This window comes from Streptomyces vulcanius, assembly GCF_042653945.1.
Taxonomy (GTDB): Bacteria; Actinomycetota; Actinomycetes; order Streptomycetales; family Streptomycetaceae; genus Streptomyces; species Streptomyces mangrovi.
The window spans coordinates 54,701-112,371 of record NZ_JBHSFK010000031.1 but is presented as its reverse complement, the minus strand read 5'-3'; the positions used below and the strand labels follow the sequence as shown (position 1 = coordinate 112,371).

The following is a 57,671-nucleotide window of genomic DNA, read 5'->3' as shown; positions in this document are numbered from 1 at the left end:
TCTCCGCGGAAGAGATAGCCCCAGTGCTCGACGGGGCAGGCACGGTCGGGGAACGCGGTGAGGAGATCGTCCATGCTGTAGCCGTTCGCGCAGGTCTCGAAGGCGTAGTGCATGTCACCCAGCTCCGCCCACTTGCCGCTGTATCCCGGGGTCTCGACGGTGGCCGGTGCGTCGTTCTTGTTGATGTGCATGTCTGGCTGCTTTCCGACTGGGCTGAGTGATCTTCTGATGACGGGGTGATACGTGTGTTGGGCCGACCGCGCAGGCGCGGTGTCCCCGCGGCGGCGGCAGGACTGGCGGCGCCAGGGGGCTGTGCCCCGGCCCTTCGTCCCTACAGCTGGGCCGCCGCGTCGGCGGCTTGTGCCGACACGTGGGCGGCTGCGCGTGCGGCCCGTCCGGTGAGCCGCCAGGAGACCATGCGCAGCAGGCTGGCCGGGGCTGGGGGGAACACGCCCAACTGGCCGAGCATGGTGACGTCGTCGCGTACCGCTTCGTGGGTGACGACCTTGCCGTCGCGCAGGCCGAGCGCGTGGATCTGCTCGAAGTCGATCTCGCGCTCGGTGGGCGGTATGGCCTGGTCGAGCGCGCCGTCCCGGAAGCGGACGAAGGGTCCTGTGTGCCGGCCCTGCATACGCAGCCGTACCCAGACCTGATCGGTGTCGTGGACGATCCCGAGGACGGTGAACCGCAGGCCGCTGAAGGCCGAGCGCATCCAGGCGCCCGACGCGAGGACGCCGGCGGGCCCGGGGGTGGAACACGCGGTGGGTGACACGGCGGCTTCGCGGTTGTGGAAGTCCTCGTGGACCACTTGGGCGGCCAGTGCGGGATCGCCTGTCACGAGGATGTGGAAGAGGCCGCGGCCGAGTTCCGGAGCGTCCATTGCCATGGTGGTGATTGCCTTTCGCCGGCGTTCCCAAGTCGGTGCTGTGGGCGTTCGACGGCCTGGTGAGCCGGGCAGCGGCTGCCGTCGGCACCGGACGCGGGACCGCGCGCAGTGTCATTGAGGTAACACCATACCTAATGAATTTGTGGCGCTAGCATCCTTCCATGCCGTCCAAGCGTTCATACGTGTCCCCGCTGCGTGAGCAGGGCGCTACCCGAACCCGAGAACTGATCCTTCGTCACGCCACGGAGCTGTTCGCGGAGCGCGGTTATGGGCGTGTGACCATTGCCGACATCGCCTCGGCCGCCGGGGTCGCGTCGAAGACCGTGTTTGCGAGCGTCGGGAGCAAGAGCGACATCCTGAACCGGATCATCGACGAGGGTGTGGTCGCCTCCGGCTACGAGGGGGCCACGCAGCACATACTCGGCCTGCGGACGCCGGCCGAGGTCCTCACAGCGCTGGCCCACGGAACGCGACTGGGCAACGAGAGTCAGTTCGCCGTACACGAGGCGATCCACAAGGCACTGCCCGTCCACGAGGACGGCGAGGCCCTGTGGGAGCGTTCGACCGCGGCCTACCGGGACGCGCTGCGGGACGTCGCCCGGCATCTGCACACCCTGGAACCGGCCCCCTTCTGCCCGGTCGAGGAGACGGCCGACCTGCTCTGGTACTGGTTCGGGCCCCCAGGCTGGCGGACGTTGGTGGTCGAGAGCGGCTGGAGCTGGGACCGTGCCGAGGACGCCCTGCGCCGGATCGCCGTCGCCGCGCTCTACTGACAGCGCCGAACGCGCTCTCCGCCCGCCGTTGGCCGGCGGGCGCCACGGGGGTGTCTCCGCAGGCGTGTGCCGGGATGCCTTCGTGCGCCGGTGCCGCGAAGGGCTGTGCCGGTTCGCGTCAGGCGTCCTCCGGGGCACTCGGATGCGCGGGACCCGCGGGTGCGGGGGCAGCCGTGCCGAACTCATGCTCGACGAGCTCGCCGAGGCCTCTGCGGGCCGACCGCAGCCGGGCTCGTGACGCACAACCGTCGGCCGGGCCGTGTCCGGTGACCTCATCGCCCGCCACGGTCCATTCCGGCAACTGATCGGGTATCAAGTGTATGCGGACATGTGACTCGCGACGGAGGCCTGGACCGCAAGCCACGTGTGAACGAGTGGTGTGTGCCCGTGATCAATATAGGGCAAGGTGCGACGAAGAGGTCTGAACTGCGGGTTGACGGTCGGCGCCAACAACGCTCCGAACCCGGTGTCCGGCCGACACCGACAGCCAGTTGGGCGTGACGTGTCTCGCGACGCCATGATCATACGTGTGTCGGACGGCCGCCGGACCCGGGCCATCGTGGCTGTCCGTCCCGGTCAGCCAGGGCAGGCGGGGTGTCCCGCGGCACCGGCATACGTGACACACGCACGGTGAGATGACGAGACGGCGAGCCCTGTGAATGTCGAGCGGCGGCCCGCGGCGTGGCCGAGCAGCCGAGCCATTGAGTGTCGGCCGACCGAGACCTGATCGGACCGGGGCCGAGCGGAAAGGGGACCGAGCAGGCGACGCGAACGGCTCGGCCCGGTACGGAGGGAGTGGCCGGGCGGCACACACGGGGTCCGCTCGGCATCGGGAGAGTGCTCGGTTGATCCAGCCGTAGAGCTCCGCCGTCTCGGCTTCGAAGCCGCCGGGTCCGATGACGATCTCCAGAGCCGGACCCAGTTGCCCCCGTAGCGGATGCCGTTCCGCAGCGTCCCCCGCCCGGCGCCACGCGCGCGCCCACCTCCGACTGCCCCAGCACATGAGCATGGTCCCCGCCGCACCGAAGCCCGGTCCCGGCCGGGCACCTTCTGCCTACGGGGCCGCCAAAACCGGACTCAATCGATCGATCGCTGATGCCGGAAGGGGGTGCTGACCCCGCCCTTCAGGAACGGGGCGGAGTCGCGGAGTCAGCAGGGCGCTATGCGCTCCAGCACCTTTGCGGCGGCGGCAACGTCGCAGTCGTCCAGGCGCGAGAAGATGTGGCGCCGTGCGCTCGCGAGGTTGGTGGGCCACGCCTGCTTCAGCTGCGTTCGTCCGGCGCTGGTGAGGACGGCGAGCCACGCCCGTCCGTCGTCCGGCGACTTCTCACGCAGAACCAGTGACTGCGATTCGAGCCGGTTGACCACCCGCGTCATGCCGCTCAGCGAGAGTCCGCACATGTTCGCGAGATCACTCATCCGCATTTGGTTGTGCGGCACCTCGGAGAGATGCACCAATACCGTGTACTCCACAACGGAAATGCAATGCTTTTCGAGCATGTCCGCGTCGGCGACACGCGGCAGTATGGTCATTACTCGACCCAAAGCCCGTAGGAACGCCTCCTCGTCGGGCGTGAGGGGCTTGATTTTCTTCACGTCTGCCATGGGCACAGTGTAAGTGGAGATCCACTGGTGCAGCCGCCGCGTACCGCGGGAAGAAGCACTCCGCCGGACCTCCGGACGGGAAATAGTCGGCAGGTCGCGGATGCATTATATACGGCCTATCAGCATTCATTGCATTGTAAACCAAATGTATTTACGTGCATGTTTTGCCGAACACGTATGTTGACGCGACGGGTGTCCCCGCACGAGTTGGGGTGTCGGAACCGGTCCGGATGCTCCTGCGGGGACTCCTGCCAAAGTTCTTGCCGACGGGGCTCGTCTTGGGCGGTGAGCAGGGCAGGCAACACGCTTCTGAGCAGCGGCCGGCGCGATTTCCCCTGCGCGCCGGACACCCGCTTCCCTCTTTTCGTGCGAGTACCTTCCGGGCTTGCCCGGTGGCCGTGAAACCCCTCGGTGAGCAAGGGAATATTCGTTGAGGAGGGCTTTCTCTTCCTTCAAGGGCCCGATCTGTGCGCCGAGTTCATGTTGCCGGCGGCGACCAGCGAGATGTTTCCAAGGTGTGCCTGGGCTGGCTCAGTCGGTGCGGCCTCGGCAGGGAAACCCGTGGAAACAGGGAGTGTGAAAGCATCGATGGTGCACACTAACCGCTCGCTGCGTATGACCGCGTGTCCGTGCCAGGCACTGAGCCCTTTCCAACCTGATTGCAGTGCCGGGGTGTTGGTGGGCTTGGGCTGTACGGAACGACGAAGCTCCTGGTAGACGGGTTCTCGACCAAGATCACCCGTGTCCGCCAGGAGCTTCGCGTGCTTGTCTACCCGTCATCAATCGATCTGTCCAGCCGCACGCTGGGGCACCTGACCAGGCAACTGGCTGCTCGTCAGCGGGAGATCGGCACGCGATGGCGGCGTCTGCCCGTCAGCCGTCAGGCCCTGCTCGCCCTGGCCCATCTGCGGTGCGGTGACACTTACGCCCAGCTCGCTGCCGGGTTCGGTATCGGCATCGCGACCGTCTACCGCTACATACGCGAAGCGATCGAGGTACTGGCCGCCCTGGCGTCGACCCTGGCAGAGGTGATGACGACAGCCTCGGCGAAGGCATACGTGATTCTGGACGGCACGCTGCTGCCGATCGACCGGATCGCCGCCGACACCCCGTACTACTCCGGCTGTGAGGATGATGGCCGTGTCGTTCCGGTCGTGGCCTGACTCGTACTCTGGCTGGCTGCTGTGCCTTGTGTTTGATCTGTCGGCCCCGGCCGGAGCGACGTGTACCAGCACCGGGCCGACGGTGCGTGTCCCGATAGGGGCCTTGGCCTAGAAGGCACCGTCACAGTCCTGACCGCTCCACCGGCCGGCGCTGGCCATCGGTACCGCGTCGTCGAACAGGAGCACCGTGACCGCCCTCAGAATGCCCGCTGCCGTCCGTGCCGTCCAAGATGCTGAGGCTCCGACTGCGCCGCTTTCGGTGGTGCTCGGCATCGACACCCACAAGGACGTGCACGTCGCCGCCGTCCTTGACCACCTCGGCGCGTTGTTGGGCACGGGAGAGTTCCCGGCCACCGCGGCCGGCTACCGCCAACTTCTGGACTGGGCAGGCCAATGCGGGACCGTTGTGCGGGCTGGGGTGGAGTGCACCGGCTCCTACGGTGCCGGGCTGGCCCGCTACCTTGCGACCCAGCGGGTGGCGGTGGTTGAGGTCAACCAGCCCGACCGATCCACCCGGCGCCGCCGTGGCAAGACCGACGCCATCGATGCCGAGGCTGCCGCCCGGGCCGCGCTCTCGGGCACGGCCCGGGCACTGCCGAAGAGCGGCGACGGGCAGGTGGAAGCACTGCGTTTCCTCCGGCTGGCGAAGAACTCCGCGGTCAAAGCGCGCACCCAGGCGCTCAACCAGCTCAAGGCAGTGCTGGTAAACGCTCCATCTACGCTGCGCGAGGAGTTGGAGCCGCTTTCGACTTGGCTCCTGGTCAGCCGCTGCGCGGAGCTGGTCGACCCCCGCGGTGACGATCCGGCCGCTGACACGGCGGTCTACACGCTTCGGCTGCTCGCACAGCGCATCTTGCGGCTTCGGCAAGACGGTTGTCACGGATCCGCTGGTCGAAGCCGCCTTCATCCGGAGCCGGATCGGCGTCGGCTACGACGCGGATCCCGCACCTGGGCGAGCGGGGTGAGCAGAGCGGCCCCGGTGGCGTCTACCGGATCGCGGATACTCCTGAAGGAGACCTGGACGTCTACCGCGACGGCGAGTTGCAGTACCGCGTCGAACTGCGGCCGAGGGCGCTGACGGACTTCGCGACGGCCTGCTGGTGGCATACGCACGCTCCCCAGGCGCACTTCACCCGGAATCTGGTGTGCTCGCTGCCCACGGATCACGCTCGGCGGACGGACTCTGGTGATCACCGAGGACGGGGAGACTCGGATCACGGAACTGCCCGGGGACGCCGTCCTCGCGACCTACCGCGACCACTTCGGCATCGTCGTCGACCGTGAACCGGAACTGCGCCTGCCGCTGCGGGGCGCCGAGGCCGGGTGAGCATGCAAATATAATTGACATAACAAGTAGATGGGGTGCGGCTTGATTGGGCAAGTGTTTTCGCGAACAGTCCGAAATTTCCGGGCGGCGACGGCCGTGGTCCTGCGCTCGACCGAGGAGGGCAGGTGCGTCCGGGTGGTGAGCAGGCTCGTGATGGGAGCCGCGGCTGCCACGCTCGCGAGCGCGGTCGTTCTCGCGGCGATGGCGGTGCTTTCGCCACCGGATGACGTGCACCGGCGACATGTCCCCGTCGTCATCGAGGCGGGTGCTGTGTGCGCGTCCCTGTCCGACCGGCGTTACGAGGTGTCGTGCGGCACGACGGCCTTCGGTGATCTCCGGTTCAACTGCACGGGGGGCGGGTTCGGCAAGTGCCCGCCGACGACGGCCGTGACCCTGCGCAATACCGGCCGTACCTCGGTGTCGGTCACCATGGTGAGCGGCCGGCGTGAGGGGGACCGGCGTCTTTCGCCGGCTCCCGAGCTGGCGCCCGGCCGGACCGTGACCTTGAGCAAGCGTCCTGATGAGAAGTATTTCTTCGACATTTTGCTGCGCTCGATCAAGCCGGGCGTGGGAACGGTGAAAGTCGTGTCGGTCGCTTGACGGAACCGGATGCGCACCGGGGGGACGGTCCTTGGTGTCGGCGGATGTCGGTGGGGCGGTTTCGGGACCTCAGGAACGGTGCCTGAGCCATCCTCGCTCCGCCGCCAGCAGCCCGACCTGGAAGCGTGTCTTCGCTACGAGGGCAGTGCCCGCGTCATTGACGTGTTTCTGCACGGTACGGCGGCTCACCCCCAGGACCCGTGCGATGGCATGGTCCTCATGCCCGTCGCCATCAACCGGACGATTTCTCGGGTGCGTTCGTCGAACCGCGCCACAGGAGGTCGGCCGTCCGGCACCGGCCGGCCGAGCCGGGTGTCCGGTGAAGCGGGCGCCGCTTGCTCCCATACGATCTCGAACATCGCGGTCGGCGCCCTCACCAGGGCGGGGGAGTGGACCACCAGCGATCCGGCCGCGGGCAGCTCACAGCGCACGGGCAGCAATGCCGCCGTGCGTCGAAGACCACGAGCTTCGTCGGCAGGCGCGACGCCAGCCGCACTTCTCCTCCCCCGGCCGCTCCGCGAAACGCCGTGGTGGCCCGTTCAACGCCTTCGACATCCCGGACCTCCCGGTGGCGGTCACGGTGTTCCCGGGCGAGATCTACCGCGCGCCGCGGAACTGGGGCGAGCGCGCCTTCGGCAACCTCGTCCAGTAGAACGAAGTCGACAGGGGAGGCCACTTTGCCGCCTGGGAGCAGCCGCAGCTGCTGACCCAGGAAGTGCGCGCTGCCTTCCGGTCACTGCGCCGATAGGGGTATCGCCGGTACGCGGTACAGCCCGGCAGGGACCTTGGCCCGACGTCGATCGATCAGCAGGTCCGCCCAGGTACCGACGTCAACGGCCGAGCCGTCTCACCAGGTTGTTGTACTCACGTCTGAGGAGTTTCGCCGCCTGGCACGGCCTGCCGCTGGTCTGGCAGGGCCGGCACTCGTCGACGTGCGCCTCATGGGCGAGGCGTGCGTGCTCGATCGTCTCGTTGTCCAGTGGCATACCTGAGTTCTCTTTTCCCATGGCGAAGGCACGCGTGGACATATGCGGTCCACGGCGTCGGGTGTGAGCACGTACTTTACGGGCGAGATGAGGTACGTATCTCCATGGAGACCGCGGTGACGAAGGCCGCGCGGGACATATTGAGAGGAGATTGCCGACCGTGCCTCGGGCCGCGCCTCGGAGTCTCTGCCACCCCGTCCTTGTCCCATCCGTCCTCCGTCGCAGACACATGTGCCGATGCGTGGTTCGCGTGCGACGGCCTCGAATTGGCGCGGGTGGGCCCGGGTACGGCGGCGCACGGCCCGCAGGGGATGGCATCCGCCCGTGTCAATGATCTGCCTGATCTGCCTGATCGGCGCCGGACGCATGGGTGGACCCGTCTGCGGCAATCTCGCCCGTGCGGGATACCGGGTGCGGGTTTACGACATCCGGCCGGAGTGCCGGGAGACGGTGCTGTCGTACGGGGCCGAGTGGTCTGACTCAGCGGTGGCAGCGGCGGCGGGCGCGGATGTCCTTCCCACCGTCCTGCCCGGTCCGGCACAGGTCACGGCGGCGGTCGACGACGCGGTGCCGTGAGCGAGCGGTCGCGAGGGCAAGCGGTGTTCTCGAGGCGCCCACTCGCGCGCGACGCTGCCAGGTGTCCCGGCGGAGCGTGAGGTGATCCCCGATTCCAGCCCAGAGCATCAACCCATGTGATAGGCGGGCAGCCCAGAGGAGCGAGGCGACGTGCCCCCGGCTCGCCGGCTCCTCGTGTCGGGCGAAGAGGCGCAGCGAGTTACGTCAGGGACGGCAGAGGGACCTCTCGTGCATGCCTTGGAATGACGGGTGAGGTCAGGGGTGTGAGGGTGTCGAGTTGTGCGGCAGGATCGGAGTGGGTGGTGGTCAGGTGGGGGCGGGTGGCGCTCAGGGGGTGGACGAGCTCGACGGGGTCGTCCTGGGCGAGGGCCGCGTGGAGTCGGCTGAGCGGGGGAGGCGCGCCGCGGTGGGCAGGTCGGTGGGGGCGGTGATGGGATGTGGCTCAGAGGCCATAGGGGCAATGAGTTGATCTTGAAGCCCTGGCAGGGCTGAGCCGGTTCCTGACCGCATGCGATCGATTTGCCGCGGCCGTGGTCTTGAGCCTCGGCCGTGCTCCCCATCGGAAGCCATCGCCGGTCAGGGAACGATTACGATCTTGCCCTTCACTCGGCCCGTCTCGACGAGTTCGTGTGCCTTGGCCACGTCCGGGAGCGGAAGGGTCTGTTCGACCGCCACCCGCAGTCGCCCACGGGCCGCCAGTGTCACGAGGTCCGTCAGGTCCGCGGCGTTCGGGGGCGACGGTGACGTCGGCGAAGCGGATGCCGTTCTGCTGGGCCTTGGCGCGCATCTCGGCTCGGCCCGGGTTGGGCTGGCGTACGCCGACGTAGGTACCGCCGGGAGACAGGAGGGTCAGTGAGCGGGGACCGTAGTCGTCGCCGAGCGGGTCCAGGACCACGCCGATGCCGTCCCGGAGCACCGCGGCGAAGTCCACGGACGTGTGTCGATCACCTCGTCAGCGACGGCCGCAACCTCGGCGGCGAGTTCCAGACCTGGCGTGAACGGCGGCTGCTGGGACCGGTGGCCCGGGGCCCCGGCACGAATCTTCACGTCGGCGGGTTCACCCCGGTCGCCCGGACACGGACGAGTACCTCACCGGGACCGGGCACGGGGCGCTCGACCTCGGCAACCTGCAGTACCTCAGGGCCGCCCTAGTCGATCTGCCGGACCGCGCGCATGGAGGGTGCGGAGCTGGTGCTCATGAACACATACCTCGGTTCTCAGGATTCCGTGCGCCGGACCTGCCGGGCACGGGAGGGTGGGGGTGATCAGGGTGCGTGGAGTGGCGCCGGGGCGGTGACCAGCTCGATCGCGCGGATGCGGTCGGCGCGGTCGTTGGCCGCGGGGGCGAGCATCAGCTCGTCCGCCTCCGTGCGGCCCGCCAGTTCGGAGAGCCGGGCGTGCACCTGCGCCGGGGTTCCGACGGCGGTGTGCAGGCCGCCCGAAAGCGGGAGAGTTGTCCGATCGCGTCCTGGGGGACCCCCGTACACGGCACACTCGTCCCACGGCCTTCCTGCTGAGCGGTGTATCTGTGACGGAGCACAGCATCAGCGGAAGGCCGCTCCCGTGTGCCCTGACCTGGGCAAACCCCACTCACGTGTGAACACGTTCTAAGCCCGATGGATACACCCAAGCCAAGGACTTTCCGCCCTGGCGCACGTGTTAGGGGTTCATGGCCCGCTGGGCCGCCGCCGGCGTCATCGGACAGATCCGTGACCAGCTCCGCAAGCGCATCCGCCGCGAGATGGGCCGGGCCCCGGGGGCGGTGGCCACCGTCATCGATTCCCAGTCCGTCAAGGCCGCCGACACCGTCGGCAAGGACTCCCGCGGCTACGACGCCGGCAAGAAAATCAACTCGGCCGCAAACGGCACCTGGTCGTGGACACCAAGGGCCTGCCACTGTTCGTCATGGTCACCCCCGCCGACATGACCGACCGCAACGCCGCCAGGGAAGTCCTCTTCCGGCTGCGGCTGATGCACCCCGAAATCACCATCGTCTGGGCCGACTCCGCCTATGCCGGACAGCTTGTGACCTGGGCAAAGACATACCTCAACCTGACCATCAAGGCCGTCAGCCGCCCGAAGAACACCCCGGCTTCGTCGTCCTGCCCCGCCGCTGGGTCGTCGAACGCTCACACGCCTGGATCATGCACGCCCGCCGGCACGCACGCGACAACGAACGCCTCGTCCAGCACCCCGAATCGCTCATCACCTGGGCCGCCATCACCCTCATGACCAGCCGCATCACCCACCGAAACTCCCGCAGAAGCCGACAGTCGGCCTTCCACGAGCACAACGGGACTGATCACCCGGCGTTCCGGGTCAGGAACTCCACCCAGACACCACGCGAATCCCCGACCCGACCAATTCTCGCACCACAACCGCGACCACATCTGCGCAGCCGACGACAACGGGGACGAGCCGACAACGGCCCCTCTCGCCCTGCCGTCGAAACTCCTCCGTTCGAATTCCGCGCTGGGCATATACCGAAACCCTACGGACCTCTTCGCTCCTTCGTGCGGGCGCCGGGCTCCCGTCCCCCGCGGGCTTCCCCTCGGCCTCCGGCCCCCGCTGCAGCGTCGCGGCCCGAACCGGCGCTGCCGGGTTCACGCCCGGGTCTGTGATCTTGCTCGTACCGCGACGCGATTGCTCAACATAGTCTCCGTGCAGGCGGGTTGGCCGCCGTGTCGTAACCACATAGAGAGGTGGCTTTGCTATGAGTCGAGTCATGCACCCCGGTTCCCCGGACTGGTTCACTGGTTCCCCGGACTGGTTCACCGGTTCCCCCGACTGGTTCACCGGTTCCCCGGACTGGTTCAGCAAGTAGCGTTATGGCGTGGGCGAGCGGCTGAGTCGCTCGCCCACGCCACGGGTGTAGGGCGGATGGCTGAGGTGACGGTATTCCAGTGTCATCCTTGCCGGGGCAGATGAACAGCCGTACGTGGTGACGCGGGCTGTTGGAATCCCGGTGCCGGGTGCGGTTCCAGCGGTGCTTTTACTGAATTGGCAGGTTCGTGAAGATCTGGGCGGTGCTTGGCGTCCGCGAGTTCCGTGTGACAAGTGCGGCGGAATTGCTTTCTGTTGTCGGAGACCAGCTCTCCCGTGTCGCTCTGACGGTGCTGGTGTTCAGCCGGACGGAATCGGCCGCCCTTACCGGCCTGACCTACGGACTGACCTACCTGCCCACCATGGCAGGCGCTCTTCTGCTGTCCACCGTCGCGGACCGCAGGCCGCGCCGTGAGGTCATCGTTGCCATCAACACCGTCCGCGCGATCGGGGTAGCCGCCATGGTCATTCCTGGCATTCCGCTGGCGGCACTGTGCGCTCTGGTAGCCCTGTCCTCGTTCCTCAACGGCCCCTACAAGGCGGCCCACCTGGCATTCCTGCGTGACATCGTCGAGGCCGGACAGTACCCGACCGCCATGGCACTGCGGCAGTCCCTCAACCAGGCAGGGCAGTTGGCCGGGTTCGCTGCGGGCGGCATCATCGCCTCGGCCGTCAGCCCGCGGGTGTGCCTCGCCGTCGATGCCGTGACGTTCGCGCTGTCGGCGGTCTTGATCAGGTCCTTCGTCGGCTTCCGGCCCGCTCCCTCCGCCCCCGCGCAGCCGCGCTCGCTGATGGGCGGTCTGCGTATCGTGTGGAGCAGTCCCGGACGACGCGCGATCTTCGTGTCCACCTTGTCCGGGCTGTTCCTGATCGCGCCCGACGGCGTCGTCACGCCGTACGTGCATGAACTCGGCGTGAATCCCGCCTGGGTGGGTTACCTCCTGGCGGCCTCTGCAGCCTGCTCGTTCGTCGGACTGGGTCTCTTCGCCCGTTTCCTTCCCGAACGCCGCAGAACACTCGCATTCCCGGTCGCCTGCCTGGCGGCGGGAGCACCACTGCCACTGGTGCTGCTCGGCGGTGGCCCCTACCTGGCCATGGCCGTCTTCGGACTGAGCGGCACGCTCTGGGCCATCCAGGTCGTCGTATCGATCTCATTCCTCGGAGAGATGCTGCCCGATGCCCAGCGCGCACAGGGAATGGGTGTGGCCGCGTCCATGAATCTCACAGCACAAGGCCTCGGCGCCGCCCTCGCCGGCCTGGTCGCCCAGGCGACCGGCCCCAGCGCGGCCATAGCGCTCGCAGGCCTCGCAGCCGTGCTCCTCGGCCTCTGGCCGACCACACTGTGGCTACGCCGGGAAACCAGCCCCGCGGCTGCCCGCGCAGACAGGGGCGCTGGCAAGCCGGGCGGCGAAGACACGCCACTGCCTGTACGACATCCCGCGAGTTCCCCCGAACCCCGCTGAGGACCTGATCCTGCGGACGGGGGGTGCCCGTCGCTTCCGCCCTTTCCAGGCATACCCAGAGTCCCTCGCCCTTCCTCGAGGAGCAGCGGGCACGAACATCACCACCGCGGTTCAGGCGCGGTTCTCCGGGAGGCGTCGCCGACCAGGAACCCCACCAAGGCAACACAAATTCCTGGCTCTCCCGAATCTCACACCGCCACCGCGACTACGCCGCTGTTCGCGGCGGGAACGCTCCGTCAATCGGCGCTCGGCGCTCTTGGCGCGCTTCTTCTGGAGCTTGGCCCGCAAGGTGATCTGCCGCTAGCGGTAGCGGTTCAGGCCGGCCCCGCAGCCTGGTAGCCGGTGGACGTGGTCGCGATGTTGACGATGCCGAGTTCCACCCCAGGGAAAGAGTCCGGCTCGTACGGGGCGCCCTCGGGGGATTTCGCAGGTGGCGATCAGATAGAATATGCCGTCACGCTCGATCAGGTCGGACTCGCCCTTGCGGTAATGCTGGAGCGTCTTGAGTGCGTTCGCCGAGCAGGCGAACCGCACGCCCTTGATCGGCCTGCGGTGGTCCAGATGGATACCGTCTGCTGGTCGTACTGCTAACTCAGACACCGATCGTCATACGGCTGCGCGGCATCGGATCGGAACGTGACCGGTTTGGCCCCGGCCTTTTGGCGGCGCTTGCTGCCGGGCTTGCCGTAGTTTCCCGCTTTGAGGCTGGCGTGCGGCGTGGTGTACGCGTCACGATCCTTCTTGATCACGTGCTGGTGTGCCTGGTGGGCCGATTCAGCGAGCAGCCGGGTGATCAAGCCACCGGCGCGTGACGCAGAATAGGAGTCGGCGTGGGGAACGGTTGTCCAACGCTGTGCGCCTGCGTGACTCAGGCTGTTCGGTTGGCGTCGTCACGTTGTCCGATAATGGTAAGGAAATCTCTGTGAACAAGCCTCGCACTTTGATCGTCGGAGCCGGAATATCCGGTCTGGCACTTGCTAAAGCTCTGCTCGACCGCGGATTCCCGGTGGAAGTCGTCGAGCGCCGCGCCGCCGAAGGACAAGCCCTTGGCGCCGGTCTCTACCTTCCGGCGAACGCCATCCGTACGCTCCAGGGCATCGGCGTGGGGGACGAGGTGGTCAAGCGCGCGGAGCCAGTGGCGCGGCAGCGGCTGCACGACCATCGCGGGCGCCCGCTTGCCGAGTTCGAGGTGGGCCGGATCTGGGGCGGGGTCGGCCCCTGTCTGGCGATCACCCGGGGCGATCTGCTCGAGGTACTGCGCACGGCCGTCGACGGCACCGTCGTCCGTCACGACACCGAGGTGAGCACGGTGGCCAAGAGCGGCACCGTGACCTTCGCGGACGGTGCTACCGGCGCGTACGACCTGGTGGTGGGTGCGGACGGTATCAACTCCGCCGTGCGACGCTCCCTCTTCGGCGGGCCGGAACCACGTTTCCTGGGCCAGTTGTGCTGGCGGTTCATCGCCGACGACACCGCGATACCGGACCTCACCGACTGGACCGCGCGCTTGGGCGGCAACGGCCGAACGTTCCTGACCGTGCAGCTCGGTGCTGGCGCCGTCTACTGCTACGCCGACATCAACAGCTCCGTCACCACGGCTCCGGCCGGCGACTGGCGCGCACTCTTCGCCGACTTCGGCGGGCCAGTACCGCACTTGCTGGAGCAGGGCGCCGACGCGCACTTCGCCGCACTGCATGAAAGCGAGAACACGCTCTGGACGCGTCCCGGCGCTGTCCTCATCGGCGATGCCGCCCACGCCTTCTCCCCGAGCATGGCCCAGGGCGGCGCGATGGCACTCGAAGACGCCCTAGTGCTCGCCGACACGCTCCAAACCGGACCTGATGTCACCGCGGCCCTCGCCGCCTTCCAGGCCCGGCGCGCCGGGCGGGTCGCCTGGGTGGTGGCCCAGAACCACCGCCGCGACAAGGCCCGCAACCTGCCCACGCCGCTGCGCAACTTCACTCTCCGCCGGGCCGGGGAGCGTCTTTTCAAGGCCAACCACGCCCCCCTGCACGCCCTGCCGTAGTCAGACCAGCACTCAGCAGCCAGCTCTTACCGTCGTCATCGATTACCGGTCGAACTTCAGTGGCAAACGGTCAAGGTACAGTCACACCGGACACGGGGCATTTGCTGTGCACCGGCGGAGCCTGGTCGGATGCCCCCTGTGACGACCCTCCACCCCGAGTTCGTGAGGGATTCGCGCGGCTCACGCCCTCATCTATGACGCCGAGTTGCTGTGCAGGGCCCGATCCCTCTGCTTCGGTCCCGCGCCTGAAGCAGCCCTGGAGTCCTTCGACCAACCACAGGGCCTCAAAGCCGTCATCAGCGACACGGGCGTTCCACACTCCGTAGCCTTTCAGGCTGCAAGACCTGGCGCGCTCCCACAGGGCGCCGTGGCTGCGCGCCTACGAATCGTGGGGCGACAGCCAGTGGGTGCGCAGGCACCTCGCCCAGTACTTCTTCGGCCTCGTCAGCCTCTCCGGCAGAAGCTGCACAGACGACGACGTCGAGGAAGCACTGGTGCAGTGCCAGGGCCACGCCCAAGCGATCGTCGACGCATTCAGTTGAGGCACTCCCCGGAACGGTCCCGACGACCGTGCCGGCAGATGTTGCTCACTCTTCGCTGCCATCGTCGTCCTCGTCCAGATTGGCTGCGTCCGGGTCGCGCAGCGGGCGCGGGGCGCCGGCGGCCGGGGTGGAGGCGGTGAAGCTGTAGCGGCCGAGCAGGTTCGGGTTGCGGTGCTTGAGCGGGGAGAGCCGGGCGACGGTGGCGTCGATGTACTTCGTCGTCCAGAGCACGATGGCGTTGGGGACCAGGCCGAGCGCGCCGAGCTGGCCTTGTCCGAACTAGCCCAGCATGGCCGTGAGTTGATGGGTCCCCCCTTCTCCACCACGGAAGGTAGTGGTGGAGAAGGGGGGAGAGCCGGACGGCCTGCACGGCGTTGTGTGCTCAGCTCAGGTAGGCGTTCTTGGCGGCCATGACCGCCTTGGCGCTGTTCCAACCGATCACGCCCACCGGCTGTCCGTCCTTCTCGGCAGGTATGACGAACTTGCGGGACTCCGCAGTGCCCTCGATCAGCCGGAAATCGGCGTCCGTGGGCAGCGAACCGAATAGGGTGCAGCTCTTCTGCAGGGACGGGCTGATCTGGGAGAACGACCATGGCATGATGCGGCCCATGGCAGGAAGAGACCGCGAGGCCGGGCGTCGTGCCGGCGACGGGCTGGTAGTACGCACCGGACGCAAAGATGATCTTCCTGAGCTGGTGCGAATCTACAACCACTACGTCACCCACTCGATCATCACTTTCGATACCCAACCGGTCACGGTAGAGAGCCGCTTGCAGTGGTTCGAGAGATTCTCCGAAACAGGTCCGCACCAGCTGTTTGTGGCCACTACCGGCGATCGCGTACTTGGGTGCGCCTCAAGCAGTCCCTACCGGACGCATCCGGCCTTCGATCAAACGGTTGAACTGGGCGTCTACGTGGATCCCGATGCGCGGGCCGCTGGGATTGGTTCGGCGCTGTACCGCACCCTCATCGAAACGCTGCGCTCGCAGCCGGTCCATGTCGCGCTGGCTGGGATCGCACTTCCCAATGATGCTTCGGTGGCTCTGCACCGTAAGTTCGGCTTCACCGACGTGGGTATCTTCGACGAGTACGCCACGAAGAACGGCGGTTACATCAGCTCGGTCTGGATGCAACTGCGCCTGCCCTCTTCGGGCTGACCCTGGAGGGGTACTCCAGATCGTGCGGCGGTGCGGCTTTTGGCCTCAGGGCCGGTCGCACCAGGAGACCGCAGCGATCCGCCAGCCATCCGGGGTGAGTACGAACTGCATCGTCTTCGTCCCGCCGCCCTCGAAGGGCACGCCGTCGAGGATCCCGGATTTCCGGTACTCGCTGAACCGCGATGCGATGGCGCCGACGGTCTCGGTGCGCTCCGCAGTCTCCCACTCGTTGAAGCTCACCAGTCGGCCCTCAGCCAGCAGTTGTTGGCGTGGCTCGATGAATTCCTCCACGGTGTACACCGTGAACTCCGGCCCTGCCTTGATGAGGACGCCCCCAGGCACGATCAGTCGGCGGACCCGATCCACATCTGCGGCCTTGCCGCCCCTGTTGTCGAACGCACTGAAGAACTCGGCGGCGACGCCGTCGATCTCGGCTTTGGACATACCGGGACCGTAGCACCGGCACCGGTTCGCCCTTGCGCGATGTGTGCGGCTTTCCTGAGTGACGGTCGTATTCAGGCGGTCAGGTCGTATTCGGCCTGGTCGGGGGCGAGGTATAGGCGTTCGCGTTCTCTGCGGGTGTGGAAGGTCCAGTACTGCGGGAAGTCACCGTTGCTGATGACGGCGCGGAGGGTAAGGACGGCTTCGGCTCCGCAAACGCTCCATCGGCTGCCAGTGATGTCGAGTCGGTCGGCGATCAGATGGCGGGCTGCTCCTTCGACGGTGCCGCTGGCGATCGGCCATCCGGCCTCGAGGGCCTTGTCGTAGTGGAGATAGGCGGCATTGTCCTCCAGGTAGCGGCAGGCCCTGTCCGCCGTGGCCCGCTGATCTGGGGACAGGCCCGTGCGGTCGGCTTCGGCGTGGATGTCGCCGACGGCTCCGGGGGCGTCACCGGCCAGAATCCGGGCGGCCTTGGCCCCGGCCCAGTCTTCGGCTGCGGGATCGGTGGCGGTGTGGAAACACCGCGCAGCCGCCCATAACTTCTTGAGCACATGCACGATGTCGAGGACGATATGGATCTCGACCTTGCGGCGGGCGGCCTCGGCCCGGATCAACTCGAGCTGGTGGGCGGCGCCGTCGACCAGGACCACCCAGGACCTGTGGTGCTGGGGGTCGCGGGCCTCTGCCTGGTCGAAGGCAGCGGCGATGACCTGGTCCGCGTCGTGTTCCACCGAGGCGGTGAGCCATTTCGCGCGGGCCTTGGGCCCCTTGCGCGGGGTGCGCCGGCCGGTGCGGCCTCCGGGTGGAGCGATGATGTCGTGCGGGCGCGCGGAGCCGGATCCGCGTCGTGGACGACGGCCAGCGTGGCCATTCGCTTGCGGCAGGTCTTCTCCCCGGCGGACAGTCGGGTGCGGAACGTGCGCGTCGCACGCTCGGCTGCCCTCCGCGTCGCTTCCCGCAGGTGACCCGGGCGCATCACGATCCCCTTGCCGTCGACGCTGAGCACCAGCAGCGTCGTGCTGGCTGCCGGAGCGGGGGTGCGGGCGGCATAGAAGGCGGCGATGTCCACCGCGGCCGCCCGCACGAGCTGTTCGGCCTGGCGTTTGCCGACCGCCGGTGTCCCGCAGCGGCGTCCGATCGCCTCCAGGGCGTGGTCGTAGGAGCCGCGGGCGGCTTCCAGCACCACCAGCCGGCGCAGCCCCAGACTGTGCCGCTCGCGTGGCAGCCCCAGCACCTGGTCGGCCGGATAGCAGTTGGGCAGGCCCGGGGCGCGCAGTGCACACCGGGTGACGGTCACCGGCCCGACCACGGTGGCCAGTTGGCGCCGGTGGCCCTTCTCCAGCCGGGTGCGACCCGCGGCGAGCTGGGCCCGGCCGTCCGTGTCCAGGGCCGACAGCTCAGCTTCCTCCCGGCGGGTGCGCAGGTCCAAGTGGCCCTGGAGGAGAAGGCGGGCCAGCTCCCTCGCCCCCTGTTCGGCGTCTTCCTCCACCCGCTCGTGGGGCAGGAGCAGTGCTTCGGGACGGGAGAGGGAATCGATGAGGGAAGTGAGGAAAGAAGCGGCTCGGTCAAAGGGGTCAGCCGCCGCGGCGGCCGCATACGCTCCAGTCATCGGGCTCTCGCTTTTCGAGCGTGGAATCGGTTGGCACCTTCGACGCTAGGGACGAGAGCCCGACCCCACACCGGCGCGGCGGCGCGAGGCTTCCGTCCGGCCCTGCTCCGGCGCATCCGCGTGCGCCGTCACCACGGGCCGCGGCGCGAACAGTCCCGGCTCCGCCTCCGTCAACCAGCCCCGCTCGACCAGACGTTTCAGCTTCGACCGGAATCCCTCCACCTTGCTCTTGTCCGTCGACAGGACCAGCGCGGCACAGAGGTGATGCGCCCGCATCGGACGCACCGCGCCCGCGAGGACCTCGACGATGTCCTGGTACGAACGCGGCAGCACCCCCACGGCCAGCCCGGGCGTCCACGGCGGCACCAGCCGCACCCCGACCGGCGACCCCACCCCGAAGGGGCCCTCCCCTCCCGCCCCCGGCCGCGACACCTCCACCGGCCCGCCGGCCTCCGGCTCCGCCACGGACCCGGACTCCGAGACCGTCTCGTCGCCGGACAGGATCTCCGTCATCGTCTCCCGGGTGATCTCCAACCGGGACAGCACCATCTCCTGCTCGGCAAGATGCCCGGCCAACTCATCGATCCGAGCGCGCAGTTCACCGATCTTCTCCCGCGCGGCAGCCTCCCGCCGCTCGAGCTCCTCCAGCCACGACACCAACGCCGTCACCCCCGGAATCCGGCTACCCGACACCACGACGATCGAGCAGCCAACCCCCGGTCAGCAACCACGCAGGTCAAAGCTCCCTACAGGAGAGCCACACCCAACCGAATACCTGCATCCTGATGTCGTACTGATCCGTCCAGAAGTACGGAACCTGGTGATAGCCGTCCTCGGCTCCGGTGATGTCGGCTGCCACGGACCTGGCCTGCTGCACGGCGTTGGTCCGGTTCTCCAGACGGAGGCCGTCCCCGGCGACGCCGTGGGACCAGCGGGCCACGTCCCCGACCGCGTGGAGGTCAACCCCCGCACGACCGCGTTCGTCGCAGACGATGCCGTTGTCCAGGGGCAGTCCGCTGCCGGTGAGCCAGTCGGTGGCGGGGACGGAACCGATGGTCACCACGACAACGTCCGCGGGAATGGTCTCGCCGCCCTTGACGGTCACGCCGGTGACCCGTCCGGCTTCGTCGGTCAGACCTGTGGTGCCGCTTCCCATCAGTATCCGTACGCCCTGTTCAGCGTGGAGACTGGACAGCAACCGGCCGATATCCGGACCTGTCTGACGGAGCATCGGAACCGGTGACCTGTCGATCATCGAGACACGCAGACCCATCTGACGTGCCGTCGCGGCGATCTCGCATCCCAGGACACCCGCACCGACGACTACGACATCGTGGGCCGTGAGCAGTTCCGCGCGCAGCCCGGCGCAATCCTCCAGGCTGCGCAGCGCCCACACTCCATACAAGGAGTCCGTGCCGGGCAGCGTACGCGGCCTCAGGCCGGTCGCCAGGACGAGTCGGCCGTAGTCGAGGCTTGGGCCGTCGTCGAGGGCGACCGTGCGGGCTTGAACATCGAGGCGCACCGCGCTGCGTCCCAGCAGGAATCCGGCGCGCAGGGCGTCCAGTTCCCGCTGACCGCGAAGGCGTATCTGTTCCTCTCCCCAGGTGCCGGAGAGGACCTTCTTGGAGAGCGGCGGCCGGTCGTAGGGCAGGTGTTCCTCCGCCCCCACGACCTGGATGGTGCCGCGGAAGCCCCTGGCACGCAGCGTTTCGACGGTCGTGAGTCAGCCCACCGAAGCACCGACGACCAGAACGTCAGCGGTCATGAGGGAAGCGACTCCGTCAGCCGGATCGCGGCGGCGGGGCAGATCGTCGCGGCTGTGCGCACCCGCTCGAACTCTTCGACGGGGGGCTTCTCGTGGAGCAGGATCACGACACCGTCGTCGTCCCGCTGGTCGAAGACCTCAGGTGCCGCCACGACACACTGGCCGCCGGCGACGCACTTGTCTTCTTCAACCGTGACAAACATGAACTGTTCTCCGAAATATCGTGAGTCGAGAGTGCGACGGAGCGGCGCGCGGCGGGCCCCGCGTCCGGACGGGCCCGCCGCGCGGGGCTCACCAGGCGATGGGCAGGGCGTCCACGGCGTAGACGTTCGGTCCGAAACGATGGAAGGACAGCTCTTCGGGGGGTACCGCGAGGCGCAGGCCCGGGAACCGGCGGAAGAGGGGAATCAGGGCCATTTGCAGCTCGAGCCGGGCGAGGTGCTGTCCCGGGCACTGGTGAATCCCGGAACCGAAGGTCATGACCTGGATCGGCTCGCGGGTCAGATCGAGGGTGTTCGGGTCGCCGGAGACGACCTCCGGGTCGCGGTTCGCGTTCAGCGGCGACGCGACGACCCACTCGCCGGCCTTCACGGTGTATCCGCCGAGGGTGACGTCCTCTGTCGCCATGCGGGGGAAGCCACCCGCGACGCTCATGTAGCGGAGCAGTTCCTCCGCCGCGTCCACCGTGGAGTTGGCGTCGTCGAGCAGGACGGCGAGCTGCTCGGGCTGCTGCATCAGGGCCAGAGCGCTCAGTGCGATCGTCGACGCCGACGTCTCGTGGCCCGCGACGACCAATGCGCCGACCATGCCGACGATCTCGTCGTCGCTGACCTCTCCGTGCCGCTGTTGCGCCAGCGCGCCGATCAGGCCCTCGGTCGGGCTCTTGTGGTTCTGGGCCACCAGGCCACCGACGTAGTCGTTGAGCCGTGTGAAGCTCTTGAACGCTTCCTCGGGCGGCAGCGAGAGGTCGACGATCCCCGCGCACATCCGGTCGAAGTCCCGGTGCTCGGCGCTGGGGATGCCGAGGATTTCGCCGATCACGATGGAGGGCAGGGGGAGGGCGTAGGCCTTGAACAGGTCGACACCCGGTCCGGCTTCTTCCACCTCGTCCAGGAGCTCCGAGATGATGCTCTCGATCCTCGGCCGCAGCTGTGCGACGCGCTTGGGTGTGAAGGAGCCGGCGACCATACGGCGCAGCCGGGCGTGGTCCGCGCCATGGAAGCGGGGGAAGAAGCCCGGCTGAGCGGCCTGCATGGCCCTATCGGGCGCGGGGATGAAGCTGTGGTCGAGACGGGGGTCGTTGTACAGGGCCCGTACGTCCGCGTAGCGGTGGAACGTCAGGACCTCGACCTCGCCGTGCTCCGGTTCGAACACCTTGACCCGGGTGGGTTCCTCACGTCGGGCCATCTCCGCGAGTTGCTCGGAAGGATCGAACGGACACCGGGCTTCACGGTCCGTCGCGACGAACCCGCGCGTCAGTTGTTCGGTCATGTTGAGCTCCAGGGAAGCGATGGAACATAGGAGTGAAGGCTCGCCCAGGACGCCCGCCCGCAGGCGCAGCCGCAGCGGCGTGACGGTGGCGCGTGGGGCAGGAGCCGGTCACCGCCACCTGGTAAATGGCGGCTACGGCTGGGGCTTGGTCAGGCCACCTGTCGGGTCCATGAAGAATCCAACATTAATATAATTGACCAGTCAAGTGTGTCGATCGGTGTGTCCTTTTCGTGAATCCGCCTCGATGCCGAAGGTCTGGATGCGGGTGCTCCGGTCTTCGGTGTGTGATCCGGTCGAGACGGGATGGCGCGACGAGTAGACGTCCGGTCGTCTATATTCATAGAAGGCCCGTCGCCCCCGTCGTTCCCCTCTGGCGAGGAACGGTTGCGGAGCGTTACCTCCAAAATGACAGGAGACGTCTACATGCGTGTCGAGATATGGACCGATATCGCCTGCCCGTGGTGTTACGTGGGAAGGGGCGGCTTCGATCAAGCGCTCGCGGCCTTCCCCCACCGGGACCAGGTGGAGGTAGTCCACCGGTCGTTCGAACTCAATCCCCAGGCAGAGAACGGCAACGTACCGATCATCGACGCGGTAGCGGCGCAGTACGGGCGCACCCGCGAGCAGCAGATCGCCCGGGAGGAGCAGGCCGCAGCCATGGGCCGCGCCGTGGGGCTGGACTTCCGCATCGGCGGACGTGTCTTCGGCAACACCTTCGACGTGCACCGGCTGATTCATTTCGCCGGGACACAGGGGCGGCACGCCGAGATGCTGGACCTCGCCTTCCGGACGAACTTCGCCGACGAGCGTTCGATCTACGACCGGGAGACTCAGGTGGCTCTGGCCAGCGAAGCCGGGTTGGACGGGACGAAGGCCCGGGAGGTACTCGAGAACCCCGACGCGTTCGCCGAGGAGGTGCGGGCCGACGAGCGCCTGGCGGGCGAACTGGGCGTCAGTGGCGTTCCCTTCTTCGTGCTGAATCGGCAGTACGGGGTGAACGGCGTCCAGTCGGCCGAGGTGTTCACGAAGGCACTGGAACAGGCCTGGGCGGAGGGCCAGGCGGCCTGATCCCATGCCTCCTGCGGAACGGGTCCTCCCCGGCAGTCATACGGTTGAGGCCGGCGCGGCCGGCCGGCCCGCACCGAGCCGGAGGGCGCAGCCGTCTCACGTCGAGTGCGGCGGCGCGCCGCGACAGCAGGGTCCGGATCGCCCGGCGGTGGCCGTCGCGTCCACCCCGCAGAGGAACACGCCACGCCTGGGGCGAGGACTTGGGCTCGCCCCGTCGTGTGGTCATCCCGTCAGTTCGCCGCTACGGCGACAACGGTCAGCGCAGCGTGTACGCCTTGGGGACGGTCGGATTCACGGTGCCGCCCTTGCTGTCGGTCGCGCTGATCCGTTGGTCCGACGGCCTTGGCGGCCTTGCCCCGGCCCGGGTTCTGGAACTTCGTGGTGAAGGTGGTCGCCCCGGCGGCCCTGGTGGTCGACCGGTGCCAGGTCCGGCCGTCGTCGAAGGTGGCCTCGACGTGCAGCCAGGTCACCTTGGGCGAGGCGGCGAAGCACAACGTCGCCATGGGCTGCACCTACGACTTCGCCCCCGTCGTCGGTGACGGAACCCCGGCGCCGGTGTCTCCCGACGAGATCCGTCCCTATCAGCCCAGCAACAGGCCCGGTCATCCGCTGCCGCATGCTGGGTGGACCGCGCCAACGAGCAGCTCACGCTGCGCTCACCGATCCGCGGCGGGCGCTTCGCGCTCATCGCCGTCGAGAACAGGCAGGCTTAGTACTCCAGCTGTCATCGCCGCCAGGAAGGCGTGCGCGAGCATGGCCAGGGTGATGTGGCGGTCCCAGCCCACGTAGCGCCGGACTTCGTACTGGTCCAGGCCGCATTCGTTCTTCGCGGCCTGGAAGCACTCCTCGATGGCCCACCGGGCGCCGGCCACCCTCACCAGCTCGGAGACGGTCGTGTCCGCCGGGGCGAAGGCGAGGTAGTAGGCGATCTCCTCGGGACGCGCCAGGCTGCGGCGGGCCAGCACCCAGCGGCAGTGGGCGGGATCTGAACCCTCGATGGTGGGCAGCCTGGCCGCGGCCCAGTCGTAGACCCGCGGCCCCTTCACACCATCCCCGCAGGAGATCCGCTCCCAGGCCTCGGCCGGGGCGCCGTCAGAACATGGTCGGATGCGCCAGCTCCCCGCTGGCGACTTGACCTGCTGGGACTTGGGCACCGCCAGGACGTAGCCCGCGCCGGCCTCCTCCAGCATCCGTCGGAAGTGCCACTCCTGCCCGTAGGCCGCATCAGCGGTCACCCAGGTGATCGGTAGTACGGAGTCCAGCGCCCGCCGGACCATGGCGCGTGCAAGTTCCGGCTTGGTCGCGAAGGACTTGCCCTCGGGGATCCGGGAGGCACGGCACCGGTCGGGATCCTCGGTCCAGGACTTGGGCAGGTAGAGCTCGCGGTCCACCAGGGCCCGGCCCTTGGCGGAGGCGTAGGCGGCGAACACCCCGATCTGGCAGTTCTCCGTGCGGCCGGGGGCCTGTAATGCAATAAGTGCTCGGTAGAGGGGCGTTGGTGGGGGTCGCTCGGGCGTGTAGCTGTTCCAATGTGCGGGCGGCCGATCCGGGTAGGAGTGTGACAAGGATCCGTTGCAGGTCCAGGAGCCGTTTTCCGTCCTGGTACTGGATGGAAGGGTTGGTGCGGTTGACGTCCAGTAATTGGGCCAGGAACGTCACGGTGAACCGCCCCGGGTTCGGTAGAGATCTCGGACTGTCCCGAGTTGGGTGGAGCCGAGTCACTTGGTTTCACGCTACCGGTGGGGGGCGGAGTTCGTACTCCACAGGGCTGAGCATGCCCAGCGCAGAGTGCCTGCGCTGTCGGTTGTGGAAGATCTCCAGGTACTCGAAGAGGGCGGTGGACAGCTCCAGCCGGGTCCGCCACCGTCCGCGGTTGAGGAGTTCGACCTGGACCCGTGCCCAGAAGGACTCCATCATCGCGTTATCCACGCAGTCCCTGATGGAGCCCATCGAGGGCAGCAGGCCAGACGCTCGCGCCCGCTCGGTGAACGCCCAGGACCCGAACTGCACGCCGTGATCGGGGTGGATGACGATGCCACCCGGCTGCGGGGAGCGGTTGCGGATGGCCATGGCGAGGGCATTGGTGGTCGGCGCCGCAGTGGCAGAGGCGTCGATCGACCAGCCCACCACCCGCCGGGAGAACGTGTCCAGGACGACCGCGCAGTACACCTTGCCCTCAAAGGTGGGGTGCTCGGTGATGGCGGTGACCCACAGCTGATCCCGGGCATGGCGGGTGAAGTTCCGCTCCACCAGGTCCGCAACCGAGGGGGTGACGTGTTTCGTGCGAGGCCGTCGGTTGCCGGGCAGGCCGTGCAGGCCGGCGCGCTGCATCAGCAGCTCCACGGTGCCGTGGCTGACATGGATGCTCAGGCCCAGTCCGAGCTCCGCGTGCACCCGACGGGAGCCGTAGGTGCCGCGCGAGGCCGTGTGGATGCCGTGGATCGCCTCGGTTAACCAGGCGTGTTTGACCTGGCGGTTCGACGGTGGCCGGTCCTGCCAGGCGTAGTACCCGGACTCCGCGACATGCAGCACCCGACAGGCCAACTGCACCGGCAGGTGCTCGCGGGCCATCACACGGATGGCTTCGAACCGCCTTTTGGGGACGTCACCTCACCCAGCAGCTCGGCAGCCCGGCGATGGATGGCCAACTCGGCCTCCAGCTCGGCGATGCGCTTGCGGGCCGCACCCAACTCGGACAGGTCGCTGCTGGTCGTTCCGGGCAACTGCCCCGTATCGATGAGGTGTTGGCGGCGCCAGACATAGATCGTCTGGTCGCTGATGCCGAGGAGCCGGGCGACTTCGGCGACCTTCCTTCCGGATGCGACGAGATCGAGAAGGGGAGACCGTCGCCTTCACGGTGGCCGCGGACCAGCCGACGATCCGGCAGGAGAAGGTGTCCACGAAGAAGGCAATGTAGACAACACCGGCCCAGGTCTTCACGTGGGTGAAGTCCGCGACCCGGCAGCGGTTCGGGGCCTTGGCGACGAAGTCGCGCTCCAGGCGGTCGGGAGCCCGTTCGACTTGTCCGCCGGGGAGTGTGGTGATCACCTTCTTGCCGCGGACGGCGCCGGTTATGCCGAGTTCGCGCATGAGGCGCTCGACGGTGCAGCGGGCCACGGCATGTCCCTGCCGGTTCAGTTCGCGCCAGATCTTCCGGGCCCCGTAGACACGGTAGTTGGACGTGTGGACCTCTTGGATGCGCTCTTTGAGTTCCTCGTCGCGCACGGAACGGGCGGAGGGAGCTTCGAGGCGTTTCTTGTGGGCGTAGTACGTGGAAGGGGCGATCTTGCAGTCGTGCTCGGTGAGTGTTCTGCAGATCGGCTCGACGCCGCCGAAGCGGTCCCGGTGCTCTGAACCGCCCCCATCTTGCTGCTCGTTGTAGGACCACGTAACATCATTGCGTCGTCAAGCAAATCCCTGGGGCATCCGTCTCCACGGGGCGCCTTCGTCATGGGCCGGCGGCCCGCACGGCAACGTGGCCGGTGCGGGCTCCTCACGCCCTGATCCACGACGACGGCCCTCCGGCGCCAGTGACGCCGGCCGGGTCGCGCGCATTGGAACAGGTTTGGCATGGATGACCGGTCGGACAGTGCGACCGGCGATCGAGGCCTCCGACATGCGCGAAATCCCTGGTGGCCACCTGGTCAGCGCAGTGCTCGACGACTCTCCACTTCTGAGCTCCCGTAAAGGATCAGCATCTTGCACAAGAGGAAGACACGGCGGCGTGTGACGCTCGCCATCGCGATCGGTGCGGTGGCCGCAGGCGGCCTCGCCGTCCTGCCGATCACCGCGCTGGCCGACACAACGAGCGATACCGCAGGCGCCGTGAGCAGCGCCCGGCAGCAGGACTTCGCCTCGGCCGCGGCGGAGTACCACGTCCCGCCGAGCGTACTGCTCGGCCTGGCGTACCAGGAGTCGGCCTGGGAGTCGCACGGCGCGCAGGCCAGCGCCGACGGCGGCTACGGGCCCATGCACCTCACCGACGTGACCCCGGCCATGATGGCCTCGGGCGGCGCGGGCGCCGTCGGCCGCAGCGATCTGAAGTCGATGGCCGCGGACCCGGCACTGCACACCCTGCAGGCGGCCGCGAAACTGACCGGCCTGTCCGAGAACGCGCTGCGCAAGGACCCTGCGGCGAACATCCGCGGTGGCGCGGCCCTGCTGGCCTCGTACCAGAAGCAGGTGGTCGGCAGCGTGCCGACGGACGCAGCCCAGTGGTACGGCGCCGTCGCCCGCTACAGCCAGTCGACGCAGAAGCAGGACGCGGCGGGCTTCGCCAACCGCGTCTACGCCACCATCCGCGGCGGCGCCGGCGTCACCACCAAGGACCGCCAGCGGGTCCGGCTCGACGCCACCCCCTCGGTGAACCCCGCCACCGCCCAGGTGGACCGGCTGCACTTGAAGGCCGCTGCGGCCACCGACACCGAGTGCCCGCCGGCCGTGCCGTGCACCTTCGTACCCGGCTCCCCGGCCGGCATGCAGGTGTCGAACCGCCCCGCCAACGGCATCAAGATCGACACCATCGTCATCCACGACCTGGAGACTGTGTACGACTCCGGCGTGGCCGTTCTCGCCAACCCGACGAACACCGTGTCGACCAACTACGTCATGCGGTCCTCGGACGGCGCCGTGACGCAGATGGTGGCCACGAAGGACATCGCGTTCCAGGCGGGCAACTACTCCTCGAACCTGCACTCGATCGGCATCGAGCACGAGGGCTACGCCGCGCACGGCGCCACCTGGTACACCGAGGCCCAGTATGAGTCCACGGCCCACCTCGTGCAGTACCTGGCCAACCGGTTCGACATACCACTGGACCGCCAGCACATCCTGGGTCACGACAACGTCGCCGGGCCGAGCCTGGCCGGTGTCCGCGCGCAGCACTGGGACCCGGGACCCAGCTGGGACTGGGACCACTTCATGCGCCTGCTCGGCGCACCGCTCAGCGGCCTGCCCGGCAAGGCGCCCGTGGGCTCGGCCGTGACCATCGACCCCGTCTTCGACACCAACCTGCAGACCGTCCAGGTGTGCCCGATCGACGACCCGACCGGTGCGACGACCGCGTGCACGGACCGGCAGCAGGCGTCGAACTTCGTCTTCCTGCGCACCGCGCCTGACGCGTCCGCCCCGCTCTTCGGCGACCAGGCGATCCACGGCACGGCCGCGGGCACGGACAAGATCAGCGATTGGGGCAGCACCGCGCAGACCGGCCAGCAGTTCGTCGTCGCCGACCAGCAGGACGACTGGACGGCGATCTGGTTCAGCGGCGCGAAGGTGTGGTTCTACAACCCGAACGGCCAGAACACCAAGCAGGCCTACGGCGTGACCATCATCTCCGCCGCGGGCAGCGCCCCGGTAGCCGTCTACGGGTCGAGCTACCCGGACGCGTCGGAGTACCCAGCCGGCCTGGGTGCCTCGACGCAGGCCCCGATCAGCGGGTACAGCCTCCCCTCGGGCCAGGCGTACGTCGCAACCCGGCCGCCGAACGCGACGGTGGACTACTTCAAGTCCAGCGGGACGGTCGTCACGGGCGCGAAGACGCAGTACACGATCCAGTACAACCACCGAGTAGCGCTGGTGTACTCGGGCGACGTTACGGCGACTTAGAAATGGGCGACGGCGATAGTGAACCTTCCCCTTGATCGTGGACACCTGGAGACTGGGACTTGAGGTTCCAGAGGAAGTAGCACCAGGTGGGAAGCAAGTACACGAAGCGGTACACCGAAGAGTTCAAGCGGGACGCGATCGCGCTCGTCGACTCCTCGGGCAAGACGGTCACGGCGGTCGCCCGGGAACTCGGCATCAGCTCCGAGTCCCTGCGCGGCTGGTACCGCAAGGCGAAGGCGGACCAGGGCGAAGGCGCCCCCGGCGAAGTGAGCGGTGCCGAGCGCGAGGAGCTCAAGCGGCTGCGGCGGGAGAACCGCGAGCAGCAGCAGACGATCGAGATCCTGAAAAAAGCGACCGCCTTCTTCGCGTAGGACAACGACCGGTGAGCGAGTTGTGCCGGTTCATCCATGCGGAGAAGGCGAACCGCCCGATCGTTCTGTTGTGCCGGGTGCTGCACATCGCCCGCTCCTCCTACTACGTGTGGCGCGATGGCGAGGCCGCCCGCCATGCCCGGCAGGCCGCCGACGACGCGCTCGCGCACGAGATCACGGTGCTGCACGTCGCCTCCCGCCGCACCTACGGTGTCCCGCGCATCCACGCCGAACTGAGGCGTCTGGGGCGGCGGGTGAACCGCAAGCGCATCGCCCGCGTGATGCGCGAGCGCGACATCCGAGGCGTCACCCGGCGCAAGCGCCGCTCGTTGACCCGGCCCGAAAGAAGGCGAAGCCGGCCCCTGACCTGATCGGCCGCGACTTCCACGCCGAGCGGCCCGGGATCAAGCTGGTCGGCGAAATCACCTACCTGCCCACTGCCGAGGGCTGGCTCTACCTCGCCTGCTGGCTGGACCTGGCCACCCGCGAGGTCGTCGGTTACGCCACGGCTGATCACCACCGCGCCGAACTGGTCGTGGAAGCCCTCGACATGGCCTACGGCCGAGGGAACCTGGAGCCCGACTGCGTGATCCACAGTGACCGCGGCAGCGAATATTCATCGCTGGCATCGAGCGCGACCGGCTGTACGCGCCTCTCCTGCTCTCGCTGATGGGCTTCCGGCCGGCCGAGGTCGTCGGCCTGCGCTGGACCGATCTCGATCTGAAGCTGGCCACCCTGGAGATGGTCAACACCCGAACGATAATCGGCAACGTCCAGGTGCTGGAGAAGGACGCCAAGACCGCGGCCGGCGAACGCGTCCTGCCGCTGCCTGGCCCCGTGCTGGACGCGCTGAAGAAGTTCCGGGCGCGCCGGGCGCGGGAGAAGGTGGCGGCGGGGGAGGGGTACACCGAGTCGGGTTACGTCGTCGTCGACCCGCTCGGGGTGCCGAGGAACACCCGGCATCTGCGCGAGCATGCGTACCGGCTGATGCGCGAGCTGGAGATGCGGCAGGTCCGCTTGTACGACGCCAGGCACAGTTGCTTGTCATACCTCGCGAACAATGGGGTGCCGGATCACATCCTCGCGGCGTGGGCCGGACACACCAATGCACGTTTCACGAAACGGAAGTATGTGCACGTCGACGTCGAGGATATGCGGGCCGCGGCGACGGCTTGGGACGGCTTCCACGGGGGAGATCAAAAAGGCCCCATGTGAGAGATGATCTCTCGGTTGATCTCCAAAAGGGCAGTTGACCAGCAAGTATCCAAAGTGACGTAGAACCATGCTCCGAGCATAAGCCGCGTATACGGCGGTCTCGACTCGTCTATGTCGTCCTTGAAATCCCCGGTCAGTCGCCGTCCGTCTCTCTCGCGGCATCACGTCTGTGAGACGTGTGTGAGACGGAATGGCCCCGGCTCGGTGACGCAAACACCGGCCAGGGCCTGAGTCCGAACACCTGAACCGACCAGGAATCAGACCTATGACGAACCGTACCCGTCGCCCTGCCCACTCTCGACCGCGGATTGCGGTCAGGACTGTGACGGTGCCTTCTAGGCCAAGGCCCTATCGGGACACGAGCAACTAGCCAGAGTACGAGTCAGGCCACGGCCGAAACGACACGCCATCATCCTCGCAGCCCGAGTAGTTCTTCCGGTTCTGTGTCCCGGTGCGCCGCCGGGTGCGGATCAGCGTGCCGTCCAGCAAGACCACCCCGCCACCCTTCCGGGCGATCTTCTTCAGGGCCCGCTCCAGGCGCGGGCGGCTAACAGGCCCACGACCTCTCTGACCCACCGGGTCACGGTGGTGCGGTGTATCCCGTTGCCGCCGGCCAGGTCGCCCGGCCGCTGGTCACAGCGCAGCACCGCCAGCACGATGGCGGCGATCTTCCCTGCGGGCAGGGCCCGCCACCGCGAGCCGATCTTCTTGCGGTGGCCGTGTATCAGGTCGGCGAGCCGGGCCGGGCCGTCGGCGGCCCGCACGATCGCCAGGATCTTGCGGTAGTCAGCGGGCATGGGCCGAACGCCGACTCCCTCCGCCGTGCCGGGCTTGGGCAGCGGCAAGCGGTCAGGGTCAGGATTCCTGGACGACCTCGTTCCTGCCTCGGGCCGCATCCTCTCAGTGGGCGTCGGTCTCCGGCTCGGGTCGGGGGAGCTCGTCGAGGTCGAGGGTGAAGGTGCGGCCGTCGGCGAGGGGGATGGGGAGTTTGCCGGTGCCGTATGCGTGGGTGTGTGCCGCGATGTAGCCGGATCCGGTGGGCTGGGTGTGCAGGACGACTTCCTGTGCGTAGGGGTCCACGATCAGGTAGATCGGGATCCCGTAGCGGCCGTACTTGGCGGTGCAGTCGTCGTAGTCCTTGCGTGCGGAGGAGGTCGAAACGACCTCGGAGATCAGCAGGACGTCCTCGAAGCTGTAGCGCTTGCCCTCCTTGCGCGCGTCCTCGCGCAGGATGGCGAGGTCGGGGGCGGAGTTCTCGTCGGCGGGGAAGTCGATGTAGACGTCGGAGGTGACCTTCGCGTGACGGCCGAGAGCGAGAGAGTCGATCTGCATCGACCTGATGGTGCTGGAGTGCTCTTCGCTCTGCGGGGTCATGATCACCTTTCCGTCGGCCCCGAATAGGACCGTGTACCCCTTGGGGAACTCGGTGTGCATGATCGAGTCCACGCTCATGGAGGGCTCCTTCCCGTGTGTCGTCATGATACGGCGGACAGATCCGCCCCACGGGTGGACTTCCGTGGCGTGCGACGCACCACAGGGGGAACCGTCCGCACGAGCGGACGCTGCGACGCGGGGCGTGCGCTGGGCGCCCGTAAGTGTTCGGACCCAGCAGGTGGCGTTGGGTGACGTCAGGGGCGACGAGCGCCATCCGGGGTGGCCACGGCGTGGCCGGACGCCTTTCGACGGTGCAGTGCGAGATACCGGCGTCTGGTACGACGCATGCGGTCTGATCAGGAACAACGGCATCTGGCGGCATGAGTCGTCACCAAGGCCGGCCGAACTGGATGAGCACCAGGTCCGCCGCTACCCCGCGTGGGTCCGCGCGATGCCGGCCCACGCCTTCCTCGCCGTCGTCCGCGCCGACGAACACGCACACCGAACCACGCCGGACGACCTGATCCCGTTGTCCTGCAACGAGAAGCTGCCGCCTGTTCACCGCGCTCGTCGTCCGACCCTGTCCTTGCCGAGAATCTCGTCCGTGCAGGTCAGGCAGCATGCTGGTACTCGTGGAGGGTGCCGCCGGGGCGGTCGCGTCGTTGTATGTCGAGGTGGGCGATGGCGTCCGGGTCGGTGATCGGCGGTGGCAGGGGGTGCAGTGGGCGGGCGTCTGCGATGCCTTGGTGGGGCCGGTGGGAGTTGTAGGGCTGTTCGAACTCGCGCAGGGCGTGGAGCAGGTGGCGCTGGTTCCGGACCAGGGTGCGGTCCAGCAGTTCGCGTCGGCAGGTCTGCACCCGGCGTTCCATGAGCGCGTTCATCCGCGGCATCCGGATCCCGCTGAGTACGACCTCGATCCCCGCATCCTCAAGGACGGTGTCGAACAGGGCGGGGTACTTCCCGTCGTGGTCGCGGATCATGAACCGGGACCGGCAGTCGGCATTCTCGAGATCCATGACGAGGTTCCTGGCGGCCTGTGCCACCCAGGAGGCGGTCGGGTGCGCCGTGGCGCCCAGGATGCGGATGCGCCGGCCGGCGTGCCCGATCACCGCGAACACGTACAGTCGCGCCCCGGACAGGGTGACCGCTTCGAAGAAGTCGCAGGCCGGCAGGGCATCGGCCTGGGAGCGCAGGAAGTCCGTCCAGGTGGTTACGGCGCGTTCGGGTGCCGGGCCGGTCCCGGTCTCCTTGAGGATTTCCCATACGGTGGAGGCGGCCACCTGCACGCCCACAACCAGCAGCTCGCCGTGGATGCGCCGGTAGCCCCAGCCGGGATTCTCCCGCGCCAGACGCAGCACGAGAACGCGGTTCGAGCGCACGGTACGCGGCCGACCCGCACGCTTGGGCCGGGAACGGGCCGCGTGGCGGCGCGAGACCAGGTCACGGTACCGGTGCAGCACAGTGTCCGGGCGCACCAGCAGCCGTGCCCGGCGCAGCACACCGCGCCGCAGCACACCGCGCGGGAGCCGGTGCAGCAGCGCGACCAGGAACACCCGGTCACTCGGGGCGAACCGCACCCGATCCCGGCCGACCTGGCGTTCCAGCACCGCCGAGACCGGGGGAGTAGAGGGCGTGTATGCGAACGTGACACCGGGAATGGAGTTGCGGATCGCGGAAACGCTCACCGTTTCCCAATCCTTTCCCAGTTGATCTTTCGAATCGTGTTCCTGTGCAGGTCAACGCTGTATTTCTAGATGTCGGTTGATACCGCAGAACAGCACGCGCAGACCGCCCGCGACGACGTCCGGCACCAGACGGTCACGGGCGGCTTCCAGCTCCGCCTGGGTGAAGCGTGCGACGGGGGTCAGAGGATCGCTTCGGGGGTGTAACCGGCCGCCTCCGGCCGCTGCTTCACGATCTCCTCCACCCGGCCGACGACCGTCGCCACCTGCGCCGCCGCCGCGCCGGTGAAGGACAGCTTGTCGGCCATCAGCGCGTCCAGCTGGGCGCGGTCGAGCGGCAGCCGCTCATCCGCCGCCAGCTTGTCCAGCAGTTCGTTGCGCTCCACACCCTGCTCACGCATCGCCAGCGCCGAGGCGACGGCGTTCTCCTTGATCGCCTCGTGCGCGACCTCGCGGCCCACGCCCGCGCGCACCGCGCCCATCAGCACCTTGGTGGTGGCCAGGAACGGCAGGTAGCGGTCCAGCTCACGGGCCACGACGGCCGGGAAGGCACCGAACTCGTCGAGCACGGTCAGGAACGTCTCCAGCAGGCCGTCGAGCGCGAAGAACGCGTCGGGGAGGGCCACCCGGCGCACCACCGAGCAGGACACGTCCCCCTCGTTCCACTGGTCGCCCGCCAGCTCGCCGGTCATCGACGCGTAGCCGCGCAGGATGACCATCAGCCCGTTGACGCGCTCACAGGACCGCGTGTTCATCTTGTGCGGCATCGCGGAGGAGCCGACCTGGCCGGGCTTGAAGCCCTCGGTCACCAGCTCGTGCCCGGCCATCAGCCGGATCGTCTTCGCCAGCGAGGACGGCGCCGCCGCCAGCTGCACCAGCGCGGTGACGACCTCGTAGTCCAGCGAGCGCGGGTAGACCTGCCCGACCGAGGTGAACGCCTGCGAGAAGCCCAGGTGGACGGCGATCCGCTGCTCCAGCTCGGCGAGCTTGCCGGCGTCGCCGCCCAGCAGGTCCAGCATGTCCTGCGCCGTGCCGACCGGCCCCTTGATGCCGCGCAGCGGATAGCGGCCCAGCAGCTCCTCGACCCGGCCGTACGCCACCAGCAGCTCGTCGGCGGCGGTCGCGAACCGCTTGCCGAGGGTGGTGGCCTGCGCGGCCACGTTGTGCGAACGGCCGGCCATGACCAGCTCGCCGTACTCACCGGCCAGCTTGGCGAGGCGCGCCAGCACGGCCACCGTACGGTCGCGCACCAGCTCCAGCGAGAGCCGGATCTGCAACTGCTCGACGTTCTCGGTCAGGTCCCGGGAGGTCATGCCCTTGTGGACCTGCTCATGCCCGGCGAGGTCGTTGAACTCCTCGATCCGGGCCTTCACATCGTGCCGCGTGACCTTCTCGCGCTCCGCGATCGACGCCAGGTCGACGGTGTCGAGAACACGCTCGTAGTCGGCGATCGCCGCGTCCGGCACCTCGATCCCGAGGTCCTTCTGGGCCCGCAGCACGGCAAGCCAGAGCTGACGCTCCAACTTCACCTTCTGCTCGGGCGACCAGAGAGTGGCAAGCTCGACGGAGGCGTACCGTCCGGCGAGAACGTTCGGGATACGGGGCTTGGCGGGAGCAGAAGTCACGTGTACGGAGTTTACCGGGCGTCCATACAGGCTCCGAACCGTCCACGTGATGTAGGAACGTACAGGTCAGGGGCTCCTTGGTCATTCTCGCCACATCACGTGCGTGCGAAGCGTGAAGGACGACGGCCCTGTCGGATGGACTGCTACAGCCCCTGGGGACGCCTGGCCCTGAGCCCGCTGGGCCAGGATGCAGACGTACGCGAAGGCGTATCACCCGGGCCTGAGCTCTTCCGCGGGCACCAGGCAGGTGTTCGGCGGGCGTCCGAGATCTCGTCATCAAGTCCGTCGGCGACGAGCAGCTCGTCGCCGACGCGCTGGGCCATGCATCGAAGGGCGGCTGGCGGTCACGCCGAGCCGGTTGTCACAGGGGGCCGCGGCTGTGCCACTCACTCCCGTGTCACGTCGCTGAATCGGCAGGAAGCCCGCACCTCGGCGCTGTCTCCGCGCCGACTGGCGACGGCGTTTCCATGGCACCCTCTGCGGCACGGCGCGGGGTGCGGAGAGTCGCTGAAGTCTTCGCGACTTGGTCGTCGGTAGGTCCAGCTGCTGGGAGCGCCAAGTGGCGCGTGGATGTCACTGTCGGTGACGCGTGACAAGGGCGGCGACGTTGCGCGGGTAGCGCCGGACGGGAAGCCGGGCGGGCTCGTTGCGGGCGCCGCAAGGCGTGGGCTGCCCTTCGTTTCTCCCCAGATTCTCCCCAGCGCCCGCTGACGCCCAAAAGACCTGGTCAGGGGCTCGCCGGAAACAGGGAGAGGAGAACACCCGCATACAAACTGACGCAAACCACCCCCGTCAAGCCGATCGCGAAGGGGTATCCGAAGCTCCACCGAGCCCATCTGACCTGCGGTGATGCGGTAATCACCGATTCTGACCTGCGCAGATATTCCTTTCGGACACTTTCGGGATCGTGCCGCGTTGCACAGGCGATTCTCCCCAGGAGGGATGTCGGACGACAGCCGTTGAGCGTGATCTTGAGTGCCCACCGGTTGGGTGTTCCGGTCACGTTTCGTGAGGGATAGGGGAACGGAGGATACCGGTGCACAGAAGGGTCCCAGGGGGACTCCCGCTGCCGACATCCACTCCTTCAGCGCTATGCAGGGTGAGGGGGTGCGGTGTGGGCTGGGGCTCGTGCATCGGTGCTCCGCCTTGAACGAACGGCAGCGCGTACTTCTGGAGCGGCTCGCGGCCGGTGAGGAGTCTGGAGCCTGAGCGCCGGGGGAGTGGCGCTCGACCTACGCCCTGCGCGGCCGCAGCCTGCTGACGGTCAGCAAGAGCGGTGGGGATCTCCACGTGGAGGTCACCGAGGCAGGCAGGTTCTACCTTCAGCATGGTCGTTATCCCGACGATCCGGCGTCTGCTGACGACGGCGTTCAGGTGTCTGCCGGGCCTTCGGCGCCGGCGAAGGGTGGAGCACGGCGCGAGGCGGCGGGTCGAAAGCGCAGTCCGACGCCGTACGGTGGGCGGCGCGTCGCGCGTGCTCGACGGGCGAGGGCCCAGGAGTTGCGAGGAACAACTCCAGCCCACGTGTCCCCGAAGCGGACCTTCGCGGTTCACCGCTGACCGGTCCCCGCAGTACGACATCGCACGGGTCGTAACGACCGTCCAGGGGAGTCCAGTTGATCCAGGACGAGGGCTTGACGCCAGATCAGGGCCGGACGAGGTATGCGAATGGCCGCATGGCCGACCAGCTCGGTGGATGACGCCGCTCCGCGCGTCATCGGACTCGCCCGTCTCTGAGGCGGGCTATGAGATCGGTGGCGGTCTCGATGACAAGCCGGGGCAGGGCTCACCCCATGACAGGTCGAGCTCACCTGCGGAACAGGCGCAACCGCTCCTCACCCACCCGAGCCCGAGCCTGCGGGTCAGTCACCCCAAGCCCTGGACGGGGTGCCAGGCACAGCACACCGACCTTGCCGATGTGCTGATTGGTCTGCACGCTCCTGGCTGCCGCCCCGACCTCCTCCAGGCGATACGTCTTCGACAGGGCCGGAACTACATGCCCCATCGCGATGAGCCGGTTGGCCTCCCACTGCTCGTGGAAGTTCGCGCCGTGACTGCCGATGATCCGCTTCAGCCGCATCCATAGATACCGGTTGTCATAGGTATGGTCATACCCAGTGCTCGACCCGCAGGTAATGATGGTCCCCCCTCGTCTGGCCAGGAAGACAGACGCCGGGAAGGTCTTCGAACCGACGTGTTCAAACACGATGTGAGGGTCCTCGCCGACCAGTTCGCGGATCGCCCTCCCCATCTTTTTCCACCCCTCGGCACGCTGCAGGAGCATGTCATCTCCGCCAAGGATCTCGGCACGGTTGATGACGGCATCGCAACCCAGTGACCTGAGCAGGCTCGCCTTTTCCTCAGAGTTCACCACACCGACCGGAATGCCGCCGCCGTTGCGTACCAGCTGGACGGCGTAGGAGCCCAGACCACCGGTCGCGCCCCAGACCAGCACGATGTCCCCCTGCTTCATCCGCGCACCGCGCTCGCTGACCAGCATGCGATAAGCAGTGCTGGCACACAGCGGGTTGACCGCCGCTTCCTCCCAAGTCAGAGCCGGAGGCTTCGGCATCAGCTGGCTCGCCCGAACCAACGCGTAGTGAGCCAGACCGCCGAAGTTCGTCTCGAACCCCCACGCCTTCTGCCCCTGACCCAGCATGCCGTCGCGATGCGTGTCGGGATCCTGCTCATCGACATAAGCCGGTGAGATGGAAACATGATCACCGACCTTCCATTTACGCACGGAAGATCCCGTACGGACGATGACGCCCGAAGCGTCGGAACCGACGATGTGGTACGGCAGATCGTGCCGCTCCTCCCACCCCCCCATCTTCCCCATCTCCTTGAGGAACTGGAAGCTGGGCAGTGGCTCGAACATCGCCGTCCAGACCGTGTTGTAGTTGATCGCACTCGCCATCACCGCGATCAAAGCCTCGTCTGGAGCAAGCTCGGGCATCGGCACGTTCTCGACGAACAGAGACTTGCGCACGTCCTTGTCCTCGACGCCCTCGAACATATCGACATCGCTGGCTCGCACAGCTGCCGCCGGGAAGCTGGCCGGAAGAGGAAGCAACGCGAGATCCGCTGCATCCGCACCAGCGATGACTGCTTCGGACAGGGGCGAATTCATAGTGACTCCGTTTCTCGTTCATATCTGGCGACTGTTCCAAGAGAAACGCTGATCCGTTGCTACGCAACCGCACATCACTGCGCAGCCCGCGCTGAGAAACACCGTTCCGCCCACCGGCCGCCCCCGCCCAGAGCAGACTCACCGCCTTCCACGACGCGCCATGACACCCGTTGATTGCGGAGACAGCAACGGAATATGCCAAGGCCATACGACCCGGACCCGGCGACGGTCACCTTCAACACCGGTGCCCCGAGCGGGTGGGCGCACCCGGCGTCCAAATCCTTATGCACGCTCCGCCACACGAGTGATTTTCTGTCCTGGCCCTGCCTGCCCTATTGCGCGTATGGATCACTGGCGATATCGGCAGTGCCCTTCCCCGGTCACGTTCATCGCGGTCCTGCAAAGGGGCCGCTGGCCTCCGGGCCCGGCATGACGGTGCCCCGTTGGTCCTGCGGCTGCTGAGGCCGATGAAACGGGTCCGAGGCCGTGGACGGTGGTGAACAAGTCGTCGCTGACCAGGGCCCGGCAGCGGTTGGGCCGTACGGTGAGGTGGGTTCCTGCACCAGTTCGTCGACTGGCTCGCGGTCACGGCCGGTGGCTGTCCTACTCGGTCGGCATGACCATCACCGATGCCGTCCGCGCCGCCGTCCTGAAGGTTCCGGCATCAGCCTGGACGCCGGCCATGAGCCGGACGGCGAGGTCCGCGACGGCGCCTGGGTCGCCGAACTCGACGGTGGCTGCCTCACCGGCTGGCCCCAGGTGATGCGGCTGATCGTCCGCAGAAAACGCCCGCACCCCGGAGCCCAGTTGCGCCTCACCGACGCCGACAGCATGCGCCTGAGCTGCTTGGCCACCGCTACCAAGAACGTCCCGATCGCTGCGCTCGAACTGCGCCACCGCCGGCGCGCCCGAGCCGAGGACCGTATCCGCGCCGCCCGCGTCACCGGCCTGCGCGACCCACCTTGCACGACACCGCCCAGAACCAGGTCTGGCGGAGACCGTCCAGATCGCTTTTGACCTGCCCGCGCCGCCTGGATGCCCATGCTCGCGCTGGCCGACACCGCCCGGTAGTGGCAACCCAAACGCCTGCGACTGCGACAGTTCTCCACCGCTGCCCAGTTGGTCACGACCACCGGCCGCCGCCGGGCCCTCCGGCTCGCGAAGCACTGGCCCTGGACCAACCTGGTCACCAGCGCCCCCGACGCGACTGCCGGGCCGTGGTCATGCCCGAAACCCACAGCACAGGCAGAAACAGCCCGCCAGATGAACTGGCGAGCTGTTATGAAAACCCGAGGTTGGTCCTTGCCGGCGGTGACCGTGAAGTGGACGTCATGTTGGTACAGGGTGTGGGTCACAGCCGACTCTCGGCTCGCCCCGTCAGGAGAGTCAGTGCACTTCGATGTTGTTGTTGATGTCACCGACCGTGAAACCGATCAGGCCGCAAACGAGGAAGCAGAACCCGTTCGCCGGTGGCGTAGGGGTTACGGGTACCGCTGAGACCACGACGGTGGTCGTGTTGCTCGAAGCGAAGCAGTTGTCGTTTCCGTTGTATGCGGCCGTGATCGTGTGAGTGCCGGTGGTGGTGAAGGCGGTCGTGTGCCCCGCTTGTCCGTTGGCGCTGACGGGCACGGTGTTCAGGATGTCGCCCCCGTCGAAGAACGTCACGCCGAGACCTCCGCCGGGGGCAGCGTCACAGGTCACGGTCGCGGTCAGTGTCACGGGTACCCCGACGTTCGCTGCCGGGGGTGATGCTGTGACTGTCGTTGTCGAGTTGACGGCTGCCGCTGCCGGCGAAGCGAGGCCCACTACGGCGGCCAGCGCCAGGATGGTACCGGTCTTCCACAGTCTTCGGTCTTGCCAACGTCTCACGGTTTCGGCTCCTTGATCGGTCAGGGCGAATGTCTGCCATGACTGGTCGGGGAGCGTCACGCTACGCCGCAGGTTCTCGCATTCCGGGGAGGCTTGGGCCTGGGCAACCCGCTTGGGTCAGAGGCACGGCGGGGCGGGGAGCACGGTTTTCTAGATCATGGGAGCGGCGACACGTGTGTAGGTGAGGGAGTTGCTGGTGCCGCCGATCGTGGTCACGTTGACGGAAACGGGGCCGGGTGCCCCCGCTGAGGCGGTCGCGGTAACCGTGGTGTCGGACAGCACGTTGAAGGCCGCGGGTGCGGCGCCGAAGTGGACGGCGGTCGTGGTGGCCAGGCCGCTGCCGGTGAGAGTGACGCCGGCTCCGGCGTCGGTGGGCCCCTGCGTGGGGGTGAGGGAGCCGAGGACCGGTGAAGTCACGTAGGTGTAGATGACGGAGTTGCTGATGCCGCCCGGGCCGGTGCTGGTCACGGCGACGGAGCCCGCTCCTGCGGGGGCGACGGCGGTGATCTGGGTGGGGGAGTTGACGGTGTAGCTGGTGGCGGGTGTGCTGCCGAAGGTGACTGCCGTGGCCCCGGTGAGGTCGGCCCCGGTGAGGATGACGGTGGTACCGCCCGAGGACGGTCCCTGGCTCGGCGACACGGTGGTGACGGTGGGCGCGTTGACGTAGAAGAAGTAGACGGGACCGGTCGTACCGCCGGGCGTGGTGACGGTGATGGGCACGGCGCTTGTTCCTGCGGGGGCGACGGCGGTGATCTGGGTGGGGGAGTTGACGGTGTAGCTGGTGGCGGGTGTGCTGCCGAAGGTGACTGCCGTGGCCCCGGTGAGGCCGGTCCCGGTGAGGATGACGGTCGTGCCGCCCGAGGACGGTCCCTGGCTCGGCGACGCGGCGGTCAGGGAGGGCTGTGCCGCGTAGGTATAGGGGACCGAGTTGCTGGTTCCGCCAGGCGTTTTGACAGTCACGGCAACGGTGCTGGTTCCGGACGGGGCTACAGCGGTGATCTGCGTCGAGGAGCTGACCGTGTAGCCGAGGGCCGTTTTGGTGCCGAACATGACGGCGGTGATTCCGACGAAACCCGTGCCGTTCAGGACGACGTTGTTGTTGCCTGCCGCAGGGCCCGTACCGGGTACGACCGAGGTGAGAACGGGAACGGCGGCGATGACGACAGTGGGCCGGACTGCTCCCGCCGCGGGTGCGCTGTCTTTCACGGTGTCTCCGTAGAGTGTCGGGCGGGCCGGGGAGGGCCGAAGAGAGAGCTGACGGGTTGCCCTGCCTCTGCCTCTGGGGCGGGCAGTGGGCCCCCGGCCCGGGTGGGGTTCCGGGCCGGGGGCGGCTTGGAGACGGACGGGCCCTGGCAGGCTGCCACGTCCGCTCCGGACGGGCCGGCCGCTGAGAGGCCGGCCGCTGAGGGACGGTCAGATGCCGGGACCGGCGATGTAGGTGAACGCGTCCGCGAGGATGGCGGTGCCTGCGTCGTTGGTCACGGCGACGTCGACGGGACCGCCGGTACCGGGAGGCGTGACGGCCGACACCGAGGTGTCGGAGATCACGGTGAACGGTGCCGGGTTGCCGTCGAAGGTGACCTGGTTGGTGCTGGTGAAGCCGGTGCCGGTCAGGGTCACCGCGGTGCCGCCGGACTCCGGTCCCTCTGCCGGGACGACCGCCGTCACCGTCGGGGCGGCGACGTAGGTGTACGAGAGCCCGTTGTTGCTGCCGCCGGCCGTGGTGACGCTGACGCTGACCGAGCCGGCCGCGCCGGCCGGTGCGACGACCGTGAGCCGGCTGTCGGACACCACCGTCGGCACCGCGGTGTTGGCGCCGAAGGAGACGCTGGTGGCACTGGAGAATCCGGTGCCGTTGATGGTGACCGTGTCGCCGCCCGCGGTCGACCCGAAGGACGGGCTGAGGGACTGCTTGAACGGCGCCCCGACGTAGTAGAACGGGATCGGGTTGCTCGTTCCTCCCGGGGTGGTCACGGTGACGCCGACCGCTCCGGTGCCGGAGGGGGAGACCGCGGTGACCGTGGTGGGTGAGACGTTGGTGACGGAGGTGGCGAGTCGCGTACCGAAGCGCACCGTGGTGGTGCCGCTGAGGTTGCTGCCGGTGATGCTGACGAGTGTGCCGCCGCCGCTGGATCCTTGGTTCGGGCTGATAGGCATGAGTGTTCCTCCTCGCCCGGCATGCGGTACATTGCCGAGCAGTGATGGGGCGTTCGGTCCGCTTACGTCCCGAATGAGGGCTAGCCGGCTCTTGTGTCCACTGGCCAAGTGGCATCTCGATGGCCTTGCGCCGATGCCCGGTCGACGGTCTGCAGCCGTCGGCGCTGTGCGCAGGGCTGTCGAGAATCACAGCCCGTCAGGCGTCAGTTGCTGCCTGATCAGGGGGCTTGCCCGTGTCTGTTTGCGGACTCGAATGCCGCTGATACGGACACGAGAATCAACCCAGCAGAGCGGCAGGCCGACAAGGCTTTCGTCGCAGAATCAGCTGTTCAGGTGAGCGCCACGGTGTGAAACCGGGCGCGACAGCAGCGCATTGATGAAGGTCTGCTCATATGTCAATTCGTTGCAGATCCGAGATTGCTGGGTTGGCGAATCTACGGCCCCACATGAACGGCCGCGCTCTGGCGCGCAATCAGTCGCCGCGCGGCGCACAGTGTTGGCTGGATTCACGCCGGCAAACACACCCCTCATTCGAGTGACATATGCTCTCCGCCCTTGCCGCGTCCCGTGACCAGTGGGCTACTTCGAAGAGGGGAACCACTGCGGTCATCGGAGCAAGGGCCAGCCAAAGACGCAGCCTGCCGATCGGCCGATGGACTCAGGGAGCGTCCACATGGCGGTCATACCGAATCAGGGATCCACGGGTGGGGGCGACGCGGTGACCCTCACCGGCAGTCATTTCACCGGCACCTCCGGTGTGCTCTACGGCTCCCGCCATGCTGCGAGTTTCATAGTGCTCAGCGACACCACCACCGCCACGGTCACCCCCTCCGGCCACGGCGCCGTCCCGGTCTCGGTCACCACCCCCGGTGGAACGGGTGTCGTCGGAAGTTTCTACTACCTGCCGCCGCCCGCCTTCCGCCTCACTCCGCCTCCTGCCGGCCCGTTGGGCGGTGGCAATACCGTGCTCCTCACCGGGCTCGGCCTCTACACCACGTACGAGGTCCTGCTGGGTACGCAGGCAGCCGCCTTCACCGTCGACTCCGACGGCCGACTCACTGTCACCGTCCCCGCGGCCGTCTCCGCAGGTCCGGTCACGATCACCGTACGAACCAGGGGCGGAACCGCCGGCGGAGTCGTCTACACCTACCTCAACTCGCCGTCCATCACTGTTCTCACCCCGGACAACGGGCCGGTGGACGGAGGCAATCTCGTCGTCATCACCGGAACCGCGTTCTCCTACACCACGGGCGTCACCTTCGGTGGCACGCCCGCCCTGTCCTGGCGGATCGCCTCCGACACGGAGATCCACGCCCTGCTCCCAGCGGGAGAACTCGGCCCGGTCGACGTCTCCGTCATCACCCTCGGCGGCACCACGACCGCTTCGGACGCGTACACCTATCTGGGACGCTTCGCGGTGCTGGGCGGCGCGGCGGTCACCAATACTGGCCCCTCCGAAGTCACCGGGGATCTCGGGGTGAGCCCGGGAGTGTCCGTCACCGGATTCCCGCCCGGTCAGGTGAACGGCACCATCCACATCACAGACGCTGATGCCCTTCAGGCTCACGCCGATCTCATCGACACCTACGACACCGCCGTCGCCCAGCTCTCTGACGCCGACATTTCCGGAGACCTCGGCGGCCTGACGTTGGCTCCCGGCGTCTACAACGCCTCCACGTCCCTCGCTCTCACCGGCACGCTCACCCTGGACGCCCAGGGCGACCGCAACGCCGAATGGGTTTTCCAAATCGGATCCACGTTGACCACGGCAACGGCCAGCCGCGTGCTCCTGATCAACGGCGCCACGGCCAGGAACGTGATCTGGCAAATCGGAAGCTCGGCCACTCTCGGCACCGACACCGCCTTCACGGGCAGGATCCTGGCCCTGACATCCATCACCGTGAACGCCGGCGTGACCATCCACGGACAGGCCCTGGCCATCAACGGATCGGTCACTCTCGACACCAACACGATCACCCGCCCCTGGTAATGACCGCGCCTGGCCAGGTGCCCGCCGCAGCCTCGCACTCGACGGGCGGGACGTGGCGGAAGGTATCCACGACGAACGCGACGGAGACGACCCCGCTCCAGGGGACGACGTGCGTGAAGTCGGCGACCCGGCAGCGGTTGGGGGGACGGGCGACGAAGTCGCGGTCCAGAAGGTCCGGGGCCCGCTCGGCGGCCGGATCGGCGATCCTTGTGATCGCCTTCCTGCCGCGGACGGCGCCGGTGTTACCGATCTCGTGTTCAGCTCGCGCCAGATCTTCCGGGGACCGTAGACACGGCAACTGGACGTGTAGACCTACTGACCTTGAATGCGTGATGTCGTCATGGTGGCTGGCGTCGGAGGCCGGTGCCGGTGAGGCAGCCGTCGAGGACGTCGTGGCGGTACTGGAGCTGGCGTAGGCCGCGTCGGACGGCAGTGATCAAGTCATCGGGGTCGGCGAAGGCACGGTTGGCCACGGTGGTGCGTCGTAGGACGGACCAGATGCCCTCGACCGGGTTGAGGCCGGGTGTGTGGGGCGGCAGTTGGAAGACAGTGAGCCAGTCGCGGTCGGCGATGTAGCGGCGCATGCCGGCGGTGAGGTGGGTGTTGAGGTTGTCCCAGACCAGCACGATCGGGCCGCCGAGCTGCTGGTGGGCGGTCTGGATCAGGTCGCGGTAGTCCTTCCAGGAGAAGCTTTTGCGTCCGTCGGGCCGGGCGTCTGGGCAGGGCCGGTAGATCAGCCGGGAGGGTTTGCCGGTCTTGTAGCAGGCCAGGGCGGCCACCGATAAGCGGCGGCGGGAGCGGCCCCGGACGCGGATCACGGGGGTGTGGCCGCGGCGGGACCAGGTGCGGGTGGTCGGCGGCGTCATCGAGAATCCGGCTTCGTCCTCGAAGACGAGCCAGGCGTCGAGCGCCGCCACGGTCCTTCCACCTGGGGCCAGGTCTCCTTCATCCAGCCGGCCACCACGCTCTCGTCCCGCTCGATCGCCCGCCGGGCGGGGACCTGGCAGCTCCAGCCGTGCCGCTTGAGCAGGGCGGCCACTCCTTGCACGGTGTAGCTCTTGTGGAAGCGGCGCCCGATCAGCGTCTTGATCCGCGACAGGGTCCACGTCTGGTCCGGCCACCCATGTGCCACCGGCCCCTTGGCCAGCTCACGCTCCAGCACGGCAAACAGTTGGTCACTGAGCAGCGGCAGCGACGCCGGGCCCTTCGAGGCCAAGGCTCTCGGCCCGTCCTGCGACCAAGCCTTGCGCCAACGCTGTACCGACCGGACGCCGACTCGCAGGTCGTGAGCGATGACCGTGTTCTCGTCGCCCTGCCTGAACCGCTCGGCTGCCTGCAACCGCAACTTCTCGCGGAAGGCCCGCCGTTCGTCGGTCAGCCCGCCCCCTTGCGCATACCTCATGCGGTCGGCATACCGCAGGGATCATGAGGCGTCAGCCCCTACGACACCACGCTTTGAAGGTCAGTAATGGCAATGTTTCTCTAAACGTGGCGCACTCGCAAGTATGCCTACAAGTCTGCACGTTTCAGAGTCTGACGGTGTGTCCTCTGGCGCTCAATGGACTATTTCGGCATGGTGTGTTCCGTGTGGATATTGTTACTGGGCTGCACAGGAGCAGAGGCAAGGCTCTTTTAGCTGTGCCGCCAGGAATCGAAATCGAGGCTCATATTTTTAGGACGCCAATGCGTCATGCCTGCTGTCGGCATCCTCCATTTCGGGCTACACCCTTCCTTAAGGAGTCCACCAGTCCATGTGGTCTGTCCTCGAACCCTTCGTCGGCCGTGCCCGGTCTACGAGTCAGTTCTCTCTCGTGTGTCTTGCGCTCGTTACCGCTCTCCTCGCAACCGAGGTGACCGCGGCAGCTGGAGAGGGCAACGACACGCCTGGAACCGCTGGAGCAGCAGCTCGTATCGTTGCCGTGAAAAAGGTCGATGCTCAAATGCAGGACCTGACGGTCAGCTCGCCCGTCATGGGTACTTCCATCCCTGTTCGCATCATTCTCCCCCAGGGCTGGGATAAGAAGCACCAAGCTACCTATCCAGTCCTTTACATGCTGCATGGCGGAGACGACGACTACACATCATGGACGCGTGAGACAGACCTCGAAGAACTGGCGAGGAAATCGAACATCCTCATTGTGATGCCCGACGGAGGAAGAGCCGGATACTACAGTGACTGGCACGCCGGTACATCGCGCTGGGAAACCTTCCACACCACCGAATTGGTACGCCTCATGGAGGAGGAATACCACGCCGGCCCCGCTCGGGCAATCATGGGGCTGTCCATGGGAGGCTTCGGCGCACTCAACTACGCGGCACACCACCAGGGGATGTTCCGTTATGTGGCGGCGATGAGCTCATACGTTGACCTCAACGACCCACTCGTGCGCTTGACGTTGGGTCTGGGATCCGACCGGGACGGCATCGACATCAATCAGGTCTGGGGCGATCCAGTCGACAACTTCGACGTCTGGCAGGCCCATAACCCCTCCGCCATGCCAGGCGCTTTCCGCGGAACGCAAGTCCATCTGTCCGCGGGCAACGGCACGCCCGGGCCGCTGGACCAGGGCCGGCCACTCGATGTCCTACTTGTCGGCGCGGTGGCCGAATCCGGGCTTCCGAAATCCATCCGGAAATTCGCATCAGCGCTTCGCTCGGAGGGAGTCAGGGCCACGACGCATCTCTACCGTCCGGGAACCCACTCCTGGCCCTACTGGCAGCGAGAGCTGCACAGTATCTGGCCCACGGTGATGAAATCACTCAGGTAACACGTACAAACGTGGCGCGCTACAGAGCCGGTTGTTGGTCACTCCATCACCGCCGGTGGCCACGGGCCGCGATTCGAGAGAGGCATGGGACATGGGCCGAACAGTGGTGATCTTCGCTGCGGGATCCCGCGGCGACGTTCAGCCCTGCCTGGCGCTGGGCAGAGCACTGACCGGTCAAGGTGACACGGTGCGGGTTCTCGCCAGCGTGCGCTATCAGCATCTGATCGCCGAGGCAGGGCTGGATTTCCATCCCCTTCCGGCCGACCCGGCTGAGATCATCGAATCCGCCGAGGGGCAAGAACTGCTCGCCAGCCGAAGCAACCCAGTGGCATTCGTCCGCAGCTTCAGCCGCGTCTTGCGGCCTCACATCACCTTGATCCTGGCACAGACGCAGTCCGGTGCGAAGGGAGCCGACCTGGTCCTGGCGCCCACTTTCAGCTTTCTCGGCGTCCACCTGAGCCAGTACCTCAACGTTCCGCACGCGATCATCCACTTTCAACCGAGCCAGCCCACAGGGACCTTCCCGCACCCGCTCGCACCGGCTGCCCGACTGCTGGGGCCCTTGGGTAACCGCCTCAGTTTCGACGCGGTCGACCTGGCATCCTGGATCATGTGCCGTCAGTTCATCAATCCCTGGCGCCGGGAGAACCTTGGCCTCCCGGCTCTGTCCTTGCTAGCCCCTTTCAGGCATGCTCGCCGCGCCCCCGTGTTGTGCGCATTCAGTCCCACCATCGTGCCGAGACCGTCCGACTGGGGCCCGAACGTCCACGTGACCGGCTACTGGCATCACCAGCAGCCGATGTGGGAACCACCGCGGGAACTTCTCGCCTTCCTGGCCGACGGCCCCCCGCCCGTCTATGTCGGATTCGGCAGCATGAAGACCAGCGACCCTGAGGAAACCGACAACATCGTAAGGGCGGCGCTGCGACGCGCAGGACTACGCGGAGTGCTAGCCGGAGATCCCGCCACCAGCGAAGACGACATCCTCGTGGTAGGCGACACCTCCCACCAATGGCTGTTCCCCAGGATGGCCGCAGTCGTCCACCACGGCGGGGCAGGCACCACAGCTTCAGCACTGCGAGCCGGAAGACCATCGTTGGTCTGCCCGTTCTTCGGCGACCAGGCTTACTGGGCCTCACGGGTACGCAAGCTCCGCGCCGGACCCGAACCACTGCCAGCCCGTGATCTCACAGTCATTGCGCTCGCCCAACGCCTGCGTGCCCTTACCAGGAACACTGTTCACGCTGAAGCCGCGCGTCAGCTCGGCGGGGCTCTGCAAGCCGAGGACGGCACGGCCCGAGCCTGCCACGTCCTCAACAAGTGCATGTCGTAGACAGTCACGAGCCGCTCCCCCCGGTCGCCTCGCCCAGCACGTCGGAGGCCGTCAGGGTCTGCCTTCAGTTGTGATCAAACCTGGGTCTCGGGCCCCGGGATGCCGCTCCGGTATGACGTTGGTGTGAGGCGTGCGCAACTCACCGGCGAGAGTGGAAGTTCATCGGGCCGTTCCTGCCGGTCGGCAGGTTCGGCGTACCCCGAGCCGCTACGTGAGCAGTTCGAGGGGGTGATCTGGGCGGGAAGCGGGCGTCTTGCAAGCCGGTTTCCTGTCCTGCCGCACTCGACCTCCCACCCGCCCTGGTCGAGTGGAATCTCAATGAGCGTGCCAAGCCGTCTGCGGGACCGGCGGGGTAGAGGTGAACAGCCCCTTGTCGCGCAGCATCGCCCAGAGCACATCGGTTTGGGCCGGTGGTTGTTGCCGGTGCGGCGGCCGGAGTCGCGGGGCACCGGGGCCAGGCCCGCGTGCGAGGCGAAGCGGTCGGCGTCCCGGTATCCAGAAAGGTCTCCGACAACGGCGACCAACTCGGCGCCCAGGATCGGGCCCATGCCAGGCAGGGACTCGATGATCTCGGCACGCTCGTCGAGGCGGAACGTCTCGCGGATCTCCCGGTCGTTGTTCTTGATCCGCTCGTCCAGGACAAGCAACTGGTCAGCCAGGTCGCGTGTCAGCTTCGCCGCCTGGGCCTCGCCGGGGCGAGCGGTCGTCTGAGGCAGGGCGGCCTCCACCGCCTTGGACGCAACCTTCGGGCAGGCCACGTTCTCGCAGTACAGACGGCGCACACTCAGGTCCATCCGGACCGGTCGGCCGCCGAGCGCGGCATCGGCGAGGTGCGCGCATAGCGGCTGTGGCACCACTCGCTCAGCGTGCCGCATCCCGTACACCCTGTGGAGTACGGGAGTGAGCGTGGGCCTGGACCACCACGACAGAATCGGAAACATCGACCGACCACCACGCTCTCTCGTGGGCTCGGGCGGGGGTCACCGGGTGGGCGGCGTGATGGCGCGGGCGACGTGCTGCGCGATGGTCCGGACGTGAGGCGGGTCGATGACGGAGAGGTGGTCGCCCTCGACGGGGACAATCTCGAGGGACCGGCACAGTGGCGCCCAGCCCAGGTCTGCTTCCTGACGGAGATAGCGCGGGTCCAGGGCGGTGGTGAGCTGCTGCGCCCGCTGGGCGCGATAGAGCACGACATGGCCGTCGTAGGGGTGGGGGAGGTATCGCTCGCCGACGCGGGCATCGATGTAGGAGGTCCGTTGGTGCTCCATGATCCCTGGGCTCATGTCGAGGCCGGCGTCGGCGACGAGCCGCATGACCACGTCGATCTGCTGTTCGTCCGGGGTGGCCGACAGTTCGTCGTAGGGCAGGTCCAGACGGTGGCCGTAGGTCTTCTCGATGTACTCGGCGAAACGCCCGAAGCGCTCAAGCAGGAGTTGTGGTGATTCCTGTTCCGGCAGGGCGGCGGGCAGGATGGTGTCGATCAGCCCCAGGAGCCCGATGTCCTGTCCTGCCTCGGTCAGTTGGCGGGCCGCTTCGTAGGCGAGGCATCCGCCGAAGGACCAGCCGAGCAGGTGGTAGGGCCCTTCCGGCTGGATGTCACGGATGAGCGTGAGGTAGTGAGCCGCCTTGCCCTCCACGGTGCTCAACTCGTCGACGCGTTCCAGCCCGTACACGGCCTGTCCGGCCGGGAGCAGTTGCGTCAGCGGCAGGTAGACCGACGTCGGTCCGCCAGCGGGATGGAACGTGAACAGCGCGGGCCGCTGTGTCCCGGCGGGTGCCGGGCGCAGGGTGGTAACCGGCGACTGGCCGGTTCGGTTGACCACGGGTCGGATCAGTTCGGCGATGGCTGCGACGGTGTGGTGGGCGAGGACGGCTTCGGCCGTCAGGCTCAGCTGGGCGTCGTTGTCCAGGCGTTGGCGGATGACGTCCGTCATGGACTCGGCCGCGCGGTGATCGCCACCGGCGGCGGTGAAGTCCTCGCGGATGTCTCTGGGCCCGCGGTGCAGGACTTCGGCCCAGGCCCCCGCGACCAGGCGCTCGGCGGCGTCTCGGGGGGCGAGGGAGGTTGGCAGCCGCGGTGTGGAGGGGTGCGTCTGCTGGGTGCTGTCCGGCGTTACCGGTGCGGAGGTGGTGCCCGGCACCATGGCGTCGAGGCCGAGTTGTTCCAGCACAGTGTCGCCGAGTTCGCGCAGGCAGGCGCCGCGCAGCAGGCAAGGGGCGGGCAGGTCGACGCCGAAGTCATGGCGGGCGGCGTTGGCGATCCGCACGGTCATCAGGGAGTCCAGCCCGAGAGCGGTCAGCGCGGTCGTCTCGCTGAGTTCGTGGGCGCTGAATCCCATGATGGCCGCTGTTGTCTTCACCAGGCGCGTGTACACCTTCTGCGTGGCTGAGCTTCCGAGGGCTGCGATGCCGGCAGGGCCCACCCAGTCGTCGGCTCCGGGAGCGCTGTCCTGGAGGACGTTGGTGAAGAACGGGACCGTTGACAGGCCGGGAAATGCCATCAGCACGCGGTCGGTGTTGAGGTGGACGACACCGATATGGGCCCGGTTGAGGGTGACGAGCGGCTGAAGGGCGTCCATACCCTCAGCCAGGTGGATGGGCTCCAGGGCCAGAGCCGGGTTCCCGGCCGTTCCGCCGACGTTCTCCCAGGGGCCCCAGGCGATGGCGGTCGCCGGCCGACCGGAGGCTCTGCGGTGGTGAGCCATGGAGTCGAGCCATGCGTTGGCGGCTGCGTAGGCGGCCTGTCCTGGTGAGCCGAGAAGGGCGGCGGCGGAGCTGTAGGACACCCACCAGTCCAGGTCGTGGGCTGCGACGGCCGCCTCCAGGTTCCGGGCTCCGACGACCTTTGGCCGCAGCACGGTATCGATGTCCGCCGGTTCGAGGTCCGTGATCATGCGGTCGTGCAGGACGCCGGCGCAGTGTGCGATTCCGCGCAGGGTGTGGCCTTCGGCGAGGGCTGCGCGCACCAGGGTCGGGGCGGTATCGGGTTCTGCGATGTCTCCTTGGACGACGGCGACGGCGGTGCCCTGAGCCTGCAGTTGGGCTAGGACGGCCTGGGTTTCGGGGCCGGGGGCTCGACGTCCGTTGAGGACGATACGGCCGGCGCCCAGCTGGGCGAGTCGACGTGCTGTGGCCAGGCCGAGTCCGGTAAGGCCGCCAGTGATGATGTAGGCGCCGTCGGGACGTGTGAATGCCACCTGCTCGTTGCGCTGTGCGGTGAGGTCGGCGTGCGAGAGGTGGGCGGTGAGACGTGTGCCGGCCCTCCACGCGATCTCGTCGTCGTCACCATTGGCGAGGAGTTCCTGGACGAGGTCGTCGACTGCGCCGGGCTGGTTGTCGATGTCTACCAGCGTGGCCCGCAGGTGGGGGTGCTCGAGTCCCAGGACGCGGACGAGTCCGCGAAGGCAGGCAAGATGTGGCGTTCCGGGTTCTCCGGGTGCTGTCGACTGTGCCAGTACGGTCGTCATCCACAGGCGTGGCGAGGGCTGGTGCGTGTTCCGCGCGAGGCAGCGGGCCAGTCGCGCTGCCGTGCGCAGAGGCCGGATGTCGTCATGGCGTTCCTGCTGAGGCAGGAGCAGGACAACGGCGCTCGGGCCGTCCGACGGGGTGTGCAGCCATGTGTCGAGCACGGTGTCGACGGTGTCGTCCTGGGCGTCGGCCACTGTGACGTTGACATGCTGGGATTCCAGGGCTGACACGAGGGAGGCCGTGATGCCACCTGCGGCGTTCGTCTCGTCGCTGACGAGCAGGGCGCGGCGAAGGTCCAGGGGCAGGGCGGCGGTGGACTTCTCCCACCGGATCTCGTAGGTGAACGTTTCAAGGGGCCGAGGCACCTCGTGTGCCTCGATGGGACGCAACTGAACGTACCAGGCGGTGATCTTGGTCGCTCCGCCCTGGGCGATGACATGCCATTGGCCGACGTCGGTGTCCGTCGAGTCGGTGCCCGCGGCAGGCGTGCAGTGGATGTCGTAACCGGTGTCGAGGATGCCTGGGGCTGTGACGTGCAAGGACCGTACACCTACGGGGGCGGTCTGCGCGGTGGCCCGGACGGTGTTGTCGCCGGCTGGTGTCGTGCCTGCGGCGGTCGGCGCTTCCAGCATGGCGGTCAGCAGGTACGCGTAGGCCGGCCGATGTGGCTGCTGCAGATCCTCGGGGGCGAAGTGTTGGACGAAGGCCGGTGTCTGATTCGTGTCGGTGTGGTGCTCATCTGGGGTTTCGGGATCGCGAGTGATGCGGGCCGAAGCGTGGCAGCGCCAAGTGCCGTCGGCGCCGCGGGCATGGAGGGTGACGGTTCCGTGCGTGTCGGAGGCCGGTTCCCACACCGTGGTCAGGGGTGTGCTGCTGGCAATGGCGAGCCACTGGTGGATCTTCAGATCCTCAATGCCGAGGCGGGTGATGCCCGCTCCTGCCCAGAGTTCCAGTCCGGCTTCGATCATCAGCTCTGCGGCGGACGCGAGAGTCAGCGCCGCTCTGTCGTGGAGCATGCGCCGGGGCCCGTGCCGACGCGTGCCGATGTCTCCTTGCCACAGCACGGTGCCGGTCCTCGGGTCCTCGGCACGCCCGCCCAGCAGGGGATGGCCGCCCGTCGCGGTGGAGGTTGCGTTGCGGGCGAACCAGAACCGTTCGTGACGCCAGGCGGGGGTTGGGAGTGTGGTGCGCGTACCGGCGGGCCACAGCCGCTCGGTGTTCATCGTGACGCCCGCGAAGTGCAGCCTCGTCAGTGCAGCGCGTACGTCGACGGCTTCGTCGGCCTTCTTGTGCAGGGTCGGGACGACCAGGGCCTGCACGCCCGCCGGGGTCGCTTCGAGTGTTTCGGTGAGCGGGACCACGGCGGTGGGGTGGGGCGAGATCTCCAGGAAGAGGGTGTGGCCGTCTTCGGCGGCCGCGGTCACTGCCTGTTGCAGGCGCACAGGGCGGCGCACGTTGGCGCACCAATAGCCGGCATCGGCTGCCGGGCGTGCGTGGGGATCGTCCACGACGGTGCTGTACCAGGGCGTTGAGGAGGTGCGCGGTTGCAGCGAGGCGAGGTCTTCGCGCAGCGAGGGGAGGATCGGGTCGACGGCGGCTGAGTGCCCGGCGCCGCCCACCTGGAGCAGGCGAGCCAGGTGCCCCCGTTCGGTCAGTTCGTTCACCAGGTCGCGCACCGCTTGGGCGGGGCCGGCCACGGTGCACCGTTGCGGCGAGGAGTGAACGGCGACCTCGACTCCCGGGAAGTGACTGAGGAGTTCGTCCCGGACATCCGTCGGCAGGTGCACCGCGGCCATGGCACCGGCGTGTTCGGAGTCGATGGTGGCGAGGTGGGCTGATCTGCGACTGATGACACGGAGTCCGTCACGGGCGTCCAGGACGCCCGCGACGACGGCGGCGGTGACTTCGCCCATCGAGTGACCGATGACGGCGGCGGGTTCCACGCCGTAAGCCTGGATTGTCCTTGCCAGGGCCAGCTGGATTCCGAAGAGCAGCGGCTGGGTCTGGTCCACTGACAGGCCGGGATCGGTCCGCGTGAGCATGGCGGTCAGTGAGGAGCCGGTCTCGGCGAGATAGACCGGGTCGAGCGCGGAGATCTGGGCGGCAAAGAGTGGATCATCGGTCAGCAGGCGTCGCCCCATGCCGTCCCACTGCGAGCCGTAGCCGGAGAAGACGAAGACCGGTCGGCGATCGGTGCCGGGCCGGGCCGCTGTGGCATCGGCGCAGGCGGTGACCAGGCCGGGGACCGTCTCGTTGCGGGCCAGCGCGGCGAGCTTGGTGGCCGCGTCGCGGTGGGTCCGCGCGACGACGGCGGCACAGCATGGCCCACGGCGGTGCCGGGCCAGGGTGTGGGCGATGTCGGTGAGTGCGGGTGCGTCGTCGGCGACCCATCGCGACAGGCTCGCGGCGGTGTCGGCGAGCCTGTCGGCGGACCGGGCGGACACCACCAGGATGTGCGGGCGGTTGTCTTCGTCGTCGGCGGGCGAGGGGGCGGCGGGGAACGGTGCGGCTGGTGGTGCCTGCTCGAGTACGGCGTGGGCGTTGGTGCCGCCGAATCCGAAGGCGGACACGCCGGCGCGTCCGGGGCGCTGGGAAGGAGTGGGCCAGACGGTCGGCTCGGTGACCACGCGTAGGCCCAGCTCGGTGAAGTCGATGTGGGGGTTGGGGGTGTGGAAGTGCAGGCTGGCCGGAATTCGGCTGTGGTGCAGGGCCATTGCGGTCTTGATCAAACCGATGACGCCGGCGGCGCCCTCAAGGTGGCCCAGGTTGCTCTTGACCGATCCGATCAGCAGGGGCTGCTCGGGCTGCCGGCCGCGGCCGAGGACTGCTCCCAGGGCAGTTGCCTCGATGGGGTCCCCCAGTAGGGTCCCGGTTCCGTGCGTTTCTACGTAGTCGACGTCGCCGGGTTCGAGCTGCGCGTCGCGCAGGGCGTCGCGCAGCAGCGCTTCCTGGGCTGTCGGGTTCGGTGCCATCAGGCCCGCCGACCGGCCATCCTGGTTGACGGCGGTGCCTCTGATGACGGACAGGACTCGGTCGCCGTCGCGCTCGGCATCGGCAAGGCGCTTGAGTACGACGACGCCGCAGCCTTCGCCGCGGGTGATGCCGTCGGCCTCCGCGTCGAAGGGCTTGCACCTGCCGTCCGCGGCCAGTGCTCCGGCTTGCTCGAATGAGGCCGTGACCGAGGGGGACAGGAGGACGTTGACTCCGGCCGCCAGTGCGGCGTCGCACTCGCGCGTGCGTAGGCTGCGGCAGGCCAGATGCACGGCCACGAGGGACGACGAGCAGGCTGAGTCGGTGGTGACGCTGGGGCCGCGAAGGTCGAACAGGTAGGACACGCGGTTGGCGGCGATGCTGCCTGCTGCCCCGGTGCTGGTCCACGGGGTGAGGCGCGTCGGGTCTGAGGTGGTCAGATGACCGTACTCGAGTGCGCTCAGACCGACGAAGACGCCGGTGGCGGTGCCTTGGAGGGTGTGGGCCGGTACTCCGGCATGGTCCAGTGCCTCGCAGCTGACTTCGAGCAGCAGCCGCTGCTGGGGATCCATGACCTCAGCCTCGCGCGGCGTGATGCCGAAGAAGTCCGCGTCGAATCCTTCGATGTCGTCGAGGAAGGCGCCCCACCGGGTGGTGGACGCCATCAGGGCGGTGACATCGGCGGCCGTGCCGGAGAAGTTGCGCCAGCGTCCGTCGGGTACCTGGCTGACCGTGTCCGTCCCGGCCAGGAGTTGTTCCCAGAACGTGTCCGGTCCGTGAATGCCTCCGGGCAGGCGGCAGCCGATGCCGATGATCGCGATGGTGTCCTGGCCGGTGCCGGCAGCGACCGCCGGGTCGCCGGACGTGTCCGGCTGTTGGTCCGCTTCGGAGGTGGTCAAGGCGCGGACCAGTTGCCCGATGGTCGGGTGTTCCCACACCAAGGTGGTGGACAGCGAACGGTCCAGCATCTGCTCCAAGTGGCCGGTCAGTCCGACGGCGTCGCGGGAGGTGAGACCGTACTCCGCCAGCGGACGGGCATCGTCGAGTTGCTCCGCAGGGGTGCCGCTGAGGTCTGAGACAAGCCGCAGCAGTGCTTCTCGCAGTTCAACAGCGCCCGGTCCGGGGCGACTGGCTGTGGGGGTGGGGGTTCGGGTGTCGTCGCCCTGTTCCTGGTGTCGGCCTGGTTGCGTCATACGGTGCCCGTCTCCTTCTGCGTCAGAGTGCCGGAGCTCCAGGCGCCCTCGAGGTAGTGCTCCCGGCATGCGCTGCGGGCAACCTTGCCGCTGGTGGTGTGGGGAACAGAGCCAGGCCGGGCAAGGACGAAGTCGTGGACAGCAATGGCGTGGCTGGTGGCAACTGCCGCCCGGACGGCGCGTGTTACCTCGTCCAGGACGCTGTGGGGTTCGGCAAGGTCACGGGCATGCTCAGCGACGATGACCAGGCGTTCCCCGCCGTCGGTGGATGCGGCGAACGCTGCGGTGTGATGGCGGCGGACTGCCGGGTGGGCGCTTTCGACGGTCTGCTCGATGTCCTGCGGATAGTGATTGGCGCCGTCGATGATCACGAGGTCTTTGATGCGGCCGGTGATGTAGAGCTGCTTGTCGTGCCACAGTCCGAGATCGCCGGTGCGCAGCCAGTGGTGAGTACGGTCACTCGAGTCGTCGCCCTGGAGGGTCGCGCGGAAAGTGGCTTCGCTCTGCTGCGGGCGTCTCCAGTAGCCGCGTCCGATGTTGGGTCCGCGGAGCCAGATCTCGCCGACCCTGCCGCCCTCCAGACGAACGCGAGTCACCGGGTCGACGATGGCGATCTCCTGCTCGGTGGGGCGTCCGCATGCGACCAGGCGGGTCACGGTTCCTGCGTCGGTGGGCTCGACCACACGGGCGGTTCCCTCCGCGAGCGCGTCTCGATCGAAGCAGGTGACGGTCGGTTCCTCGCCGGCCGGTGAGGCGGAGACGAACACGGTCGCCTCGGCCAGGCCGTAGGACGGGCGCATGGTTGTTCGGGCCATGCCAGTCTGAGCGAAGGCGTCCTGGAACCGTTGCAGGGTCTGCTCCGCGATGGGTTCACTGCCGTTGACCATGGCGGCGACCGAGCCCAGTGACAGCTCGCTGCGCTCCTCGTCGGTGACGCGGCGCGCGGAGTAGTCGTAGGCGAAGTTGGGGGCGGCGGTGAGTGCTCCCGGGTGTCGGCTGAGCAGGCGCAGCCACCTGACAGGTTGCTGTACGAAGGCCAAGGGGTCCATGAGGACGGAGTGCACGCGGCCGACGAGGGGCAGCACGATCGCGAGAACCAGGCCCATGTCGTGGTACAGCGGAAGCCAGCCGACGGTGCAGTTGCGCCCGGCGCGGATGTCGTACGCAGCCAGTGCCTGGCGTGCGTTGGCGCAGACGTTGGCGTGAGTGATCTCAACGCCGGACGGCACACGGGTGGAGCCCGAGGTGTACTGCAGGTAGGCACAGTCGTCGGGTTGCGGATGGAAAGTCTCACCGCTCGACGGTGCCGCAGTCGCCGCCCCGGGGCCGAACTCTGCGAGCAGTCCCTGTTCGGTGACCACGCGCAAGCGGGATCCGGCCCGGTCGGCGCAGAACGTCTCCACAGCCTGCTGGGTTTCGGGGCTGGTGAAGGCGAGCACCGGGTCGGCGTCGGTGAGCGAGGCGGCGAGTTTCTCCGCATGACCGGGCAGAGCCGGAGGGAACAGAGGCACGGCGATCGATCCGGCGCATGCGGCAGCGAGGAAGCCGACGACGTAGTCCAGGTTCTGGGGTGCCACGATGGCCACGCGCTCGTCGGCCGCGCCCGCGTGGCGCAGAGCCGTCGCGGTGGTGCGGACCCGGTTGTCGAGTTGACGCCAGGCCAAAGTGAAGGGGACCCCGCTGCTGTCGGTGCTGAAGTCCACAAAGGTGAACGCTCTCTCGTCCGGCGTCTGCGCTGCGGCCTGAGCGAGATGGTGGCTGATCGTGTCCTTCATGGTTGACAGCACTGAGTCACCGAACCTTCGTTCCGCTGGGCAGGAATGGACTCTTCGGCCGATAGGCCATTGGGCGACCTGGTGACCGCCATGCCGCCCACGACCGCTCTCCATGCAAACGCGTTAGTTGCGGGCCACCAGTCAAACACGGAGCCGTGCCGGGGCCACGGTGACACGCCGACTGGTGGCCAGAGGCCGGCATGAAGAGGCCATTCAGCAGAATGCCCAGGCAACGCGCCGAATGCCGTAATGCCGCGCTATGCGGGTGGCCATTGATGAACGCCGAGGGCAGCATATGCAGGATGGGGTGGCAAAACGTCACTCCCAATCGAATTCCCAGCTGCCCGAGACAGGTTTGATGAGTCGACTGCGTGCCCTCGCCATCCTCATGGCCGTTCTGTTGCCGTCATTCATGACAGCGCTGGACAACACCATCGTCAACGTCGCCCTGCCCCAGATCCGTGCCGAACTCGCACTCGATGAAACTGACTTGAAGTGGGTAGCGGTCATCTACCCGCTTACGCTCGCCAGCTCGCTCCTGCTGGGCGGGCACCTGGCCGACACCATCGGGCGGCGCGCCACTCTGCTGCTGGGCGTCGCGCTTTTCACCGTCTCCTCGGGCGGGTGCGGCGCAGCAACGGCAGGGACGACGCTGATCGCTTTCCGCGGGCTGCAAGGAGTCGGTGCGGCGCTGGTCGTGCCGGCCTCACTGGCGGTCCTGTCACACGATCTCCCGCCCCGCGCACGCAACGCCGGCTTCAGCGCCACCACCGCCGCATTGGCCTCGGCGCTGGCGTGCGGGCCGGTTGTCTCCGGTGTCATGACACAGCACCTGGGCTGGCA

At 67.8% G+C, this 57,671-nt stretch carries 45 protein-coding genes and 12 pseudogenes (2 of these 57 running past the window's edge); 24 read left to right on the top strand and 33 right to left on the bottom strand.

Going from position 1 to position 57,671, the window contains the following annotated elements; all coding sequences use genetic code 11:
- On the bottom strand, positions 1-191 hold the beginning of the coding sequence (locus ACFPIH_RS37770) for a cupin domain-containing protein (RefSeq protein WP_381169143.1). It extends 199 nt beyond the left edge of the window; only the first 191 of its 390 coding nucleotides appear in the window; its start codon is at positions 189-191; its stop codon lies off the left edge, out of view.
- Between the two features lie 140 nt (positions 192-331).
- On the bottom strand, positions 332-886 hold the full coding sequence (locus tag ACFPIH_RS37765; RefSeq protein ID WP_381169141.1) for an ester cyclase: 555 nt from the start codon (positions 884-886) through the stop codon (positions 332-334).
- A gap of 161 nt (positions 887-1,047) precedes the next feature.
- Between ACFPIH_RS37765 and ACFPIH_RS37760 the strand changes: the two genes are divergently transcribed.
- Positions 1,048-1,659, top strand: coding sequence for a TetR/AcrR family transcriptional regulator (locus ACFPIH_RS37760; protein WP_381169139.1), 612 nt, complete (start codon positions 1,048-1,050; stop codon positions 1,657-1,659).
- A 1,149-nt stretch (positions 1,660-2,808) separates the two neighbouring features.
- Here the strand turns inward: ACFPIH_RS37760 and ACFPIH_RS37755 are convergent.
- Positions 2,809-3,264 (bottom strand): MarR family winged helix-turn-helix transcriptional regulator, encoded by a 456-nt coding sequence (locus tag ACFPIH_RS37755; RefSeq protein WP_381169137.1) that lies wholly within the window; start codon positions 3,262-3,264, stop codon positions 2,809-2,811.
- 761 nt (positions 3,265-4,025) lie between these two features.
- On the opposite strand from ACFPIH_RS37755, the pseudogene ACFPIH_RS37750 reads away from it, so the two are divergent.
- The 5 genes and pseudogenes from ACFPIH_RS37750 to ACFPIH_RS37730 all read left to right on the top strand — a co-directional run.
- Positions 4,026-4,388 (top strand): annotated as a pseudogene (locus ACFPIH_RS37750) (transposase family protein); the annotation flags it as partial.
- A gap of 226 nt (positions 4,389-4,614) precedes the next feature.
- Positions 4,615-5,505, top strand: coding sequence for an IS110 family transposase (locus ACFPIH_RS37745; RefSeq protein WP_381169135.1), 891 nt, complete (start codon positions 4,615-4,617; stop codon positions 5,503-5,505).
- Positions 5,421-5,711 carry an arylamine N-acetyltransferase gene (locus tag ACFPIH_RS37740; protein WP_381169228.1) on the top strand — a complete coding sequence of 97 codons (291 nt, stop codon included), beginning with the start codon at positions 5,421-5,423 and terminating at the stop codon, positions 5,709-5,711. Before ACFPIH_RS37745 ends, ACFPIH_RS37740 begins: the two co-directional genes overlap by 85 nt.
- 181 nt (positions 5,712-5,892) lie before the next feature.
- The gene (locus tag ACFPIH_RS37735; RefSeq protein WP_381169133.1) at positions 5,893-6,354 is read left to right on the top strand and encodes a hypothetical protein; all 462 of its coding nucleotides are present in this window, start codon (positions 5,893-5,895) and stop codon (positions 6,352-6,354) included.
- 439 nt (positions 6,355-6,793) lie between these two features.
- Positions 6,794-7,006: a hypothetical protein gene (locus tag ACFPIH_RS37730; RefSeq protein WP_381169131.1), complete on the top strand. Its 213-nt coding sequence runs from the start codon at positions 6,794-6,796 to the stop codon at positions 7,004-7,006.
- A gap of 178 nt (positions 7,007-7,184) precedes the next feature.
- Here the strand turns inward: ACFPIH_RS37730 and ACFPIH_RS37725 are convergent, their stop codons facing one another.
- The gene (locus tag ACFPIH_RS37725) at positions 7,185-7,340 is read right to left on the bottom strand and encodes a hypothetical protein (RefSeq protein ID WP_381169129.1); all 156 of its coding nucleotides are present in this window, start codon (positions 7,338-7,340) and stop codon (positions 7,185-7,187) included.
- Positions 7,341-7,670: 330 nt separating this feature from the next.
- On the opposite strand from ACFPIH_RS37725, the gene ACFPIH_RS37720 reads away from it, so the two are divergent.
- Complete coding sequence (locus tag ACFPIH_RS37720) at positions 7,671-7,916, top strand: NAD(P)-binding domain-containing protein (protein WP_381169226.1); 246 nt, start codon at positions 7,671-7,673, stop codon at positions 7,914-7,916.
- A 576-nt stretch (positions 7,917-8,492) separates the two neighbouring features.
- On the opposite strand, the gene ACFPIH_RS37715 is transcribed toward ACFPIH_RS37720, so the two are convergent.
- Together ACFPIH_RS37715 and ACFPIH_RS37710 are read right to left on the bottom strand one after the other, a co-directional pair.
- Positions 8,493-8,621 (bottom strand): zinc-binding dehydrogenase, encoded by a 129-nt coding sequence (locus ACFPIH_RS37715; RefSeq protein WP_381169127.1) that lies wholly within the window; start codon positions 8,619-8,621, stop codon positions 8,493-8,495.
- A 560-nt stretch (positions 8,622-9,181) separates the two neighbouring features.
- Positions 9,182-9,319, bottom strand: a complete 138-nt coding sequence (locus ACFPIH_RS37710) for a hypothetical protein (protein ID WP_381169125.1) — start codon at positions 9,317-9,319, stop codon at positions 9,182-9,184.
- A 233-nt stretch (positions 9,320-9,552) separates the two neighbouring features.
- Between ACFPIH_RS37710 and ACFPIH_RS37705 the strand changes: the two are divergent.
- Both ACFPIH_RS37705 and ACFPIH_RS37700 read left to right on the top strand, forming a co-directional pair.
- Positions 9,553-10,268 (top strand): annotated as a pseudogene (locus tag ACFPIH_RS37705) (IS5 family transposase); the annotation flags it as partial.
- Positions 10,269-10,927: 659 nt separating this feature from the next.
- Complete coding sequence (locus tag ACFPIH_RS37700; protein ID WP_381169123.1) at positions 10,928-12,202, top strand: MFS transporter; 1,275 nt, start codon at positions 10,928-10,930, stop codon at positions 12,200-12,202.
- Between the two features lie 587 nt (positions 12,203-12,789).
- Here ACFPIH_RS37700 and ACFPIH_RS37695 read toward each other — a convergent pair.
- On the bottom strand, positions 12,790-12,999 hold the full coding sequence (locus ACFPIH_RS37695; protein WP_381169121.1) for a hypothetical protein: 210 nt from the start codon (positions 12,997-12,999) through the stop codon (positions 12,790-12,792).
- A 125-nt stretch (positions 13,000-13,124) separates the two neighbouring features.
- Between ACFPIH_RS37695 and ACFPIH_RS37690 the strand changes: the two genes are divergently transcribed.
- Positions 13,125-14,228, top strand: a complete 1,104-nt coding sequence (locus ACFPIH_RS37690) for an FAD-dependent monooxygenase (protein ID WP_381169119.1) — start codon at positions 13,125-13,127, stop codon at positions 14,226-14,228.
- A gap of 407 nt (positions 14,229-14,635) precedes the next feature.
- Positions 14,636-14,770, top strand: a complete 135-nt coding sequence (locus ACFPIH_RS37685; protein ID WP_381169117.1) for a hypothetical protein — start codon at positions 14,636-14,638, stop codon at positions 14,768-14,770.
- Positions 14,771-14,815: 45 nt separating this feature from the next.
- On the opposite strand, the pseudogene ACFPIH_RS37680 reads toward ACFPIH_RS37685, so the two are convergent.
- Together ACFPIH_RS37680 and ACFPIH_RS37675 are read right to left on the bottom strand one after the other, a co-directional pair.
- Positions 14,816-15,043, bottom strand: a pseudogene (locus ACFPIH_RS37680) (hypothetical protein); the annotation flags it as partial.
- 109 nt (positions 15,044-15,152) lie between these two features.
- Entirely contained in the window at positions 15,153-15,380 is a 228-nt protein-coding gene (locus ACFPIH_RS37675) for a hypothetical protein (protein WP_381169115.1), read from the bottom strand.
- Here ACFPIH_RS37675 and ACFPIH_RS37670 point away from each other — a divergent pair.
- A complete protein-coding gene (locus ACFPIH_RS37670) occupies positions 15,379-15,927 on the top strand; it encodes a GNAT family N-acetyltransferase (protein WP_381169113.1) in 549 nt (182 codons plus the stop codon). The genes ACFPIH_RS37675 and ACFPIH_RS37670 overlap by 2 nt on opposite strands.
- A gap of 45 nt (positions 15,928-15,972) precedes the next feature.
- Here the strand turns inward: ACFPIH_RS37670 and ACFPIH_RS37665 are convergent, their stop codons facing one another.
- The 6 genes and pseudogenes from ACFPIH_RS37665 to ACFPIH_RS37640 form a co-directional block, all read right to left on the bottom strand.
- A complete protein-coding gene (locus tag ACFPIH_RS37665) occupies positions 15,973-16,371 on the bottom strand; it encodes a DUF4440 domain-containing protein (RefSeq protein WP_381169111.1) in 399 nt (132 codons plus the stop codon).
- A gap of 71 nt (positions 16,372-16,442) precedes the next feature.
- Positions 16,443-17,977: pseudogene (locus ACFPIH_RS37660) on the bottom strand (ISKra4 family transposase).
- A 45-nt stretch (positions 17,978-18,022) separates the two neighbouring features.
- Positions 18,023-18,646 (bottom strand): hypothetical protein, encoded by a 624-nt coding sequence (locus ACFPIH_RS37655; protein WP_381169109.1) that lies wholly within the window; start codon positions 18,644-18,646, stop codon positions 18,023-18,025.
- 67 nt (positions 18,647-18,713) lie between these two features.
- Positions 18,714-19,682 carry an NAD(P)/FAD-dependent oxidoreductase gene (locus ACFPIH_RS37650; protein ID WP_381169224.1) on the bottom strand — a complete coding sequence of 323 codons (969 nt, stop codon included), beginning with the start codon at positions 19,680-19,682 and terminating at the stop codon, positions 18,714-18,716.
- A gap of 56 nt (positions 19,683-19,738) precedes the next feature.
- Complete coding sequence (locus tag ACFPIH_RS37645; RefSeq protein WP_381169107.1) at positions 19,739-19,945, bottom strand: ferredoxin; 207 nt, start codon at positions 19,943-19,945, stop codon at positions 19,739-19,741.
- A gap of 88 nt (positions 19,946-20,033) precedes the next feature.
- Positions 20,034-21,233 carry a cytochrome P450 gene (locus ACFPIH_RS37640; protein ID WP_381169105.1) on the bottom strand — a complete coding sequence of 400 codons (1,200 nt, stop codon included), beginning with the start codon at positions 21,231-21,233 and terminating at the stop codon, positions 20,034-20,036.
- A gap of 423 nt (positions 21,234-21,656) precedes the next feature.
- On the opposite strand from ACFPIH_RS37640, the gene ACFPIH_RS37635 reads away from it, so the two are divergent.
- Entirely contained in the window at positions 21,657-22,301 is a 645-nt protein-coding gene (locus ACFPIH_RS37635; protein WP_381169103.1) for a DsbA family oxidoreductase, read from the top strand.
- A gap of 230 nt (positions 22,302-22,531) precedes the next feature.
- Here ACFPIH_RS37635 and ACFPIH_RS37630 read toward each other — a convergent pair whose 3' ends face one another.
- The 4 genes and pseudogenes from ACFPIH_RS37630 to ACFPIH_RS37615 form a co-directional block, all read right to left on the bottom strand.
- Positions 22,532-22,804: a hypothetical protein gene (locus ACFPIH_RS37630; protein WP_381169101.1), complete on the bottom strand. Its 273-nt coding sequence runs from the start codon at positions 22,802-22,804 to the stop codon at positions 22,532-22,534.
- A 153-nt stretch (positions 22,805-22,957) separates the two neighbouring features.
- Positions 22,958-23,758, bottom strand: a pseudogene (locus ACFPIH_RS37625) (IS701 family transposase); the annotation flags it as partial.
- 271 nt (positions 23,759-24,029) lie between these two features.
- A pseudogene (locus ACFPIH_RS37620) lies at positions 24,030-25,147 on the bottom strand (IS3 family transposase); the annotation flags it as partial.
- Between the two features lie 214 nt (positions 25,148-25,361).
- A pseudogene (locus tag ACFPIH_RS37615) lies at positions 25,362-25,526 on the bottom strand (IS3 family transposase); the annotation flags it as partial.
- Between the two features lie 474 nt (positions 25,527-26,000).
- Here ACFPIH_RS37615 and ACFPIH_RS37610 point away from each other — a divergent pair.
- The 5 genes from ACFPIH_RS37610 (at position 26,001) to ACFPIH_RS37590 (ending at position 29,494) form a co-directional block, all read left to right on the top strand.
- Positions 26,001-27,908: an N-acetylmuramoyl-L-alanine amidase gene (locus ACFPIH_RS37610; protein ID WP_381169097.1), complete on the top strand. Its 1,908-nt coding sequence runs from the start codon at positions 26,001-26,003 to the stop codon at positions 27,906-27,908.
- An 86-nt stretch (positions 27,909-27,994) separates the two neighbouring features.
- On the top strand, positions 27,995-28,279 hold the full coding sequence (locus ACFPIH_RS37605) for a transposase (RefSeq protein ID WP_381169095.1): 285 nt from the start codon (positions 27,995-27,997) through the stop codon (positions 28,277-28,279).
- An 11-nt stretch (positions 28,280-28,290) separates the two neighbouring features.
- A complete protein-coding gene (locus ACFPIH_RS37600; RefSeq protein ID WP_381169093.1) occupies positions 28,291-28,650 on the top strand; it encodes an IS3 family transposase in 360 nt (119 codons plus the stop codon).
- Entirely contained in the window at positions 28,647-28,949 is a 303-nt protein-coding gene (locus ACFPIH_RS37595) for a DDE-type integrase/transposase/recombinase (RefSeq protein WP_381169222.1), read from the top strand. The genes ACFPIH_RS37600 and ACFPIH_RS37595 overlap by 4 nt, the downstream gene beginning before the upstream one ends.
- Positions 28,892-29,494, top strand: a complete 603-nt coding sequence (locus ACFPIH_RS37590) for a site-specific integrase (protein WP_381169220.1) — start codon at positions 28,892-28,894, stop codon at positions 29,492-29,494. The genes ACFPIH_RS37595 and ACFPIH_RS37590 overlap by 58 nt, the downstream gene beginning before the upstream one ends.
- Positions 29,495-29,914: 420 nt before the next feature.
- Here ACFPIH_RS37590 and ACFPIH_RS37585 read toward each other — a convergent pair.
- Together ACFPIH_RS37585 and ACFPIH_RS37580 are read right to left on the bottom strand one after the other, a co-directional pair.
- Positions 29,915-30,231 (bottom strand): annotated as a pseudogene (locus ACFPIH_RS37585) (IS5/IS1182 family transposase); the annotation flags it as partial.
- A 163-nt stretch (positions 30,232-30,394) separates the two neighbouring features.
- A complete protein-coding gene (locus ACFPIH_RS37580; protein WP_215167286.1) occupies positions 30,395-30,946 on the bottom strand; it encodes a Uma2 family endonuclease in 552 nt (183 codons plus the stop codon).
- Between the two features lie 295 nt (positions 30,947-31,241).
- Between ACFPIH_RS37580 and ACFPIH_RS56535 the strand changes: the two are divergent.
- Positions 31,242-31,412 (top strand): annotated as a pseudogene (locus ACFPIH_RS56535) (IS701 family transposase); the annotation flags it as partial.
- A 67-nt stretch (positions 31,413-31,479) separates the two neighbouring features.
- On the opposite strand, the gene ACFPIH_RS37570 reads toward ACFPIH_RS56535, so the two are convergent.
- The 4 genes and pseudogenes from ACFPIH_RS37570 to ccrA form a co-directional block, all read right to left on the bottom strand.
- A complete protein-coding gene (locus ACFPIH_RS37570) occupies positions 31,480-32,526 on the bottom strand; it encodes an integrase core domain-containing protein (RefSeq protein WP_381169218.1) in 1,047 nt (348 codons plus the stop codon).
- 102 nt (positions 32,527-32,628) lie between these two features.
- A pseudogene (locus ACFPIH_RS37565) lies at positions 32,629-32,736 on the bottom strand (mismatch-specific DNA-glycosylase); the annotation flags it as partial.
- Positions 32,733-34,175, bottom strand: coding sequence for an adenylosuccinate lyase (gene purB / locus ACFPIH_RS37560; protein ID WP_381169091.1), 1,443 nt, complete (start codon positions 34,173-34,175; stop codon positions 32,733-32,735). The gene purB and the pseudogene ACFPIH_RS37565, both read right to left, overlap by 4 nt.
- Before the next feature lie 1,807 nt (positions 34,176-35,982).
- A complete protein-coding gene (gene ccrA / locus ACFPIH_RS37555; protein ID WP_381169089.1) occupies positions 35,983-37,305 on the bottom strand; it encodes a crotonyl-CoA carboxylase/reductase in 1,323 nt (440 codons plus the stop codon).
- Positions 37,306-37,856: 551 nt separating this feature from the next.
- On the opposite strand from ccrA, the pseudogene ACFPIH_RS37550 reads away from it, so the two are divergent.
- Positions 37,857-38,517 (top strand): annotated as a pseudogene (locus tag ACFPIH_RS37550) (transposase); the annotation flags it as partial.
- Between the two features lie 174 nt (positions 38,518-38,691).
- On the opposite strand, the gene ACFPIH_RS37545 reads toward ACFPIH_RS37550, so the two are convergent.
- The 3 genes from ACFPIH_RS37545 to ACFPIH_RS37535 all read right to left on the bottom strand — a co-directional run bounded on the left by ACFPIH_RS37545 (position 38,692) and on the right by ACFPIH_RS37535 (position 41,331).
- On the bottom strand, positions 38,692-39,234 hold the full coding sequence (locus tag ACFPIH_RS37545; protein ID WP_381169087.1) for an Ig-like domain-containing protein: 543 nt from the start codon (positions 39,232-39,234) through the stop codon (positions 38,692-38,694).
- Between the two features lie 90 nt (positions 39,235-39,324).
- Positions 39,325-40,380 carry an IPT/TIG domain-containing protein gene (locus tag ACFPIH_RS37540; protein ID WP_381169085.1) on the bottom strand — a complete coding sequence of 352 codons (1,056 nt, stop codon included), beginning with the start codon at positions 40,378-40,380 and terminating at the stop codon, positions 39,325-39,327.
- 207 nt (positions 40,381-40,587) lie between these two features.
- The gene (locus ACFPIH_RS37535; RefSeq protein WP_381169083.1) at positions 40,588-41,331 is read right to left on the bottom strand and encodes an IPT/TIG domain-containing protein; all 744 of its coding nucleotides are present in this window, start codon (positions 41,329-41,331) and stop codon (positions 40,588-40,590) included.
- Positions 41,332-42,004: 673 nt separating this feature from the next.
- On the opposite strand from ACFPIH_RS37535, the gene ACFPIH_RS37530 reads away from it, so the two are divergent.
- Positions 42,005-43,321 (top strand): ice-binding family protein, encoded by a 1,317-nt coding sequence (locus ACFPIH_RS37530; RefSeq protein WP_381169081.1) that lies wholly within the window; start codon positions 42,005-42,007, stop codon positions 43,319-43,321.
- Here ACFPIH_RS37530 and ACFPIH_RS37525 read toward each other — a convergent pair.
- On the bottom strand, positions 43,305-43,619 hold the full coding sequence (locus tag ACFPIH_RS37525) for a hypothetical protein (RefSeq protein ID WP_381169080.1): 315 nt from the start codon (positions 43,617-43,619) through the stop codon (positions 43,305-43,307). The two genes, ACFPIH_RS37530 and ACFPIH_RS37525, sit on opposite strands and share 17 nt — an antisense overlap.
- Before the next feature lie 40 nt (positions 43,620-43,659).
- A protein-coding gene (locus ACFPIH_RS56530; RefSeq protein ID WP_465270384.1) for an IS630 family transposase occupies positions 43,660-44,723 on the bottom strand; the annotation gives its coding sequence in 2 pieces (ribosomal slippage) (positions 43,660-44,277 and positions 44,280-44,723; 1,062 coding nt in all).
- Between the two features lie 349 nt (positions 44,724-45,072).
- On the opposite strand from ACFPIH_RS56530, the gene ACFPIH_RS37510 reads away from it, so the two are divergent.
- Together ACFPIH_RS37510 and ACFPIH_RS37505 are read left to right on the top strand one after the other, a co-directional pair.
- Complete coding sequence (locus ACFPIH_RS37510; protein ID WP_381169076.1) at positions 45,073-46,089, top strand: alpha/beta hydrolase; 1,017 nt, start codon at positions 45,073-45,075, stop codon at positions 46,087-46,089.
- A 91-nt stretch (positions 46,090-46,180) separates the two neighbouring features.
- The gene (locus ACFPIH_RS37505) at positions 46,181-47,422 is read left to right on the top strand and encodes a glycosyltransferase (protein ID WP_381169074.1); all 1,242 of its coding nucleotides are present in this window, start codon (positions 46,181-46,183) and stop codon (positions 47,420-47,422) included.
- Positions 47,423-47,737: 315 nt separating this feature from the next.
- Here ACFPIH_RS37505 and ACFPIH_RS37500 read toward each other — a convergent pair.
- The 3 genes and pseudogenes from ACFPIH_RS37500 to ACFPIH_RS37490 all read right to left on the bottom strand — a co-directional run.
- A pseudogene (locus ACFPIH_RS37500) lies at positions 47,738-48,165 on the bottom strand (transposase); the annotation flags it as partial.
- A 237-nt stretch (positions 48,166-48,402) separates the two neighbouring features.
- Positions 48,403-55,053 (bottom strand): SDR family NAD(P)-dependent oxidoreductase, encoded by a 6,651-nt coding sequence (locus ACFPIH_RS37495; protein WP_381169072.1) that lies wholly within the window; start codon positions 55,051-55,053, stop codon positions 48,403-48,405.
- Positions 55,050-56,828 carry a fatty acyl-AMP ligase gene (locus ACFPIH_RS37490; RefSeq protein WP_381169070.1) on the bottom strand — a complete coding sequence of 593 codons (1,779 nt, stop codon included), beginning with the start codon at positions 56,826-56,828 and terminating at the stop codon, positions 55,050-55,052. Before ACFPIH_RS37490 ends, ACFPIH_RS37495 begins: the two co-directional genes overlap by 4 nt.
- 259 nt (positions 56,829-57,087) lie before the next feature.
- Between ACFPIH_RS37490 and ACFPIH_RS37485 the strand changes: the two genes are divergently transcribed.
- Positions 57,088-57,671: the 5' portion of an MFS transporter gene (locus ACFPIH_RS37485; protein ID WP_381169068.1), read on the top strand. 961 nt of this gene lie beyond the right edge of the window; 584 of the gene's 1,545 nt are visible here — the first part of the coding sequence; the start codon lies at positions 57,088-57,090; its stop codon lies beyond the right edge, outside the window.

Bases quoted from the DNA above. Each gene is read 5' to 3' on its own strand.
- ACFPIH_RS37635 (WP_381169103.1), top strand. From the start codon at position 21,657: ATGCGTGTCGAGATATGGACCGATATCGCCTGCCCGTGGTGTTACGTG.
- ACFPIH_RS37580 (WP_215167286.1), bottom strand. From the start codon at position 30,946: ATGAGCGTGGACTCGATCATGCACACCGAGTTCCCCAAGGGGTACACG.
- ACFPIH_RS37490 (WP_381169070.1), bottom strand. From the start codon at position 56,828: ATGAAGGACACGATCAGCCACCATCTCGCTCAGGCCGCAGCGCAGACG.
- ACFPIH_RS37725 (WP_381169129.1), bottom strand. From the start codon at position 7,340: ATGCCACTGGACAACGAGACGATCGAGCACGCACGCCTCGCCCATGAG.
- ACFPIH_RS37495 (WP_381169072.1), bottom strand. From the start codon at position 55,053: ATGACGCAACCAGGCCGACACCAGGAACAGGGCGACGACACCCGAACC.
- ACFPIH_RS37755 (WP_381169137.1), bottom strand. From the start codon at position 3,264: ATGGCAGACGTGAAGAAAATCAAGCCCCTCACGCCCGACGAGGAGGCG.
- ACFPIH_RS37530 (WP_381169081.1), top strand. From the start codon at position 42,005: ATGGCGGTCATACCGAATCAGGGATCCACGGGTGGGGGCGACGCGGTG.
- ACFPIH_RS37765 (WP_381169141.1), bottom strand. From the start codon at position 886: ATGGCAATGGACGCTCCGGAACTCGGCCGCGGCCTCTTCCACATCCTC.
- ACFPIH_RS37675 (WP_381169115.1), bottom strand. From the start codon at position 15,380: ATGGGCCGCATCATGCCATGGTCGTTCTCCCAGATCAGCCCGTCCCTG.
- ccrA (WP_381169089.1), bottom strand. From the start codon at position 37,305: ATGAATTCGCCCCTGTCCGAAGCAGTCATCGCTGGTGCGGATGCAGCG.
- ACFPIH_RS37535 (WP_381169083.1), bottom strand. From the start codon at position 41,331: ATGCCTATCAGCCCGAACCAAGGATCCAGCGGCGGCGGCACACTCGTC.
- ACFPIH_RS37665 (WP_381169111.1), bottom strand. From the start codon at position 16,371: ATGTCCAAAGCCGAGATCGACGGCGTCGCCGCCGAGTTCTTCAGTGCG.
- ACFPIH_RS37640 (WP_381169105.1), bottom strand. From the start codon at position 21,233: ATGACCGAACAACTGACGCGCGGGTTCGTCGCGACGGACCGTGAAGCC.
- ACFPIH_RS37645 (WP_381169107.1), bottom strand. From the start codon at position 19,945: ATGTTTGTCACGGTTGAAGAAGACAAGTGCGTCGCCGGCGGCCAGTGT.
- ACFPIH_RS37670 (WP_381169113.1), top strand. From the start codon at position 15,379: ATGGCAGGAAGAGACCGCGAGGCCGGGCGTCGTGCCGGCGACGGGCTG.
- ACFPIH_RS37510 (WP_381169076.1), top strand. From the start codon at position 45,073: ATGTGGTCTGTCCTCGAACCCTTCGTCGGCCGTGCCCGGTCTACGAGT.
- ACFPIH_RS37505 (WP_381169074.1), top strand. From the start codon at position 46,181: ATGGGCCGAACAGTGGTGATCTTCGCTGCGGGATCCCGCGGCGACGTT.
- ACFPIH_RS37730 (WP_381169131.1), top strand. From the start codon at position 6,794: ATGCCGCCGTGCGTCGAAGACCACGAGCTTCGTCGGCAGGCGCGACGC.
- ACFPIH_RS37760 (WP_381169139.1), top strand. From the start codon at position 1,048: ATGCCGTCCAAGCGTTCATACGTGTCCCCGCTGCGTGAGCAGGGCGCT.
- ACFPIH_RS37720 (WP_381169226.1), top strand. From the start codon at position 7,671: ATGATCTGCCTGATCTGCCTGATCGGCGCCGGACGCATGGGTGGACCC.
- ACFPIH_RS37630 (WP_381169101.1), bottom strand. From the start codon at position 22,804: ATGGCGACGTTGTGCTTCGCCGCCTCGCCCAAGGTGACCTGGCTGCAC.